The sequence below is a fragment of the Akkermansia sp. UBA7090 genome, from assembly GCF_002493465.1.
Lineage (GTDB): Bacteria > Verrucomicrobiota > Verrucomicrobiia > Verrucomicrobiales > Akkermansiaceae > Akkermansia > Akkermansia muciniphila_A.
This window is the reverse complement of the sequence record NZ_DKYW01000016.1, coordinates 57,672-115,342: the sequence shown is the minus strand read 5'-3', so window position 1 is coordinate 115,342 and position 57,671 is coordinate 57,672. Positions and strand designations below refer to the sequence as shown.

At 54.2% G+C, this 57,671-nt stretch carries 46 protein-coding genes, 1 tRNA gene and 1 pseudogene (1 of these 48 only partly in view); 35 read left to right on the top strand and 13 right to left on the bottom strand.

Annotated features, from left to right (window positions below):
* Positions 1 to 180: 180 nt before the first annotated feature.
* The 3 genes from B3075_RS05925 to B3075_RS05915 form a co-directional block, all read right to left on the bottom strand.
* Positions 181 to 822, bottom strand: a complete 642-nt coding sequence (locus tag B3075_RS05925) for a hypothetical protein (RefSeq protein ID WP_290492046.1) — start codon at positions 820 to 822, stop codon at positions 181 to 183.
* A gap of 37 nt (positions 823 to 859) precedes the next feature.
* Positions 860 to 1,207, bottom strand: coding sequence for a hypothetical protein (locus B3075_RS05920; RefSeq protein ID WP_046435212.1), 348 nt, complete (start codon positions 1,205 to 1,207; stop codon positions 860 to 862).
* A 400-nt stretch (positions 1,208 to 1,607) separates the two neighbouring features.
* Positions 1,608 to 1,826, bottom strand: coding sequence for a hypothetical protein (locus B3075_RS05915; RefSeq protein ID WP_208207691.1), 219 nt, complete (start codon positions 1,824 to 1,826; stop codon positions 1,608 to 1,610).
* Positions 1,827 to 1,936: 110 nt separating this feature from the next.
* Between B3075_RS05915 and B3075_RS05910 the strand changes: the two genes are divergently transcribed.
* Together B3075_RS05910 and B3075_RS05905 are read left to right on the top strand one after the other, a co-directional pair.
* A complete protein-coding gene (locus B3075_RS05910; RefSeq protein WP_208207692.1) occupies positions 1,937 to 2,467 on the top strand; it encodes a hypothetical protein in 531 nt (176 codons plus the stop codon).
* Between the two features lie 433 nt (positions 2,468 to 2,900).
* Positions 2,901 to 3,800 (top strand): DUF2971 domain-containing protein, encoded by a 900-nt coding sequence (locus tag B3075_RS05905; protein WP_208207693.1) that lies wholly within the window; start codon positions 2,901 to 2,903, stop codon positions 3,798 to 3,800.
* Between the two features lie 255 nt (positions 3,801 to 4,055).
* Here B3075_RS05905 and B3075_RS05900 read toward each other — a convergent pair whose 3' ends face one another.
* The 6 genes from B3075_RS05900 to rbr form a co-directional block, all read right to left on the bottom strand.
* Positions 4,056 to 5,156, bottom strand: a complete 1,101-nt coding sequence (locus tag B3075_RS05900; protein ID WP_208207694.1) for a hypothetical protein — start codon at positions 5,154 to 5,156, stop codon at positions 4,056 to 4,058.
* A gap of 139 nt (positions 5,157 to 5,295) precedes the next feature.
* Positions 5,296 to 6,123, bottom strand: coding sequence for a hypothetical protein (locus B3075_RS05895; protein ID WP_208207695.1), 828 nt, complete (start codon positions 6,121 to 6,123; stop codon positions 5,296 to 5,298).
* 60 nt (positions 6,124 to 6,183) lie between these two features.
* A complete protein-coding gene (locus tag B3075_RS05890; RefSeq protein WP_290488532.1) occupies positions 6,184 to 7,482 on the bottom strand; it encodes a tyrosine-type recombinase/integrase in 1,299 nt (432 codons plus the stop codon).
* A gap of 155 nt (positions 7,483 to 7,637) precedes the next feature.
* A tRNA-Val gene (locus B3075_RS05885) sits at positions 7,638 to 7,712 on the bottom strand.
* Positions 7,713 to 7,907: 195 nt separating this feature from the next.
* On the bottom strand, positions 7,908 to 10,601 hold the full coding sequence (gene ccsA, locus B3075_RS05880) for a cytochrome c biogenesis protein CcsA (RefSeq protein ID WP_290488533.1): 2,694 nt from the start codon (positions 10,599 to 10,601) through the stop codon (positions 7,908 to 7,910).
* A gap of 48 nt (positions 10,602 to 10,649) precedes the next feature.
* Positions 10,650 to 11,225, bottom strand: coding sequence for a rubrerythrin (rbr, locus tag B3075_RS05875; protein WP_094153270.1), 576 nt, complete (start codon positions 11,223 to 11,225; stop codon positions 10,650 to 10,652).
* A 111-nt stretch (positions 11,226 to 11,336) separates the two neighbouring features.
* Here rbr and B3075_RS05870 point away from each other — a divergent pair.
* Positions 11,337 to 11,759: pseudogene (locus B3075_RS05870) on the top strand (GNAT family N-acetyltransferase); the annotation flags it as partial.
* A 74-nt stretch (positions 11,760 to 11,833) separates the two neighbouring features.
* Here the strand turns inward: B3075_RS05870 and B3075_RS05865 are convergent.
* Together B3075_RS05865 and B3075_RS05860 are read right to left on the bottom strand one after the other, a co-directional pair.
* A complete protein-coding gene (locus B3075_RS05865; protein ID WP_290488534.1) occupies positions 11,834 to 12,460 on the bottom strand; it encodes a hypothetical protein in 627 nt (208 codons plus the stop codon).
* Positions 12,461 to 12,479: 19 nt separating this feature from the next.
* A complete protein-coding gene (locus B3075_RS05860; RefSeq protein WP_290488535.1) occupies positions 12,480 to 15,005 on the bottom strand; it encodes an FtsK/SpoIIIE family DNA translocase in 2,526 nt (841 codons plus the stop codon).
* 911 nt (positions 15,006 to 15,916) lie between these two features.
* On the opposite strand from B3075_RS05860, the gene B3075_RS05855 reads away from it, so the two are divergent.
* From B3075_RS05855 to B3075_RS05750, 22 genes are all read left to right on the top strand, one after another.
* Positions 15,917 to 16,699 carry a polysaccharide biosynthesis/export family protein gene (locus B3075_RS05855; protein ID WP_094136144.1) on the top strand — a complete coding sequence of 261 codons (783 nt, stop codon included), beginning with the start codon at positions 15,917 to 15,919 and terminating at the stop codon, positions 16,697 to 16,699.
* Between the two features lie 129 nt (positions 16,700 to 16,828).
* Positions 16,829 to 19,228, top strand: coding sequence for a GumC family protein (locus B3075_RS05850; RefSeq protein ID WP_290488536.1), 2,400 nt, complete (start codon positions 16,829 to 16,831; stop codon positions 19,226 to 19,228).
* 65 nt (positions 19,229 to 19,293) lie between these two features.
* Entirely contained in the window at positions 19,294 to 19,965 is a 672-nt protein-coding gene (locus B3075_RS05845) for a tyrosine-protein phosphatase (protein WP_094136146.1), read from the top strand.
* 40 nt (positions 19,966 to 20,005) lie between these two features.
* Positions 20,006 to 20,851 (top strand): sugar transferase, encoded by an 846-nt coding sequence (locus B3075_RS05840; protein WP_094136147.1) that lies wholly within the window; start codon positions 20,006 to 20,008, stop codon positions 20,849 to 20,851.
* 30 nt (positions 20,852 to 20,881) lie between these two features.
* Positions 20,882 to 21,658, top strand: a complete 777-nt coding sequence (locus B3075_RS05835) for a glycosyltransferase family 2 protein (protein ID WP_094136148.1) — start codon at positions 20,882 to 20,884, stop codon at positions 21,656 to 21,658.
* A gap of 34 nt (positions 21,659 to 21,692) precedes the next feature.
* The gene (locus B3075_RS05830; protein WP_290488537.1) at positions 21,693 to 22,850 is read left to right on the top strand and encodes a glycosyltransferase; all 1,158 of its coding nucleotides are present in this window, start codon (positions 21,693 to 21,695) and stop codon (positions 22,848 to 22,850) included.
* Positions 22,847 to 24,025, top strand: coding sequence for a glycosyltransferase (locus B3075_RS05825; protein WP_290488538.1), 1,179 nt, complete (start codon positions 22,847 to 22,849; stop codon positions 24,023 to 24,025). The genes B3075_RS05830 and B3075_RS05825 overlap by 4 nt, the downstream gene beginning before the upstream one ends.
* Positions 24,026 to 24,058: 33 nt before the next feature.
* The gene (locus B3075_RS05820; RefSeq protein WP_290488539.1) at positions 24,059 to 25,231 is read left to right on the top strand and encodes a glycosyltransferase; all 1,173 of its coding nucleotides are present in this window, start codon (positions 24,059 to 24,061) and stop codon (positions 25,229 to 25,231) included.
* On the top strand, positions 25,228 to 26,193 hold the full coding sequence (locus tag B3075_RS05815) for a glycosyltransferase (protein WP_290488540.1): 966 nt from the start codon (positions 25,228 to 25,230) through the stop codon (positions 26,191 to 26,193). The genes B3075_RS05820 and B3075_RS05815 overlap by 4 nt, the downstream gene beginning before the upstream one ends.
* A 40-nt stretch (positions 26,194 to 26,233) precedes the next feature.
* Complete coding sequence (locus tag B3075_RS05810) at positions 26,234 to 27,373, top strand: O-antigen ligase family protein (protein ID WP_290488541.1); 1,140 nt, start codon at positions 26,234 to 26,236, stop codon at positions 27,371 to 27,373.
* A complete protein-coding gene (locus B3075_RS05805) occupies positions 27,363 to 28,193 on the top strand; it encodes an alpha-1,2-fucosyltransferase (protein WP_290488542.1) in 831 nt (276 codons plus the stop codon). Before B3075_RS05810 ends, B3075_RS05805 begins: the two co-directional genes overlap by 11 nt.
* A 2-nt stretch (positions 28,194 to 28,195) precedes the next feature.
* Positions 28,196 to 29,239 (top strand): glycosyltransferase, encoded by a 1,044-nt coding sequence (locus B3075_RS05800; RefSeq protein ID WP_290488543.1) that lies wholly within the window; start codon positions 28,196 to 28,198, stop codon positions 29,237 to 29,239.
* Entirely contained in the window at positions 29,239 to 30,378 is a 1,140-nt protein-coding gene (locus B3075_RS05795) for a glycosyltransferase (protein WP_290488544.1), read from the top strand. Before B3075_RS05800 ends, B3075_RS05795 begins: the two co-directional genes overlap by 1 nt.
* Entirely contained in the window at positions 30,375 to 31,550 is a 1,176-nt protein-coding gene (locus B3075_RS05790) for a glycosyltransferase (RefSeq protein WP_290488545.1), read from the top strand. The genes B3075_RS05795 and B3075_RS05790 overlap by 4 nt, the downstream gene beginning before the upstream one ends.
* Before the next feature lie 27 nt (positions 31,551 to 31,577).
* On the top strand, positions 31,578 to 33,152 hold the full coding sequence (locus B3075_RS05785) for a hypothetical protein (protein WP_290492045.1): 1,575 nt from the start codon (positions 31,578 to 31,580) through the stop codon (positions 33,150 to 33,152).
* A 29-nt stretch (positions 33,153 to 33,181) separates the two neighbouring features.
* Positions 33,182 to 33,721: a putative colanic acid biosynthesis acetyltransferase gene (locus B3075_RS05780; protein WP_094136159.1), complete on the top strand. Its 540-nt coding sequence runs from the start codon at positions 33,182 to 33,184 to the stop codon at positions 33,719 to 33,721.
* A 3-nt stretch (positions 33,722 to 33,724) separates the two neighbouring features.
* Positions 33,725 to 34,573, top strand: coding sequence for a glycosyltransferase family 2 protein (locus B3075_RS05775; RefSeq protein ID WP_290488547.1), 849 nt, complete (start codon positions 33,725 to 33,727; stop codon positions 34,571 to 34,573).
* A 25-nt stretch (positions 34,574 to 34,598) separates the two neighbouring features.
* On the top strand, positions 34,599 to 35,603 hold the full coding sequence (locus tag B3075_RS05770) for a glycosyltransferase family 2 protein (RefSeq protein WP_290488548.1): 1,005 nt from the start codon (positions 34,599 to 34,601) through the stop codon (positions 35,601 to 35,603).
* A gap of 223 nt (positions 35,604 to 35,826) precedes the next feature.
* On the top strand, positions 35,827 to 37,011 hold the full coding sequence (locus tag B3075_RS05765) for a polysaccharide pyruvyl transferase family protein (protein WP_290488549.1): 1,185 nt from the start codon (positions 35,827 to 35,829) through the stop codon (positions 37,009 to 37,011).
* Entirely contained in the window at positions 37,004 to 38,539 is a 1,536-nt protein-coding gene (locus B3075_RS05760) for a hypothetical protein (RefSeq protein ID WP_290488550.1), read from the top strand. The genes B3075_RS05765 and B3075_RS05760 overlap by 8 nt, the downstream gene beginning before the upstream one ends.
* A 41-nt stretch (positions 38,540 to 38,580) precedes the next feature.
* Positions 38,581 to 39,579 carry a nitroreductase family protein gene (locus B3075_RS05755; protein ID WP_290488551.1) on the top strand — a complete coding sequence of 333 codons (999 nt, stop codon included), beginning with the start codon at positions 38,581 to 38,583 and terminating at the stop codon, positions 39,577 to 39,579.
* Between the two features lie 97 nt (positions 39,580 to 39,676).
* Positions 39,677 to 40,444: an acyltransferase family protein gene (locus tag B3075_RS05750; RefSeq protein ID WP_290488552.1), complete on the top strand. Its 768-nt coding sequence runs from the start codon at positions 39,677 to 39,679 to the stop codon at positions 40,442 to 40,444.
* 178 nt (positions 40,445 to 40,622) lie between these two features.
* Here B3075_RS05750 and B3075_RS05745 read toward each other — a convergent pair whose 3' ends face one another.
* Positions 40,623 to 40,871 carry a hypothetical protein gene (locus B3075_RS05745; protein WP_290488553.1) on the bottom strand — a complete coding sequence of 83 codons (249 nt, stop codon included), beginning with the start codon at positions 40,869 to 40,871 and terminating at the stop codon, positions 40,623 to 40,625.
* A 7-nt stretch (positions 40,872 to 40,878) separates the two neighbouring features.
* On the opposite strand from B3075_RS05745, the gene B3075_RS05740 reads away from it, so the two are divergent.
* The 8 genes from B3075_RS05740 (at position 40,879) to menD (ending at position 50,341) form a co-directional block, all read left to right on the top strand.
* The gene (locus B3075_RS05740) at positions 40,879 to 42,978 is read left to right on the top strand and encodes an acyltransferase family protein (RefSeq protein ID WP_290492044.1); all 2,100 of its coding nucleotides are present in this window, start codon (positions 40,879 to 40,881) and stop codon (positions 42,976 to 42,978) included.
* 223 nt (positions 42,979 to 43,201) lie between these two features.
* Positions 43,202 to 44,080: a hypothetical protein gene (locus B3075_RS05735; protein ID WP_290488556.1), complete on the top strand. Its 879-nt coding sequence runs from the start codon at positions 43,202 to 43,204 to the stop codon at positions 44,078 to 44,080.
* Positions 44,081 to 44,134: 54 nt separating this feature from the next.
* On the top strand, positions 44,135 to 44,539 hold the full coding sequence (locus B3075_RS05730; RefSeq protein ID WP_290488557.1) for a hypothetical protein: 405 nt from the start codon (positions 44,135 to 44,137) through the stop codon (positions 44,537 to 44,539).
* Positions 44,540 to 44,558: 19 nt separating this feature from the next.
* Positions 44,559 to 45,140 (top strand): hypothetical protein, encoded by a 582-nt coding sequence (locus tag B3075_RS05725; protein ID WP_290488558.1) that lies wholly within the window; start codon positions 44,559 to 44,561, stop codon positions 45,138 to 45,140.
* Between the two features lie 70 nt (positions 45,141 to 45,210).
* The gene (gene fucU / locus B3075_RS05720; protein WP_094136170.1) at positions 45,211 to 45,630 is read left to right on the top strand and encodes an L-fucose mutarotase; all 420 of its coding nucleotides are present in this window, start codon (positions 45,211 to 45,213) and stop codon (positions 45,628 to 45,630) included.
* Between the two features lie 26 nt (positions 45,631 to 45,656).
* On the top strand, positions 45,657 to 46,859 hold the full coding sequence (locus tag B3075_RS05715) for a MalY/PatB family protein (protein ID WP_094136171.1): 1,203 nt from the start codon (positions 45,657 to 45,659) through the stop codon (positions 46,857 to 46,859).
* Between the two features lie 273 nt (positions 46,860 to 47,132).
* Positions 47,133 to 48,740 (top strand): class I tRNA ligase family protein, encoded by a 1,608-nt coding sequence (locus B3075_RS05710; RefSeq protein ID WP_290488559.1) that lies wholly within the window; start codon positions 47,133 to 47,135, stop codon positions 48,738 to 48,740.
* 5 nt (positions 48,741 to 48,745) lie between these two features.
* Entirely contained in the window at positions 48,746 to 50,341 is a 1,596-nt protein-coding gene (gene menD / locus B3075_RS05705) for a 2-succinyl-5-enolpyruvyl-6-hydroxy-3-cyclohexene-1-carboxylic-acid synthase (RefSeq protein WP_290488560.1), read from the top strand.
* A 428-nt stretch (positions 50,342 to 50,769) separates the two neighbouring features.
* Here menD and B3075_RS05700 read toward each other — a convergent pair whose 3' ends face one another.
* Positions 50,770 to 52,080, bottom strand: a complete 1,311-nt coding sequence (locus B3075_RS05700; RefSeq protein ID WP_094136215.1) for a malic enzyme-like NAD(P)-binding protein — start codon at positions 52,078 to 52,080, stop codon at positions 50,770 to 50,772.
* Between the two features lie 176 nt (positions 52,081 to 52,256).
* Between B3075_RS05700 and B3075_RS05695 the strand changes: the two genes are divergently transcribed.
* Together B3075_RS05695 and B3075_RS05690 are read left to right on the top strand one after the other, a co-directional pair.
* Complete coding sequence (locus B3075_RS05695; protein WP_290488561.1) at positions 52,257 to 56,636, top strand: DUF6288 domain-containing protein; 4,380 nt, start codon at positions 52,257 to 52,259, stop codon at positions 56,634 to 56,636.
* A 264-nt stretch (positions 56,637 to 56,900) separates the two neighbouring features.
* Positions 56,901 to 57,671, top strand: the 5' portion of a protein-coding gene (locus B3075_RS05690; protein ID WP_179219194.1) for a glycoside hydrolase family 16 protein. 126 nt of this gene lie beyond the right edge of the window; the window shows 771 of its 897 coding nt (coding positions 1-771); it begins with the start codon at positions 56,901 to 56,903; its stop codon lies off the right edge, out of view.

Sequence of the window (57,671 nt, the reverse complement as noted above, 5' to 3'; positions counted from 1 at the left end):
AGCCCCTGATCTATCAATACCGCCAGCACATTAGTCACGGTATTCCCGTGTAACCCGGTATCTGAAACAATACCCTTGTGACGCCTTATCCCCTTTGCCAATGCTACCAGCACCTGCGCCCCGCTCAGACGCAACCCCAGCCGCCTCACATTGCACGCAAATCTGCTTACACACTCAACGCTATTCATCGCATACTCCGTTAATAGTTAAAACCTTAAATTTAATAACCCATACCCACGGATTCATTTTAGATGCTCCGGCTCCCTTTAATTTATCCCACAGGGAAAAGTAAGACTCCTGGGCAAAAATGTACCCATTGGATCTCCCTGAATAATCCTTCCATAAACAGACATCCGTTTCTTCGTCGTGCCAGACGCTTTCAATGCCTTCCATCCGGGCATCCTGCGGTGTAATGTCTAACAGCCGCTCAATTCTTACTTCTGTAATTTCCAATAAAATTCGGGCGGCCCAACGCGGCATGTGAATCGACGGAATGGAACACTTGAGGGCAACCTTTGACTTCCATCTTTTGGGAGATTTCATTGGTAAAAAAATGGTTTCCCTCACCCACAATCGATCACCCGCTTTTCCATAGGGGCATCTTACCCACGGATTAAAATCATCATCCGGAAATTCCCCACTTTCGTCATTGGAGACGGCAAGCCATAAGCCGGTGTCAGCTTCAATGAAATCCTGAATCTCCCAGCCTCTTTCTTTCAGGTGCTCCGGGAAATTATTAAACCGGTTCAGGCCGCGCGTGCGGCGCGTCTGGTTCTTGTACTGGCCGGGCATGCTGTATTCCTGCAATAGCGCGCAGATCATGTCCGCGCTGAACAGAATGGGCCGTTCTTTCACATTGTTATTCATGGTCTTGGTTCTTGGTTGTTTCGGAATCTTCCAAAATTCGGTAAATCCTTCGCAGACTGTACAACGGACGCCCCACCTTCTGGTGCGGTTGCTTCATGGATCGCTTAATCTCTGGATGCTGCTGGGCCGTCCGGTGAAGCCATGAATCACTACGTCCCAGCACCGCACGGGCCACCTTCGCACTCACCCAATCCTGCCCACTCTCCACCTTCACCTGTACCCCGGCAGCCTTATCCTGCCCGCCTCCCGTTGCAGCCAACCGTTCCACTACTTTCGCGGCCAGCAAATCCAGCACGGCATCCGCAAACAAAATCTTGTTAAAATCATCAGCCGCAGACATAAACACCTCCAATCAACACAAAACACACCACTACCCCAATCCCCCACAACCACCCTCTCACCCGGCAGCACCTCCCCGGAGAACCATACGCCCGCATGCAAGGCCTGCCTCCCCAAGGCAAATCACCCATCCTCACCGGGAGCACCCTTCCTGCGGAGGGAACCAAAGGACACCATGCCCTCTCATCCCTCCGCAGGCTGGGCTTGATGCTCTCCTCATCCTGCGCCAGAAAATGGCCTCCCGGACAGGGATTCCCCCCATGCCAGCCATCATCTTCAATTACACCCATATCATTCAGTTGTTGGTTGTTGTTCTTGGCCTCCACCTTGGAGCCGGGAGATAAAATCTTTTCAATAAAAAGGACTGTGACTGTAATCCCACCCCAGCAACATCAACTCCATCAGTCTTCTATCCTTTTTTCGTTAACTTCACCTTGTCTGCCTTGTCCACTATCTTGATTTTTAACCGGCTCTGGAAAACCCACCTCATACTCGGCACGTCCATCAGCCAACTCTACCAGCAAATCAAACACACTCTTCTGCTCTTCGATACTCTTCATCGCAAGATACTGTGCTGTTTTAGGCTTCAACCTCGGAAGTTCTAAAGTTGTGCTCTTCATGCGGTCATATTTGCTCTATTTTTGCTCACATTCAAGAAAAATATCTCATTTTTTGCCATTGTGAGCAAAAAAGTTTCGACACTGAGAAAAAATATACCTACCCTCTCTTTATGGAAATTGATCACAAACAACTTTCCAAATGGCTAAAAACAAACGGGATAATAACTCGGACTCAATTCTGTGAAGAACTGGGGATTAGCCTCAAAACATCCTATCAGTGGACAAGTGGCTCTACTCCGATACCTACAATCCACCGAGCAAAAATCATCTCATGGATGCAGGGAAAACCTCTGAAACAGAAAAAAATTCTCACAGATACCTTCTCAATCACAATAGATGAGCAACGCTACAGGGCTTATGAGGCGGCAGCTAAAGCTGAGGGTATGGGATTAAAAGAATGGCTCATCTCTGTAGTCGACGACGCGGCAGAGCTGGACAACACACTACCCAACCCCTATTCTGACAATATAGCATCTGCTCAGAATCAAGGCACGGAAAAACAGGAGACAGCCAAACAAGGCCTCCCCTCCCATACGGAATCATCCGATCCCGCCACCCGGAAACGCACAACCAAAGAAACTCTCGGCATACTGCGCATCGGAACTAATCCGGGCGCAAAGAGAAAATCAGGCTCTGCGTAACATCATCGGTTATTACTTCTCTAATTGTGATTTTGACTTGGATATTTGGGAAAAACTGTCCCCAATAAACTAAGCCACTCCTTGCCACAATTACACCTTCTCTTCAAGAAATATTTGTTAGAATTTGCATTTTTCTAACAAATGTAAAAAACAATGATGGTTTCACAATCTTCGCTTTTCCAGCCCATACACTATACGCGAATCTAATTCTTGCCAATGGTATCGCTATAATGTCAGCGCAAGAAATGATTAAATCCGCTCAATAGCCCCTTGTCTTCCTTCCCCTTAACATGATTAAAAGGACTCCACAACTTCATTGATCCTGCTATAATACTATTCATTATAAGCTATTTATTCTTTTCTACTTACATTAGTATTCATTTCATTCACTATTGATAACATAAGAAACAGGAACTCCCTAACCTATATTTCCATGAAAAGAAAAAAACGATATAAAAAATCAGTAAACTCACACAAAAAAATCTGTCAAAATATTCAAAACAAAGAAAATGAAAAAAGATTATTATTATACAGATATATGCCTTATGAAGCTTTTGAAAAAACGATAGAAGACTGGTCACTAAAACTTACAATCCCTTATGAAACAAATGATCCATTTGAATTCATGCCTCGTTGCCAAGATCTAAAAGATATTATTAGTAAACAAATTCTAACCGCAAAAAATAACCCTCCAGGAATGTTATGCTTTTCTACCTCCATGACATCAGCATCTATGTGGGGACATTATGCAGACAGACACAAAGGAGTATGCTTAATTTTTGATTTTCCTTGTGTACCTAGAAAGGTTCCTATCACCAGTAGCACAGACACAATTCAATCTTATGTCATCAAAAAATATGAAAATTTAAAGATCAAACCGGATCCTAAATTATTAATTTTTCCTGTCATCTACTCCACCCAAAGGCCTCCCAGTATTCAAAGACATGCATACGATGCCTCTGGAGGCCATGACTTTGGACAACTGATGAGGTTGCTCACGGCAAAAGATCAATCATGGGAAATAGAACAAGAACACAGAATCTTCATTCCTATCAAAGATAGGAATAATTCTATAAAAAACAAAATGATTTTCTCTTCTTTTCACATGGAATATCTTAGAGGAGTGATACTTGGTCCTCAATGTCCCTACTCAAAAAATTATATATGGCTCTGGATTGAACAGAAAAAAACAATATCAAAGAAAATCAATAATATTGAAATATATGATAGTGAATATCATCCAACAGAATATAAAATAATTTCTAAATATTGGATAGAAAATCTTCAAAAAATGAAGTCTAACCTAATTCTTCCATCTCAATTAGATATATAGGCAATTTACTAATTTCCCTAAACACGATTCACTATCCTAATAATTCACGAACTCTCCCTGCCGTATTCATAAAAAACCTTCATGTCCGCTATTACGGGCATCTTTTTCTTCAGAGTTCTCGGATGATTTATTCGCAATCTTCGGAATGTGAAAAACAATAACGAAAGTGTGGCTACAACCAACAACTTCTCATATTTTTCTAATCACATTCTAAAACATCCTTTCTTATTCCTCTATAAAATCATAAAAAATTAACTACCATAAATATTTGAAATCACTGCAAGAAGACCTCATCACCTTGTAAGCCATCAAAGCAAACCAAACTGTCGTTGCTCCAGACACAAAAGAGACCGGGAAAACCATATTCCCTATACCCAACTCATACTCCAAAAACCCGCCATAACCAGCCATGAGCACCCAAGACACAATACCAATCACAACAGAAAAAAACACTCCAAAACCCTTCTCTTTGAACAAATGTAAAACAACAGGAACACACAGGGCGACAGCCAATTTAACCATATAACACACCAACGAAATCCCTCCCCAATACAAGGACTTCACGCTAAACGCAGAAAACAAAGAAGAAACAACAATAACAAAACATAACACCTTGAACCTGCACGAGAAGTCAAGAGAAAACGCAGGCTTTCTCTCCCTCGCCCTGTTGGCAGCCATCTCCTCCCGGCTTTTCACAACAGACTGCCCCTTCTCATTACACCCCCCATTACCCTTTTCCGCCAGCTCAGCAAAGCGCAATACCTCATCCCTAATCACCCATGGAGCCTTCCTTTCCACACTCATTAAAAACTTCTCGGACGTCAGCATCTCTAAAACATCCGGCATACTCTCTGTCACAAAACTCCTCATCAAACAATCCAACTCCATCGTAAAAACAGGGTTTATTGGGGCTTTACTCACCCGCCTTGAATCATAACCATCCACCCCATCCTTCAAACTGCACTGCACCAGACACACAAACCTCGCCACCACCTCTCTCAACTCCTTACCTATTTCAGGATAATAAATCGAATATCTTTCCTCTAGCAACTTCTCAACCCGCTCATCTCCTCCCATGTTACCCCTCATCGCCAAGCAAACCTCAAGCCTCACACATCTCTCCACCTCATACAAAAAATCCGCATACACCTTTTTGAAAACAGAATCAGGAAATAGAGAAGCTATACATCTCCCCTTATGCTGAGCAAAACACAAAGCATGAGCATACAAAAACGCCATCAGCTCAAACCTCACCACATCCCAATCCCACTCCGGCACAGGAAAAGCAGTAGATAACAACTCTGCCTTCTTCCACACATCTTCAAAACCCGCTTTAAATTCATCAACTATCAACATAAAAAAATTTCGGCATTATTTACTTTAGTCTTGTTTCGTTGATTTTTCCGATTTTTATCGAAGCAATTTGCTAAATATCAATATTTAAAATATTCTGAAAATCTTGCGACAAGACTATTCTGCATAATTCCGAAAAATTTTATTTCTTTTTTTTATTTTTTGAATCCCAATATTTTTTCAATTCTATAGGATATATCTTGCCTCCTGACTTTGACCACTTTTTAAAATATTCTTTATATTCCATTCTTTCCTTTCTAAGTTCTTCATTCCGACGCTTCTCATTATTCAAATCATTTCCGTAATATTCTTCTAAACAATCATAAAACTCTTTAACATATCCATTCTTTAAATATTCTTCACCTGAAAACAATTTCACCATTAGACTGTAATCATGGAATGAAATAAAACCTTTTAAAATTTTACGAATAAGCTCATTAGAAGATTTTGTCTCTTTAGCCAACTGATGCATATTGGTTCCAAATACTAACTTATAACTAAGAGATTGCCAAAGACTTTCAAAATGCATTTTCCCATTCACGGGAGTAACAAATCCATCATAATATAACATTTTTATTACATTTTTTTCAAAAGTATTATAATCATATATAAATCCATGTAATTGGCAATCAAAATCCTGACTAAATAATATATGTGAAATTTCTTCCAATTTTTCTTGAGACAGATCTAAATCAATAATAAATTTATCATAAAAAGAATATATAACAGCATTAGCCCAGACATTTCGTTCTGTTAACGCTTCATCTTGAACGCGAGTAAATAAATCTTGAATATTATTTAACTCTACAAGATTTTTGGCTTCTTCTGCAATCTGTACAGATCGCTCGGAAACCTGATAAGAAAAATATCCAATTATAATTGTCGTAAATGCTACTATTAGAGTAGCTATAGCTGATATAGCAGACCATTTATTACTCTTCTTAAGTAAAGATTCTTCTCTAAAATCCATAGCTATATATTATAGCTATAATTTGCAAAAAAACAATATATTTTTCTAATTGTTAGAGCTTTACAACTCCGGCAAATTCTCCAACGCCCTCTCCGTCGCCTCCGCTCCAAACTTAATATACCCGGCATGCACGGCGGCGGAAGAGTGCCCTACAATCTCCTGCACCATCGCCGGAACCACCCCTGCATCATGCAGCATCGTTGCCACCGTATAACGCAAAGAGTGGAAAGACAGCTCATTCTTCACCCTTCTCTTTCCGTCTCTGGCCGGAGTTAATTTCCTGTATCTTTTCCCGGCCAATCGTGGATCACGGTCAATCAAACCGGCATCAAACAACATCCCGGAAAACTCCGCAGACAACCTGCCGCTCCCTGACCGCTCATACATCCCGGCACGGGACGGATGAACAAACACGGCATCCTCTCCACAGACAGTTTGCCGCTCGCGCAACACTCCGGCCAAAGCTGGAACCATCGGCACCACCATCTCCCGGCCCGTCTTCTGAGTCACCAATTTCACCACTCCCTTTTCCCAATCCACAGCATCCCACCTCAGCATCGCCACATCCCCCAACCTCTGGCCGCCAAGATAAAGAGAACACAACACCATACTCCTCCACTCCTCATCACATCGCTCCAACACTCTCCGCAACTCTTCCAGCGTAAAACCGCGCCGGGCAGTTCTTCCAGAATCCGTCTTTTTATCCCTCGGCAGCTCCACTCCCATTCCGGGATTCCTCTCAATCACACCCAACTTAACAGCAGCATTAAAAACAGCGCAAACCATCCCAAACTCCTTCTTCACTGTCTTGACGGCAAACATTCCGGCCAGTTCCAGCATAAAATCATTCATCATGCGGGGAGTAATACGTTCCATTGACCAATCAACCCTGTCTTCCAAAAATGTATAAAACCTGTTTGCGGCATTCCGATAATTCCGAACAGTCGCAACAGACTTCCCCTTTCTGCCCAACCCGGCAATAAAATCGCCAAACCAAGCACGCACAGTAGGAGCAGAAACCTCCTCTCCTGTCACCTCTACAGCCAACTCCCCAATCACCTTCCGTATATGGAAAACAGTCCATCCCTTCTTTGCGGCGGACTCCCACGCATCAGCCACCTTTTGAGCCAGCTTCCGCGCATCCGTCGCGGACATCCCCGCCTCCTTTAGAGCCTCCACCTTCTCCCGCTCCATACCGCTGTTTAAAAGCCTCTGAGCATCCTTCTCAGATATAGCACCCGCCGGAGCAACTTCAATCTTGGTACTATGAGTGACAAGTTTCCACTTGCCGGATGCGGTGGGCACATAAAAACAAGCATGCCAAAACCGAGATCCCTTTCTGCATCTCAAAAACGCCATGCCTGATATAGCATCATAACTAGCATCAAAAAGCAACTATTCATATCCCGTCATACCCTGTCACCTAACAAACTATTTATTAATTAACCCTCTGAAAAACAACGAAAAAGCCCGCACTTTCATTGTGCGGGCTTTTTATTCAAAAAGAAAGCTTTTGGTACACGGAGAGGGATTCGAACCCCCGACCAACTGTGTGTAAGACAGCCGCTCTACCACTGAGCTATCCGTGCATGAGGTGGCGGGAATATATACCGGAAAACCGGACCCGGCAAGGAGAAAATGAGAAAAATGCGTTTTCATCTCCTTGTTCTCCGTATCAGTAAACTCCGGACACCGCAAATTCCGGAAAAAGAAAAGAAGGCAGGTGAAAATTTCCTGTTCCTTTCCGGGAATATGCTTGCGAATTATTTCCGAAACCTGTTTCCCTACCTGATGTCCACACGCCGGAGAGCACGGTAATGCAGGATAATGAAGAGGACGCACAATACAGCCTCGGCCGCATAGAACATGTCTAACGCATCCCGACCGGAGGTGAACCCGTAGGAGTGCAACCCCACTCCCAGCATATTGACGCCCCACCAGGCAAAGGCAATGATAACGCCGCCCACCACATTGCTGAAGTGGAGCAGCCAGGAAGACAGCCATCCGGCTTTCCGGGCATGCAATACGGTCAATTGCCACAGAACAATCATCAACGCTCCGTTTTCCTTGGGATCCCAGCCCCAGAAGCGCCCCCAGGATTCATTGCCCCAAATACCCCCAAAAACCGTTCCCACCAGCGTAAACACCAGGGAAAAACACAAGATGCCGTAAGCCATGCGGTCCAGGGATTGTTCCGTTTTTCCGCCGATCAGGCGCAGGGGGGAAGCCAGGAGGTATATATGGGAGAGCACCGCCGCCAGCAACCCGGCCGCGTACCCCAGCACAATGGTAATGACATGGGTGGAAAGCAGGAAGTTGGAGCGCAGGATGGCCACCAGGGGATCCATATGGTCCACAGCCTGGGAGGATTCATACAAAATCCCCATCTGACAGGAGAAAGCCCCAAGCAAAAGCCCCGCCGCCAATACGATTCCCTTTTTACTGAAAAGTTCCACCACAAGAGCGCAGAGCACCCCCATGCAGGCGATGAAAGCGATGGTTTCATACGTATTGCCCACCGGGGACCTCATGGTGATGAGCACGCGGATGAGCAATGCCGCAGCCAGCACTCCGGCTCCGCCCGCGCCTGTCAGCCACGCCAGGCTGAAACCTCCGGGCCGGAGAAAACGCCGCCAGAGGGGAGCGTTGGCGACCGGGCGGAAAAGCGCGCAGAGCAGCAGGCACACGAACGCCGCCACAAAGACAGCCAGGGAAACATAAAGCGGATCCAGACGATAGTAGAAAATTTCTCTTTCCAGGCCGTGCCGCTCTCCGGCGGAGGCGGCTTCATTGGGCTGAACCAGCTTTTCCAGCAGCAGGCCTTCCGCTTTCATCCGCAGTGCGGAAGCCTCCGCCCCTGCCATGCCGACTGCCTTGCGTTCCAGCAGGGACGCCATTGCCAAAAAGGCTCCGGCAGCTTTATCCGGGGCGGCCGTCCACAGGCGTTCTCCATCACGGCCGACAGCAGGAAACCAGCGCGGGAATTCCATCCGTTCCATGGCGGCGGGGTCTTCCAGCATGATTCGGGAGCCAAGCATCCAGCCCCGTACCACGTCAAAGTTGCGGGCAAGGGACAGAATTTCCTTCTGGGCTTCTGTCAGATTCGTTTCTCCCAGCAACCGGATTTCCCGGACGGCACGGGTCATTTCCTCCCAGTGTTCCGCAAGCTGCGCATAAGAGTATTTTTTCCGCTTGTCTTTCTGGTCCGGCAGGTGCAGGCGCCTGACCACCTCTTCCCGATTGACCAGAAAAACAGGATATTGTTCCGCCAGCTCCGGACGAAACATGCTGTCCAGCATCCATTCCACCGGGGAGAGCTTCCTTTTCCCTTCCGGCGTATCAATCACCAAGCTTCTTTTGCCCAGCGTCCGGAGCAGATGGAAACCCGCATAAGTAGAAACAGGCTTCAGGCGGCCGCCGTCCTGAACGGCCATGGACCCGGCCCGTTCCACCAAAAAGGAAGACCAGGGCACATAATGTTCCACCAGAACCGGATGGACGGCAGGCCGCGCCGCCAGCATGCCGATGCCGAAGATGGCCGCTACCAGCAGGCAAATGCCTGCCAGGCGCAGACGTTTTTTTCCGCCGGAGGCGGAAGCAGCCTGCGGTTCCTCCTTCACCTCCGGTTCGGCAGCCGCAAGCCCGGGTTTACGGCGCAGGTATCTGCCGAAAACACAGCCAAAATGCCACAGCAACCCTGCAGCGATGATGTAGGAGGACCATTTGGGCATCTGCTCCAGGGGATTATGGGAAGCGCGAAGAATGGAGATGAGTCTGCCCGGATGCAGGGAATCCTGGCCCCAGCTCATCTGGTACAGCGTCCAGCCGGAAAGGCGCAGAGGCTCGTTCATGCGGATAACGGCGTCATACTGACCGCCGGATTCCGGAAAGACGGTTACCTGGGATTCATAGGATTTAGGTTTGGAAGTTCCCGGATAAAACTCCGGCACAAAGCGGTTCAGGCGCAAATCAAACGGGAGGGAAGATTCGTGCACCCGGTCCCCCTGGGGCAGTTCCACCTGTTCCACGGCCACCGTCATTTTGTTGCCCAGCATGATGCCTGCCAGCAGCAGCAAAATACCACCATGAGCCACCAGCACGCCCGCGTGCCTCCAGGTCCACCGGATGCGGAACATCCCGCCTATGAGCAGGTTGATGAACAGCAGGACGCAGGTAATGCCCATGCCGGGCAGAGGCAGGGAAATCAGGGAGTTCTCCCCGCCCAGCGGTATCAGCACATACGCCGCCCCGAAAAAAGACTCTATGGCAGCCTCCGCCCCCATGGAGGAAGACAGCCTCACCTGGTGCAGCGTTCCGGCAAAAGTCAGCGCCAGAAGAATCAGCATCAGGGCGATGCCCAGCCCGTAGCTTCCGGCAACATTCCAGAGGCTGCGTCCATATTTTTTCCAAGCCGCATCCGTTCGTTCCCTGTCCATCAGCGTAAGGCGTCCGTAGTCCAAAAAGAGGGCCGATTGCACGATCAGCTCGTGAAACCGGCCTCAACCATATCTCTGGATAAAAGGTTATTAAAAATTGTCCGCCAATTCTTCAAAGAATGCCTGGGGATGCGCGCAGGCCGGACACACCTTGGGGGCAGTGGTGCCGGTATGTACATAACCGCAGTTGCGGCACTTCCACTGGATTTCCTTCTCCTTGGCAAAAACCCTGCCTTCGCGCACGTTTTCAGCCAGCTTGAGGTAACGGGCTTCATGGTGCTGCTCTACGGAGGCAATCTTGCGGAAAGTTTCCGCAATGGCGGGGAAGCCTTCCCTGTCCGCCACTTCGGCAAATGCAGGGTACATGTCGGACCATTCGTCATGCTCGCCGGCGGCTGCGGCCAGCAGACAATCCTCCGTAGATTCCAAAGGAGCCGTGCAGACGGCGTGCGTTACTTCAATGCAGGCGTCTTTCAGCAGTTTGAAAAATACCTTGGCATGTTCTTTCTCATTGTCGGCCGTTTCCAGAAAGATAGCGGCAATCTGTTCGTAACCGGCCTTCTTGGCTACGCCGGCAAAGTAGGTGTAGCGGTTGCGCGCTTCAGATTCCCCGGCAAAAGCCTTGAGAAGATTCTTTTCTGTTTCTGTCCCTTTGATGGATTTCATAAATTAGTCATCTGGTTGCGTAAACGAAAGCATCCTAATAAGACGCCGCGAAAAAACAAGCAATTATTGAATGAATCTAAAAAATGAACATATCCGGAAAAACAAAAGAGGTACCAGGAAGTGTACAAACGGCCTTACGGGTATCATTACGCCATCTGCCCGAAAAACAGCAACCTCCCGGCAGGGTATATCCATGCAGGCACGGACGGCAGCCATGACCTCGGCTACGGATTGCTTAAAGAGTTCCGGCACAGAGGCTTTGCCACGGAGGCGGCCAGGGCTGTTGTCGCCCGGTTGAAGAAAGACGGCATGCCCTGCATCACGGCCACACACGATATCAGGAATCCCCGCAGCGGAGGCGTCATGAAACAGCTGGGCATGCGCTACCAGTATTCCTATGAAGAGCTGTGGCAACCCAAAAATATTCCGGTCACTTTCCGCATGTACCAGTTGAATCTGGATGGACAGGAGGACCGGGTTTATCAGGAATACTGGAACAAGTCATCCGTCCGTTTCAAGGAAACCGGTATCTGAATTCCCAATACCCGGCCTCATCCACAGGAGTGCCTTCCCGCCCTGTGAAACATGGCGGCTACCTCCGCATCCGGTCACCTTCCCGCCGGTTTTCCGGAGAAAGTCCTGCTCCACGGTTCTTCCAGCTTGTCCGGAACGCTTTCCAGCTCCCGGAGTATTTTCTCCCGCTCCCGGGAAATCCGCTCCTGATCCGCAGAAGCCGGAACAGGCTGATCCCCGGGCAGCGGCATCAGCCCGTCCGCCGTCCTGCCACCGTCCGGGGCAATCGGCGGAGCAACAACCTTGCTGTCCTCATCCGTTTCCGGTTCCGGGCTGACCGGCTTCTGCTCATCCATCTTTCCGGAACTTTCCGGAACAGCCAGGTTCCGGTACAGGAACACCAGGTCCCCCGCCTCCACGGCGCCGCTGCGGATATCCGCAGGAATGCGCACACGTCCCATCCGCTCCTCCGTCACGATCAGGTTGGCGACTCTGCATTTTTCCTCCCGTCCCGGAGATTGGGAGATGAGCACGGTCCCCGGTTCATAAACGTTTCCGGCCAGCGCAATCAACACATAATGATGATTGGGATACACCTGCTCCACCTTTCCCACATATACGGGGGGAGGGGCTGCTTTTTTAACGGGCTGCTGCACCTGCTGGGAACAGGAAGCGCCCAGCACCAACGCCGCCAGAACAGGCAGGGAAACAATTCGTCTCATGGGGAGTTTTTTCATCGTTTCATTCCACCAGCACCTTGCGCGGACGGTTGGTATTATCCGCCGGGGCAATAATGCCGCGGGATTCCAGCAAATCCATCATGCGCGCCGCACGACCGTATCCGATGCTCAAACGCCGCTGCAACAGGGAGGTGCTTACTTTACGCTCCACGACGGCCACTTCCAGACACTTGGCATAACATTCCTCCTCCGCGTCGTCCAGCGGACTGTCCGCACCTCCCCGGGAAGGCTCGTCCAGGGACTTCTGAACCTCTTCATGGAATTTCTGCTTGGCCTGGGAAGCGCAGTGGGCCACCAGGGCTTCCACCTCATCGTCAGAGATAAAGGCACCCTGCGCCCGTTCCACCTGGGCGGAACCCGGCGGCAAATACAGAAGGTCCCCCTTGCCCACCAGTTTTTCCGCTCCCTGCCTGTCCAGAATCACGCGGCTATCCGTACCGCTCGCCACCTGGAAGGCGATGCGCGTCGGGATATTGGCCTTGATCGTCCCCGTCACCACCTGCCTTCGGGGCGTCTGCGTCGCTACAATAAGGTGGATGCCTGCGGCGCGGGCCTTTTGAGTAAGACGGCCGATATTCGTTTCTATATCCGCTCCCACTGTCTGCATCAGGTCCGCAAGTTCATCAATAATAATGACGATATAGGGGAAGCGTTCGGGGATAACTTCGTCGTCCTCCAGATCCAGTTCATCATCTTCTTCCACGGGCCATTCCCCCTGGGATTCCAGGTCTCTGGCAATGGATTCCGCCAAAGCTTCATCCCCCTGCCCGTCTTCCGGTTCCTCCGCCTCTTCCGCAGGAACATCCGGCGGGCGCTTGTTGAAAGCTTCAAAGTTTCGCACGCCCACCTTGGCAAAGCAATGGTAGCGGTGCTCCATCTCATTCACGCACCAACGCAGGGCATTGGGAACTTTCTTGGGATCCGTCACCACCGGAACAATCAGATGCGGCAGCTTGGAATAAGGCTGCATTTCCACCACCTTCGGATCCACCAGGATGAGCCTCAGTTCATCCGGACGGAATTTCAAAAGCATGGAGGAAATGATGCTGTTGATGCACACGGATTTTCCGGATCCGGTGGCGCCGGCCACCAACAGGTGCGGCATAGACGCCAAATCCCCGATCACGGTGCGTCCATACACGTCCTTCCCCAGAGCCAGCGGTATCTTTTTCTTGGGGGAACAAAAGGCCGGGTCCTGCAAAAGCTCCCGCAGGGGAACAGCCACCTTCTTCCGGTTGACGATTTCAATTCCCACCGTATCCTTGCCCGGAATGGGGGCCACGATGTTCACGCTTTCCGCCTTGGTCGCCAGCGCAATATCCTTCGCATACTGGTCAAAAGTGTTTACGCGCACGCCGCGCGCGGGATAGACTTCATAACGGGTGATGGTCGGGCCGCGGGTAATATCCCCCGGCGTCACGTCCACGCGGAATGTCGTCAGGGTATCAATAATTTTCTGCTGTATTTCCAGCATCTCTTCCTTGTCTTCCGCCGTGGGGCCTTCCGGCTTTTCCTCATAATGCAGCAATTCAAAGGGGGGCAGCTCATACTCGCGGAATTCTTCCGTGGGCGGCGTGGACAATTTGGAAAAAGGCTGCTCTTTGGGCGCGGGCTTCATTTCCGCCGGTTCCGCAACGGTAATCCTGGGCCGCGGAGCCAGGGGAAGACGGCCCTGGGCGCGCGGAGCGCCGGGAGGCGGGGCAGAGTCCTCCGGCCTGGACGGAGAAGCGGCAGCCGCTTCATGATACAAACTTTCCAGATCGTCCCCGGTGCGCTGGAGACGGGGAACGGAAGCCCGGCCCTTTGTAACCGGTCTGGGGGCGGACAAAGCGGCATCCTGCATGCTGGCCCTCACGCGCGCAGCTTCCCTGGCAAGCTGGGCGGTCTGGCGAGCCAGCATTTTTTCCTTCCTGTTCATACGCCAGGCCCTCCATTCCCGCAGCATGGCCCGGCAAAACGGCCGGGGACGCATCCCTGCCGCATAAACCAGAGCCATCAAATAGCCAAATCCGGAAAGCGCCAGCACAGCGGATCTGCCGGCCAACGGGAGAAACAGACCGGTTCCCAGCAAATGGCCCGCCAATCCTCCCGCCCCCTGAATCTGGTGGCGGGCCACCCATTCGTTTCCCGGCACATGCCCGGCCGTCAGAAACAGGCATCCGAACAACAGCAGGCATAAACCTCCGTAAACCACGCTGCGGGGCAGTCTTCCATGGTGGAGCAGACGATAAAGCCCCCACCACTCCAACAGAATAACCAGCATCCAGGCCATGCCTCCCAGCGTCCAATAAAAAATCCCCGCGCCATATAATCCCACCGTTCCCAGCACATTGGACGTACCCGGAATGACCTGCCCGGAACCATTTAAATAACTCCAGCCTATTTCCCGCACATCAAACGTCAGCATGGCAGCCAGGAGAGCCGCCCCCCCCAACAAAGACACGACGCCCCATGCCATTCCAATCCAAACAGGGGAACGCCCCTCTTCATGCTCAAATGCATGATGCTCCTGCGTATCCAATGCCATACCTGTTTTTATTCTAGCGGCTCTTCGCCCTAAACTCAAGGCCAAACCGGGAAGAAGAGGATTTGCGCGAATCAACTTCCCTCAAACCTGGAAGCGTCAACTTCCGGACCGGAAATACGGCTCCTTAAGCGCTTTTGCCGCCCCGGAAGAGCATCGCCGGAGAACACCCTTTCCCTACCTGAGAAAATACTGGCCTTACCCCCCAAAATCAATAAAACCGAAGCAATTTCAATGCTTATTTTTCATATCTGTTTGATTATTTATTATTAGCATAAATTTTTATTATAAAAAGACATATCGTTTGACATTTTGATGATTCATGAAACATTCAGCGGATTTCAAATCCTATTAAAAAAATAGGAATATTGTAATTTAACTCAACTTTCTAATTGTCAGAATTTTAGTGAACCAAAACACATAATTCCTACAACATTCGCCTCTTATTGTTATATTCATAGATAATAATAAGCAGTTTTTTTTGAGGGATTACTATTGACACCGAATTTGAAATCCGTTAATTAGAAATCTCACCCCCATGATACAGCAATTACAGTCTGTTAACCAGGTACAACCCTTATATGCGGGAGTGTCAGCCAATCTCTCCCCAGCACGTCCGGCGGGACCAATCCTGCCGGCCGCTTCTCATTACTGCTGATTATTCCCCTGCCTTTTTCAAACACTTTCTTATTCCGAACAAAAAAATCAAAATCATCAAATTTAACATCATGACTGAACACAAAGCGGCCTTTTTCTTTCAACCCTCCGGAAAATCGCAGCCACGGAAGGCAGCACGCCATTCCCGCAACGCTTCCGGCACAAGAAAGAAAACCCTTTGATCCGGAATAATATCTTCCCCTGTTTTCCGCGTTCGTCTTTCCCTCCCAAAAGCAACGTTCCTCCTTCCTCACCAAATGAACACAAACAACCTCATCAATAAAGCCATTCTGTGCTCCCTGGCCATGGCCGGGGCCGCTCTCCTGCCTTCCTGCGTCAGCCCCAAGGAAGTCCTTTATATCCAGGACGTTTCTGAAAATTCCAGGGAAAACATCAAGGCAAACTACCAGACAACCATCCAGAAAGACGACCAGCTCTACATCGCGGTCAGCAGCAAACAGCCGGAGCTCACCGCACCTTTTGCCGTGTCTGAAATAGGCTCCGCCTCCGGCAGTTCCAGCAACAAACCCAAAGGATATCTGGTGGACGCCCAGGGCTACATCGTCCTGCCCGTCATCGGCAAAATGAAAGCTGCGGGCAAAACCTGCTCCCAACTGGCTTCCGACATTGCCGCGACCCTCAAGAACAATGACTACATCCGGGACGCCTCCGTCAATGTGCAAATCATGAATTTCAAATTCTCCGTTCTGGGCGAAGTTAATGCCCCCGGAACCTACACCATTGAAGGACAGCGCCTGACAATTCTGGAGGCCATCAGCCGGGCGGGAGACCTGAATATTGACGGCAACCGGGACGTCACGCTGATCCGGGAAACCAACGGAACCCGTCAAATCGCCAGCATTGATCTGCGCAGCAAGGATCTGTTCACTTCTCCCTATTATTATATCCAGCAAAACGACATCATTTACGTGACCCCCTCAGACCGCAAGGTCAACACGCGCAGCGACGCTGCCCAATGGTACGGCTGGGGACTCTCCGGGCTTGGCATTACTCTGGCCGTGGTCGCCCTGTGCCTGTAGCGGACATTCAGCCGCTTTCCCGTCCGGTTAATCATACCTGAGAACGGAAATATAGGGACGGTTCGGTTCAACCGAACCGTTTTCCTAGGGATTCAGTCTTCCCATACAACCTTCCACCTTCTTTCCTCTATGACAAAAAATACAGCTCCCACCCCTCCTGGTACGGAAAACACAGAAGAAACAGCGCTTTCCCTGGATACGGTGCTGATGATTCTGCGCCGTTACTGGTTCATCATCATTCTGGCAGCCCTCGCCGGAGGCACGGCGGCCTATTATCTGGCCGGCAAACAGAATTATATTTATCAGAAAAAAGCCAGCGTTCTGATGCGCGACTCCAAAACAGGCAGCGACGCTTCTTCCGAACGCATCATGGCGGAATTGAACATAGACCCCAACGCGGCCAACCTGGCCAATGAAAGCCTCGTGCTCAAATCCACCGCATTAATGAACAAAGTGGTGGAAGACCTCAACCTCAACACATCCTATTGGCAAAAAAAAGACTTCAGGGAGCTGGACCTTTACCATGCCAGTCCCTTATTGGTGAACTTTGAACAGATCGACAAGCAGCGCGCCTGCACTCTGCACATCACGCCGCTGGATGAAAAACGCTTCACGCTTGGCCATCCCAATAATCAGGGGGAACTCATCCTGCTGGAAGGTTTTTACGGCAAACCTCTCACGCTTCCCTTTGCCACCGTTTCCGTCCATCCTACTTCCCTGATGACCGACGCATGGAACGGAAAAACCGTCATCGTACGGCACTCTCCCGTCCTTGAAACCGCCAACGCCCTGCTCCATGGCCTGACCATTACCCGTCCGGACTCCAAGGAATCCAGCCTTCTGGAGATGACTCTGACGTCCAGCAATCCTCAGAAAGCCGAAGATACGCTCAACCACCTCATCCAGGTTTACAACCAAATCTCCAAGGACGAACGGAACAAGGCTTCCCTTAAAACGAAAATCTTCATTAGGGACCGGCTGCAAGAACTTGGAGCCTCCCTGAGCGACGTGGACAAGAAACTCACCGAATTTAAAACGAAGAGTGACATCGTTAAAGATACGGACACAACCATGAGCGCGGATTTCAGCACCTCCCAGGCGCTGGAAAAGGAAATCTTTGATCTTGAAACTCAAATAAAACTGGCGTCCACCCTTGCTGACAATCTCAAGGAAAGCGAACGCAAGCAGGGGCTGATCTCCGTAGAAACCGGTCTGCCCGACTCCGGCATCGCCCGGCAGATAGAACATTACAACGAGGCTTATCTGGAATATCAGAAAATTGCCGGAAGCGCCGGCTCCCAAAACCCGATTACCGTGAGCCTGAAGGACAGGATGAATTCCACCAGAGCGGCGGCTAACAAAGCTCTCTCCAACTACCGCAGCAATCTGGACCTCAAACTTAACCAGCTTATCGACAAAAGGAATTCCCTGACTGAACGCCTCACGGAAACTGCCATCAAGGAACAGGAAATCATTCCGCTCATCCGCGAACACAAGGTTAAGGAAGAACTGTACCTGATGCTGTTGAGCAAGGAACAGGAAAACGCCCTAGCCATGGCGGTAACGGAATCCAATGCCCGGGTTCTGGAAGCCGCCCATGGCCCCAACCTCCCAATCTCTCCTAAAACCATTAAATACGTCGCTGGAGGAACGGCGGGCGGGGCCCTGCTCAGTATCCTGGCTTTCATGGGAGTGGCCATGTTGAACAATAAGGTCAACAATAAACATGATCTCCCCTCTGTAAACAGGCAGCCGGTCATTGCCGAACTGCCCCAAATGAGCAAAAAAGAAAGCAGGAACACCAAACTTTTCATTCAGGACGAACATTCCGTCATCGCGGAATGCTTCCACATCCTGCGCAATAACGTAGATTCCATGCTTCCCAGGCCGGAACAGGGGGGGCACGTCATTCTGGTCACTTCCACCCTCCCCGGGGAAGGGAAAACCTTCACTTCCGCCAATCTGGCAGCCGCTTTCGCCTATGCCGGCAAAAAAGTCCTTCTCATTGACGGGGATTTACGCAAATCCTCCCTGACCCGGCGCCTCGGCGGCTCCGGCCGCAAAGGGCTCACCTCCATCCTGCTCCGCCAGAACCCCGACACCGCGGGCGTCATCCGCCCTGTAGGGGAAGACACCCGCGGCATGGATGTCCTTTATACCGGTCCCACGGTGCCCAATCCGGTCACCCTTCTCAGCCATCCCCTGCTGGGTCAAATCCTGAGCATTCTGAAAAAACAGTATGACGCCGTCATCATTGACGCTCCGCCCTACGGCATTCTGGCAGATACCGCCATTCTGGCATCCCTCAGCGATATCACCCTGTACACCGTGCGCAGCGGGAAAATAGACAAACGATACTTAACCCAGATCCAGCAACTGGCCGATCAGGGAAAACTGCCCAATATGGCGTACATCATCAACGGCGTCAACTTCAAGTCCGCCAGCTACAGCTACTATGGCTACGGCTACGGTTACCAGTATGGCTACGGCGCCAAAGACCCGCAGCAAACCGCCAGGAAACGGGATTAACAAGAGCAGGCCATGCATAAGCCCAAGGCTTTCTTCCCTTCTCTTTAATCTTTTTCGCAGCAACCATGTTCGGCAACCTGTTCACTCCCCGGTACACCACATCCAGCCTCTTTCCGGACGGCATGGATATGCATACCCATATTCTATGGGGAGTGGACGACGGAGCCTCCAGCCTCAAGGAAAGCCTGGGCATCATCCGCCGGCTCAAAGCCATGGGACTTAAGGGAGCCTACTGTACCCCCCATATCATGGCGCGCTATCCGGAAAACACGCCCGACTTCCTGCGCCGCCGCTTTGACCAGCTGCTTGCCGACGCCAGGAACGAACACTTCCAGCTCCGGCTTGCGGCGGAATACATGCTGGACAACCAGTTCAGCGAACAGCTGCGCCGTTATACCCCTCTGACCTACGACGGCACCCACCTGTTGGTGGAATTGCCCCAGTACTACCTTCCCGGCGCCTGGAAGGACATGATCAGCGCCGTCCGGGACAGGGGTTACATCCCTGTCCTGGCGCACCCTGAACGTTACGGTCGCATCCTGCAGCAGGAAGAGTTTCTCCAGCTGGCCCGGCAGGAAGGCGTCAAATACCAGGGCAATGTCGGCTCCCTGAAAGGGTTCTACGGCAAATCCGCCGCAGCCCTGGCACAAACGTTCCGCACCCGCCAGCTTTATGAATGGTGGGGGACGGACAGCCACAACATCGCCATGGCCAACCGCATACCTCTGAAAACCTGACTCCTCCTACCCTGTCAACACCCCCTCTCGTACAATACTCATGACAATCCCTACAACTAATGTCCGCGTCAGCAAACCGCTGCATAACAGTTTCTACCAACGCTACGGAAAACGCGCCCTGGATTTCACGGGCGCGCTCTTCGGCCTGATATGCCTGTTTCCGGTATTGGTCATTCTGACTGTTCTGCTGGCCATCATCCAGGGCACTTCACCCTTTTTCTTTCAAAAACGCATCGGGCTCGGCCTCAAACCCTTTTATATCATCAAATTCAAAACCATGAAAGACACCAGGGACAGGGAAGGCAACCTGCTCCCGGACGAAGAACGCACGACGCACCTAGGCTCCCTGCTGCGCAGCACCTCCCTGGACGAACTGCCTGAACTCATCAACGTCCTTCTGGGGGATATGAGCTTCATCGGCCCACGCCCCTGGATTCCCGATCAAATGGACATCTTCACGCCTGCCACCCGGAGAAGAAGAATGTCCCTGCGCCCGGGCATCACGGGGCTGGCCCAGATTCGCGGGCGCAATAACCTCACCTTCCGTCAACGGGTATCTTATGACCTGAGCTACCAACGCCACCTGACCTTCAGGTACGACCTGAACATCTTTCTTTACACCTTCCTCAAGGTCATTGAGAGAGAAGGCATCCAGCAGCGTCCGGACGCTCTCAGCACGCCGGTTCGGGTACTGAAACCAAGGGATATGGCTACCTCCGGTTTGAAAGAAAATACGCAGCTTATCTTGAGAACTATCCGAAAGGAACCCCTTCCCTCCTTCGGAGGGCCTGATCACACCCCCTTGGTTCCCAAAGACCTGCCGACCAGAGGCTTGAGAGCAAATACCCAGCTTATCATGAGAAGCCGCCGGAAAGACGTCCAATAAAATTCATCCACTCCCCTCCACCACCGAAAAATGAAAATTTCAGTCATTACGGTTTGTTATAACAGCATTGCAACGCTGCAAGACACGCTGGAAAGCATTCTGCGGCAAACTTACCCGGACGTGGAAAACATTGTCGTGGACGGGGCCAGCAAGGACGGGACCGTGGAATTGATTGAAAAATACAGTCCTCAATTTTCCGGCCGCATGAAATGGATATCCGAGCCGGACAAGGGGATTTATGATGCCATGAACAAAGGAATAAGCATGGCTACGGGAGATATCGTCGGCTTTCTGAACGCGGACGACTATTACCAGGACGGAGGCGTGCTGGAAACCATTGCCGAGGCGTTTGCCCGGCATGGGGCGGATGCCGTACATGGCAATCTGCACTACATCAACGGGGCAAGGGAAATCGTACGCACATGGCGCGGAACGGAGTATCGTCCCGGCTCCTTCCAGCGCGGCTGGTGCCCGGCGCACCCCACATTCTATTGTAAAAAGGACTGCTTTACCCGTTACGGCGGCTTTGACCCCGCTATCGGCAGCGCGGCGGATTTTGAGCTCATGTTGCGCTTTATAGAAAAAAACCATATTTCCACCGCCTATATCGACCGCGACATGGTCTTCATGCGCACCGGAGGCTCCAGTACGGCGGGCCTGCGGGCCATCCTGAGGAACACGCGCCAGAACAAACAGGCATTCAGGAAAAACAACCTCCCTTACCCGTGGCATTATGGAGTAACCCGGCTGATGGCCAAGGCGGGCAGCACGCGCAATCCCATCCATTACCTGTTCAAAACCCGCTGAATTTTCCCAGTCCGCACCTGTCCGTCACTCCGCCATGAACCTGATTTTCTATTTTGACCAGCCTATCCTGCCCCATGCGGGAGGAACGGAACGGGCGGCGTATCTTCTGGCGCAAGCCCTGTCGCAGCACGGCCACCGGGTTTCCTTCCTGTCGCTCCGGCAGGCGGCGGACACACCTCCCGGGGCCCCGCCTTACTTCACCCTTCCCCGGCAGGACACGCTCTTCTGCCAGGAAAACAGGGAATATGTGGAAACCCTGTGCTCCGCACAAAAGACGGACGGCATCATCAACTGCGGAGCCAATCAGGATGACTCCTTCTTTTTCAGCCATGAACACCTTGACATCCAGGCTTCCATCATTTCCTGGATTTCCTTTGACGTCCGCACAGGGCTGGATTATTTCTCCTGCCTGCTCCGGAAGGATTTCTCCACCTGGGGAAATACCATAAAAACGCTGCTGCGCCATGCGCTGCTGCCCTATAAAAAACATGCGGCCATCAGCAACAAGAAGAGGAAATACAGGGACATGTTCCGCGGGTCAGACAAGGTGGTTTTTCTTTCCCGGCATTACACGGAAGACGCCCTCCAGCTGGCGGGGCCGCCGGAAAGAGCCCGTCTGTACGCCATCCCCAACCTGCTGACTTATGCCCCCGTTCAGCCCGACCTTTCCGGAAAGGAAAACGCCGTTCTTTATGTGGGGAGGCTGGCGGATTCTCCCAAAAAGGTGGATCGCCTGCTGAACGTCTGGAAAAAAGTGCAGCCGCTTCATCCGGACTGGCATCTGTACCTGGTGGGGGACGGCCCGGAACGCGGCAATCTGGAACGAATGGCGGAACGGCTGAAGCTGGAAAACGTCCATTTTGAAGGGGTCCAGGAACCCGCGCCCTATTACCGCAAGGCCAGAATACTCTGCCTCACCTCCACCCACGAAGGCATGCCCATGGTGATTAACGAAGCTCTCTCCTACGGCTGCGTTCCTGTGGTTTTCAACAGTTTCCACGCTGCCGAAGACATGCTGCCGGACCGGGAGACGGGACGGCTCATCCCGCCCTTCAGCCTGCGCCTCTTCGCGCGGGAGCTGGATGAACTGATGAGCGGCCCCTACGTCCCTCCCTCCACCAGAGTATTAACGAACTATCAACCGGAAAAGGTTATTCCCCTGTGGATGGAATGCCTGCAGGACCAGCCATGAGCAACATCGTCATCTATCTTCCCAATGAACCCCTGGGCAAACAGGGCGGCATGGAGCGGGCCACTCACCACCTGGCCGCCATGCTTGCCGGTGAAGGCCACCGGGTAACGCTCCTCTGCAGAAACAAAAACAGGCTGGGGGAAGAATACGTGCCTCCGACGGATCTCGTATTCATTCCCGCGTCCCTCAGCCGGGAGGAAGAACAGAATTTTCTGCTTAACTTGATTAAGGAAAGAGGAATTGAGACCATCATCGACCAGACGGAAGGAGGAATTGTGGGGCGGTGGGGAATTTTCCGGCGTCGCGGGCACATGAACGGGGTTTCCGTTAAACTCATTGCCGTTCAGCACAGCTCCCAATATACCTACCTGAAACATTACCGGACCGTCAACCGGAAGCCCGCCGGACGCGGCCTGATCGGCAAAACACGCTCATTTTTCTATAATACGTTTATCCTGGCATTAAAAAAATGCAGGGCCGTTTTGCTTCAGCGCAGCCTGTTCCGGGAACTGGCTTCAGACTATGACCAGATAGTGACGCTCTCGGAAGGGGGCATTGAAGAATTCAAAAAACTGTGTCCCTCCGTCCCCGGGAACAAGCTCTCCTGTATTCCCAATATGGTGGAACCGCCCTCTCTTCCCGGGGAAGAGAAAAAAGAACCGCGCTGCCTGTTTGTCGGCAGGCTGGATAATCCCTCAAAAGGAGTGGACAGGCTCCTGCGCATATGGGAAAAAGTGGAAAAAGCATGCCCGGACTGGCATCTGGACATTGTGGGCGACGGACCGGATGCGGAGCTGCTTAAGGATGCCGCCCAAAAACTGGGGCTTTCCCGAATTGTCTTCCACGGCTTCCAGAATCCGGAACCTTACTATTCCAGAGCCTCCATATTCTGCATGACTTCCACGTTTGAAGGATTCGGCCTCGTTCTTGTAGAAGCCATGCAGCACGGATGCGTTCCTATTGCCTTTGACAGCTACCCTGCCGTCCGGGATATTATCTCCCACGGGGAAAACGGCATCCTCATTCCCCCCTTTCAGGAAGAAGATTACTCAAACGCTATCATGGCCCTGACGAACAATCCCGACAAGCTGAAACGATTCAGCCTTCACAGCCTCAGCATATCCCAAAAATTCAGCCCCTCAAACCTGGCATCCAGGTGGAACGCCATTTTGTAGGATCAGAAAAACGTTATCAAATCACTGGCAGAGATGAAAATTTGTTTTGTCGCATGGTCGGATTTCGGAATAGGAGGCGTCCCCAAAGTCCTGACCTGTCTGATGGATGCCTTGTCACGCAACCATGACGTAAGCCTCTATTCCCTGAAAAACCTTCCGCAGTCAGGCATTAACGGAATCAACCGGGAACAAATTCATATTTACTGCAAGGAAATGAATTTATATGAGAAAGTTCGCCGCTCCGCGGCGGACATTCTTGTCAGTAAAACCCCTCTGTTCAGCTCCGCCCTCGGCTGCCGGCTATACGCGGCCGCGCGCTATACGTCAGGCTTCAAAAAGGCGCTGACGAACCACCTCAATAAACATCAATATGATGTAGTCATTTTCGGTTCCGGATTTGAAGACTCCCTGCTTCTCGCCCTTACCAAAAAGAAGCTCCTGCCCAGCATGAGAATCATGACGTGGTCCCATGCCTCCTATGACAATTATTTCACCAACATGGGTTCCTTCTTCTCCCGGTACATGAAGGAGGCCATCAAGGCATATTACCACCGTTTCGATGAAATCATCGTCCTGTCTGACGGGGACGAAAAAGAATTCAAAGAAAAACATCATCTTCCCGCCCGCCGAATCTACAACCCCAACACGATGAAACCGGCCGGAAAATCGTCCCTCACCAGCAAAACGTTCGTTTACGTCGGAGCTCTCTCCCGCCAGAAAGGGACTGATCTGGCCGTCCGCGCGTTCCGCAGATTCATTGAAACGGACCAGGAATGGAATCTCCATATTTATGGGGATGGCCCGTTGAAAGGATGGATTGAAGAATATGTATCCTCCCACGGTTTGGGCCAAAGAATCATCCTGCACGGGCCAAACGGAAACATGGTGGAAGAATTTCCCCGCCATTCCATCCTGGTCTTTCCCTCCCGCTGCGAAGGCTTCGGCCTCGTCCAGGTGGAAGCCATGTGCTGCGGACTGCCTATTCTGGCGGCGGATATACCTATCTGCCGGGAAATAGTGGGCAAACATCACGCCGGCATCTTTTTTGAGTCGGACAATCCGGAAGACCTGTGCCGGGCCATGCGCGAGATGACGGCCTCAGATCTCTCTACCTACGCGGCAAACGGCCTGGCCGCGGCGCCCCTGTTTAATTTGGAGCAGACTGTCTCTGAATGGGAAAACATGTTCAACGCAGTAAAATCATGAAACATTTAACATTACTGGAACCTATCAGGAAAGAAGGCAATTACCAATTCTTCATGCAATGGTTCGCGGACGCATGGACAACCAGCGGAGGACAAACAGTCAAGGGAATCTCCGCTCCGTGGAATCTGCGTCTGTTGATCGCCAAATCCCGCGTTTCACGGAATTTCCGCCTGTTCACCAGTCCACGCAGGGCGTTGCTGGTGCCGGGAGCCGGTTATCCGGATTCATTCGCGTGGCCGTTCGGCTATGCAAATGAAATCGTGCCCATGCTGTGGGACGTCTGGCCCCGGTACTGGCCGCGCCTCATCTCCTCCCTGAAACGCCACCATGTGCAAACATTGTTGTGCACCTCATCCCAGGTTTGCGAATACGTGACGGAAAAACTTCCGCATATTAACGCGGTTCATGTTCCGGAAGGCATAGACCCCGCCGGCTACCGGGACGGAGGCCCCCTGGAGGGACGCCGGACGGACATTCTCCAGATCGGGCGCCTGATGCAGCCCGTGCACGAGGCCATTCTTCAAATGCGGCAGTCGTCTCCCCGCCTCAGCTATCTTTACCCGGAAGAGCCGGGCCGCCTCGTCTTTCCGGACTTCCCTTCCCTGTGCGAAGGGCTGGCTTCCTCAAAAATCGTCATTTGCTACCCGCGCTGCCGAACCCACCCGGAAATGGCGGGCGATGTGGAAACGCTGACGCAGCGTTACTGGGAATGCATGCTCTCCGGAACGCTCATTGTCGGCCATGCCCCCAAAGAACTGGTCGATCTGCTGGGGTACAATCCCGTCATTGAACTGGAGACGGATGAGGACATCGGCAACCGGCTCTCCCAGATTCTGGACAACATCTCCTCCTATCAGGAACTGGCGGATAAAAACCTGGCCGCCGCCAGGGAAAACGCATCATGGGATACAAGAATGACCCGTATTCTCCAGCAACTGCGCCAACTGGGATATATGCAGTAACAGTCTTTTTCAGCTTCACTCGAATTCAGCGGATCCGGATATGGCCACACTCTGCAAATACTGGGCTTTCGCCTTCATTCTCTGCCAGCTAGGCCAGCAGTACATGCTCTTAAGCGGCATTGGCTCCATGGGGTCTTTCCTTCTGCTGGGTCTGGGGGCTCTTCTGCTGCTGATCAACGCCGGACGCGTACTTGACCGGAAGACGATCGCATCATCCTCTTTCATTTATTCTTTCGTCTTCATCTTCATCCTGTATCAATTCACCTTCGGTATTTTTGACCTTAATGAGAAAACGGGGATCTATCTGCTTGCCAAGGTGGTCTGCTGCCTGATGATTGCGCTTTCCGTCCAGAAGGACCCGTCACTTTATTTGCAGCGTCTCATGCCGGTTCTGGCGGCCGTCACCACCGTGCTCATCCTTATCGGCTTTGTCCACAATAACCTTGTTTTTGAGGGACGCTACACCCTGGGGTTCTGCAACGCGAATGGTCTGGGTGCCGTCTCTTCATTATGCGCGGGGGCCATGATTCTGGATTCTTCCGACCGCTCAAAGAAAAAAATCGCCATCATTCTTCTGTGCGCCCTGGCCACATTCCTCTCCGGCAGCCGGGCTTCCATAGGCATTCTCTGTTTGACCTTCATCATCAAATACGGTTTGAACGTCAGATTTCTGGCGGTGCTTCTGGCCGGAATCCTCACCTGGCAAATCATCCTGCCCATGACGGGAATCTCTTCCACCGGCCTGAACCGGTTCACGGAATCCGTGGAACATATGGATTTTTCATCCTCCCGGGAAGGAGAACGGAAAGCGACCCTCCTCATGATTGCAGAATCCCCCATCCTGGGAAACGGCTTTGACGTGGAACAGAGTGAAAAGGCCAAGGAGGTAAGCGGCCTGGGCTCCCATAACGGCTATCTTGACATCATGAAAATGATAGGCATTCCCTACTCCATGTTACTGTTTGCGTTCATGGCGTATTATACCTTCACCGTCTGGCGGAAATTCCATAAATCCGCTTGCGATTATGACAGGATACACCTGTTCATCATTATCTCCGTTCTCATCGCCGCCAACTTTGAATCATATCTGTGGGGGATCAACCAGGTAGTCACAACCCTGTTGTTCACCTCCTTCGCCGTATTACAAAAACGCATGACAAACCTTAAACATGGAATCTGAAAAAACATACTTCTACCCCGTCCTCTCGGATTATGACTTCGGCTGGTTCCGTTTATCAGGACCGGGGCTTGCCAACTGCATGTTTGTGGCGGCCCGCGCCTACATACTCAGCAGGCAGGAAAACGCAGGCTATATTTCCCCCACCTGGACCAAACTCAGCCCGGGAACCTTCCTGCGCCGGGAGAAAGATAAAAGAGTCTATTTCAAAATTTTCAATGAACTGGGAATCAGCGGATTCAAAAAAATCCGACTGCTGCTTGCGGAAAAATTGCGCCCCGGCTCCCGGAGGGTGAAACAAATCCGCGGCATGGGGGAATACTTCGACGACCTCAATGAACACATGGACCTGGTGCATGAATTCATTGAAAAAATCACCAGGAAGGAAATTATTGAAAACGTGCGTCCGGAAGCCCTGAAGAACTGCATCGCCATTCACGTGCGGCTGGGAGACTATTCCCCGGAGATGCGGGTGGATATCCTCTGGTACGTGAATCTCGTCAAGGAAATCCTGTCCATCAAGCCGTCCCAGCAATTCCTCATCTTTTCCGACGGCTCGGACGAAGAGCTGAGGGAGCTGCTGGCCCTGTCCAACACCAGGCGCGCGTTCTACGGCAACGCCTACGCGGATATGTACGCCATCAGCAAGTGCAAATGGGTCATCGCTTCGGACTCCACCTTCTCCGCCTGGGGGGCATTCATGGGGGAACGCCCCATCCTGTTCAACAAAAGGCATTTCAAGCGGGTGTTCCGGGACCGCGTTCCGGAAGCCGTTCTGGGGGACAGCACCCGCATTCCGGATGAATTCAAGACGCTGCTTTAAATATGAAAAAGCAATATGACTTCATCTACCTGACCAATACGCCCTCCTTCTACAAGGCAAGGCTTTGTGAGGAACTGGCGAAAAAACACTCCGTTCTTCTGGTTCTTTACGGCTATGGGGCGGAGGCGGTCAATACCCGGCTCTCCGGCAATGAGAACGGCTTTGACTATTTCTTTCTGCATGAGGGAGACGCGGGAAAAAGAAACAAGGCCCTTGTCCTGTTCAGGCTCCTGAAGCTGATGGCCCGGGTCCGGGCCCGCAGAGTGCTGTTCTCCGGCTGGATGGCGCCGGAATACAACATCTACAGCTTTCTTTCCTCAAAACGGCGCAATGCCGTCATCTGCGAATCGTCAGCCATTGATTCCGGCATGAACGGCTGGAAAGGCCTGCTTAAAAAAGCCGTCATACGCCGCATGAGCGCGGCTCTCCCTTCCGGTTCCCCCCACCGCGCCCTGTTTGAGCATATCCGCTACCCGGGCGACATCCACGTCACGGGCAGCGTCGGCATCTTTAACATGGAAGGCCGCCGCTCCCGTCCCCATTCCCCGTCCTCCCCCCTGAACTACATTTACGTCGGGCGCCTCGCGCCGGAAAAAAATCTGGAAATGCTCATCAGGGAATTCAACTCCAACGGGCGGCCTCTGACCATCGTGGGGGACGGGCCCCAAAAGGAACTTCTCAGAAACATGGCCGGGGGCAACATCCGCTTTCTAGGCCACATCCCCAATGACAGGCTCCCGGAAATCTATGAACGGCATGACGTGTTCATCCTCCCCTCGCTCTATGAGCCCTGGGGTCTGGTCGTGGAAGAAGCTCTCTTCCGGGGGCTGCCCGTCATCGCCAGCGACAAGGTGGGCAGCGCCGCCGACATGGTGACCGCTCTGGAAACGGGCGCGGTCTTTTCCCTGGCCGCTCCCGACGGCCTGCGCAACGCCATTCATGAAGTTGAAAAGAACTATGAGACCATGGCGCGCCGCGTAGCGGACATCAACTGGAACGGCCGCGTGGAAGCGCAGCTCAAGGCATATACCTCCCTTTTAGATTAATGGCTCCCATATTACAAACCATCGCATCCCTTGACTCCCGTTCGGGTGGCACCAGCACCTGCACTTATGACCTGGTCAAAGCTCTGAACGCTTCCGGCATGCCCACGGATATCCTCACCCTCCAGCCCGGCTCCCCGGAAGAACGGATGGTGGGAGAAGACAGCTTCATCCATGCCTGCCCGTTTGACGCCCGCCCCCCCCTCGCCGTCTCCCGGAACATACGCCGTTTTCTGGCCGGCTCCCAATATAGCCTTTACCATACCAACGGCCTGTGGCTGGACGTCAACCACGCGACATGCGCGCACGCGCGCAAAACGGACACCCCCTGCATCGTTTCCCTGCACGGCATGCTGTATCCCCAGGCGCTGGAGCGCGGCGGCTGGAAAAAGAAACTCATGCTCGCCCTGGGGCACCGGAAAGACATCGCCGGAGCCGCCTGCGTCCACGTCACCTGCGACAAGGAAATGGAATACTACAGGGACATGGGGTTTTCCAACCCCGTGGCCGTCATCCCCAATCCGGTGCGGATTCCGGAATATCTTGCGGACATCAGGCGCCCCGGGCATGACGGCTTCCGGGCAGGGTTCCTGGGCAGGCTTCATCCCATCAAAAATCTGGAGGCCCTGATCACGGCCTGGGGTCAACTGCGCCTCCCGAACGCGGAACTTCTGCTCATCGGGGACGGAGAACCGGAATACAAGGCCCGGCTGGAAGAACTGGTCCGGGCGGAAAACATTTCCAACATCTCCTTCACGGGCTTTGTATCCGGGAGGCGGAAATATGAAATGCTCGCTTCCCTGGACGTCCTGTGCGCCCCCAGCCACCAGGAAAACTTCGGCATGAGCATTGCGGAAGCCCTGCTGGCGGGAACGCCCGTCATCGCCAGCCTGGGAACGCCGTGGGAAGCGCTGAACACCCGCCGGTGCGGCTGGTGGTGCGGCAAAGATTCCTCTTCCCTGGCCGCAGCCCTGGAAAACGCCTTCAGCCTCTCCCCGCAGGAAAGGCTCGCCATGGGGGAACGCGGCCGCGCCCTCGTCATGGAAACCTGCGCCGCCCCTCACGCGGCCGACTGCATGAAACGCCTGTACCGGTATCTGCTGGGGCAGGAAGCCAAACCGGAATTTGTCTATCTCCCATGAACATTCTCTTTTTGCTTGGAAAATTCCCTTCCGTGGGCGGCGTGGAAACCGTCACCGCCATTTTGGCGAATGAATTTTCCGCCCGGGGCCACGCGGTGCACGTGGTTTCCTTTGAACAGGTGACGGAAACGCCCACCCCCGCGCTGGACGACCGGGTCACCCTGCACCGGCTGAGCTACCCCGTCTCCAGCCGGGCCAACCGGAACGCCCTGCGGGACATCCTGGCCTCCAGTCACATTGACGTCATCATCAACCAGTGGTGCCTGCCCTTCCACGTCACCAGGCTGTGCCGGAAAGCCATGAAAGGCCTGCCCTGCCGCCTGCTGGCCGTCCACCACAACGCCCCGGACTGCAACGCCCGGCTGGAAGGCCTCCGGATGCGCATCGCCCGGACGGGAAACCCGGTCAACAGGGCGTTCCTGCACCTTCTGCTGAAAGGCTGCTCCATGGCTACCGGTGCCAGCCTGCGTTACGTTTACGCCCACAGCGACCGTTACATCCTCCTTTCTGACAGTTTCCACCAGGCCTTCCGGAACATCACCGGACTGAAGGATACCGGAAAACTTCTGACGATTCCCAACCCCATTACCGTGGAAAATCCGGAATTCCGCTATGATCCGGCCCTCAAGAAAAAGGAGGTTCTCTTTGTCGGACGGCTGGAACCCAACCAGAAACGGGTCTCCCGCGTGCTGGAAACATGGGCGCTGCTGGAACCCCGCTTCCCGGACTGGACTCTCCGCCTGGTGGGAGACGGCCCGGAAAAACGCTCCCTTCAGGAATTCTGCGCGGAACACCGCCTGAAGCACGTCTCCTTTGAAGGCTTCCAAAATCCGGCTCCGTATTACGAACAGGCTTCCCTCCTTCTTCTGGCCTCCGAATATGAAGGGCTGCCTCTCGCTATGGTGGAAGCCATGTCTTTCGGAGTTTCCCCCATCGTTTACGGAAGCTTTTCCGCCGCCTATGACCTGGTGGACCACGGCAAGGACGGCTGCATCCTGCCCGCAGCCGGAGGGTTCCAGGCGCGCCGGATGGCGGAAATGGCCGCAGGGCTGATGCAGGAACCGGCCGCCCTGCACGCCATGGCGCGGAAAACCGTAGCCAAAAGCCGGAAATTCACGCGGGAGCACATCATCCCCCAGTGGGAAGAAGTCTTCCGCCCACACGCCTCCTGAACCCGCTTTCCCTCCCCCTCTCTCTACATGGAACAGACCCGGAACAAAACGGACATCGCATTCACTGTCAGCGGCAGGCTCGCCGTATCCTGCGCCGTGGCCTACATGGCGCTCCCGACCATCCTTTTCCTGCTGGGATGGGTCAGGCCCCTGTTCTCCGTTCCGGCCGCTGCGGCCGTAGCCGCGGCAGCCGTCCTGCTGAGCGCAACAATCCCGGCCCCCACGCTTCATTTCACCAGGCGCCAGATGGCCATTTACCTCTGCGTCCTCGCCCTTTCCCTTCTGTGGCTTCTGGCGGGCGGAATGACGGGAATCACTTCCCAGCACGCGGACTTCGTGGTCCGCAACCCCATTTATGAAACGCTCATCCGCTGCGACTGGCCGCTGGTGGACGCGGGCGGGCGGCCCTTCATCTACTACCTCGCCTTTTGGCTTCCCCCGGCCCTGGCGTGCAAATGCCTCTCCTGTTCGGACATCTTCATCATCAACTACGTCCTGACCGCCTGGACGGGGCTGGGCCTGGCGCTGACCCTCACGGTCCTCTGGAGCAAATTCCGTACGGCCACCCTGCTTTTCCTGCTCCTGCTCATTTTCCAGGGCCCGCTGGACGGCATCGTCAGGTGGGGGCTTCATTTATTCCATTTGCAAGGACCGCTGGCCCATGAACTTTACCTGACGGTACTGGCGTTCTTCGGGGGCGTGCCCCCCACCATGCAGCTTCACTACACCTTCCATCACACCACGCTGCTGTGGCTGTTCCTGTCCATGGCGGTCGCCTGGGACATTCCGCCCAAATACCAGCTCTTCCTGGCCTCCCTGTGCCTGCTCGCCTCTCCCATCGGCTCGCTGGGCCTTCTGGTCTTCATCGCCGTCCGCACGCTGATCCGCCGCACGCCCGTCAGGCAATACTTCTTCTCCTGGACGGTGCTGGCGGGCGCCGCGCTGGTGCTGCTGGCCGGCATCTATTTCACGAGCAGCAACGGAAACAACCGCATCCGCCTGACGTGGCAGGACTCCCCCTTTGACCTGCTCCAGTACGGCAACTGGAAATTCTGGGCCGCCATGGCCGGCTCCTGGCTGCTGACGGTCGGCGTTCCGGCGGCGCTCCTGTTCCGCCGCTTCAAAAAAGACGCCCTGTTCTGGTCAGCCCTGGCCATTCTCACCCTTACCTACTCCATTTACATAGGTTCCGTGGGCGGCTACAATGAATTCTGTTACAAAGCCTCCAGCGTCAGCTTCTTCTGCCTGGCTCTCATCTTCACCCGCATCTTCTCGGAACGGATGGGGCCGCCCCGGTGGCGCCGGCTGTGCGTCTGTTACCTGATCCTGGCTGCGCTCCCCAGCCTTTCCGTCTTTGCCAAGGCCGCCCCCACGCTCGCCTTCTCGGAACCCGCGCGGCTTGCCAACATGCAGCGGGAATGGAAGGGGCACCTCCACCACCCGGAACATCCCTGGAACCGCCCGCTTTGGGGAACCGGAGAAGGACGCGCCTTCAGGAACATCTATTTCCAAAAGGCGGGCCAGTCCGCGGACGGCCCGCTGACCCCCTTTTCCACCGGAATAAGGACGGATGCGGAACCCGCCGCCGCCCCGCGTCCATAACCCCCCTTCCACCTCCGCACCCCTTCGCCATGGACCTTTCCCGTTACCAGGAACATTACTCCCTCAGCTACCGCCTCAAACGGTACGGCTGGTATATTGTCAACAGGACCCTCTTCCGGATCATGGTCACCAACGCCATGAAAGTTCCCCGGAACCTTCTGCTGCGCCTGTTCGGGGCGCGCATACCGCTCGCCTCCCTAGTTTACCCCAGCAGTAAAATCTGGGCTCCCTGGAACCTCTCCGTGGGGGAATACGCCTGCATCGGCCCCGATACGGAAATTTACAACAAGGCCCCCATCACCATCGGGAACCACGCCGTCATCTCCCAGGGGGCCTTCCTCTGCACGGCCTCCCATGACATCTCGGACCCCGCCCACTCCCTTATTTCTGCCCCCATTACCGTGGAAGACCAGGCATGGGTGGCGGCGCAGGCCTTTGTGGGCATGGGGGTGACGGTTGGCAGGGGAGCCGTGGTAGGAGCCCGCAGCGCCGTATTCAGGGACGTGGCTCCCTGGACGGTTGTAGGCGGGAACCCGGCCCAATTCATCAAACAACGCACGATCCGCTGAACCATGCTTAACCTCGCCGTCATCATCCTCGCCAGAAATGAGGAGCTCCATATCCGCCGCTGTCTGGAAAACATTCTTCCCATCGCCAGGGAAGTCTTTGTCATTGACTGTTTTTCCACGGACAACACCGCCGCTATCTGCCGGGAATACCCCCGGGTGCAGGTCATCCAGCATGAATGGCCCGGCCTGTACGCCCTGCAATTCAACTGGGCTCTGGACAACTGCCCCATCACCGCAGAATGGGTCCTGAGACTGGACGCGGACGAATGGTTCATGCCGGAAGCCCTGGAAGAACTGAAGGAAAAACTGCCCTCCCTCCCCCCGGACGTCACCGGAATCATCCACAAGCGCAGGCATATTTTCCTGGGCCGGTGGATGAAGCACGGCGTTTACCCGGTCAAGCTGCTGCGCCTGTTCCGCTACGGCGCGGCCAGGTGCGAACAGCGCCATATGGACGAACACATGGAACTCAGCCGGGGCCGCTCCGTCGAATTCGCATACGACTTCGTGGACGAAAACCTGAATGACCTGGGATGGTGGGCGCACAAGCACGTGGACTATTCCGCCCGGGAAGCGGCGGATATTGAAGACATCCTCTCCTCCTCCGCGGCGGCCTCCGGCATCAGCGGGCAGGCGGCCAAAAAGCGGGCCATGAAGGAACGCTACGCCCGCCAGCCGCTTTTCTGGCGTTCCTTCGCCTACTTCTGCTACCGTTATTTCCTGAAACTGGGTTTTCTGGACGGCAGGGAAGGATTTTTGTGGCATTTCATGCAGGGATGGTGGTACAGGACCCTCGTGGATGCCCGGCAATTCGAAAAACAGAAACAAGACGCCGCCAAAACGGCACGCTGATTCCATTCCACCCCGCTTTCTCTCCATGTCCCCCCTTTTTTCCATCATCATCCCCGTTTACCGTTCCGGCCCCTTCCTCAGAGACTGCCTGGACTCCATCAGGAACCAGACCCTGACGGACTGGGAATGCATCTGCATCAATGACGGTTCCCCGGACGAGAGCGGAGCCATTCTGGACGAATATGCCCGGAAGGATTCCCGTTTCACCGCCATCCACCAGGACAACCGGGGCGTAAGCGCCGCGCGCAACGCGGGGCTCTCCGTGGCGAAGGGAAGCTGGACCGCCTTTGTGGACGGGGACGATACCGTAGAGCCGGACATGCTGGACTGCCTGCATGAGGCGGCTCTGCGCACGCCGGAAGCCTCCCTCCTCTGCTACGGAATCAGCAAAGACTTCCATACGGGGCTCCGGCTCATCCGCACGGAAACCACCCTCCCAAGCCGGGACCAGCACATCCCCGCGGAGGAAACGGGAGCCTTCCTGCGCTACCTGCTGACCAGCCTGGACATGGAATCCTCCTGCAACAAACTGTTCCGCACGGAACTCCTGAAAAAAAACGGCATCCGCTTCAATACCTCTGCCGTCGTATTTGAAGACTTCCAGTTTGTCCTGGACTATCTTTCCGCCTGCTCCCCGGACATCAGCCTGGTCAAAAAAGCCTTCTACCACTACCGCGCGCAGGAAAAGGAAAACGGAGCGGCCAAGCGCAGCCGCTTCAACCTCGTCCGGGACATAGACACGCTCACGGCCAAATTCCTGGCATGGATCAGCTCCCTTTCCCTCCCGCAGGAAGACATCCCCGTCGTCAAAGGCTACATCCTGCAAAAAATCAGCGTGATTTTCCATGCCCTCCAGCGGCAGCCCTATGCCGCGCGCAGGGAAGTATTCCGGGACTTCCTTTCCAGCGGCCTGGCCGCCCGCAAGGCGGAGCTTCCCCTGTGCGGCCGCTACTACCACCTCGTCTGCCGCCTGCTGGCGGCGCGCAGATACCGGCTGGCCCACCTTCTGCTGAAGACAAGGAACATCTGACGATCGTGAAATCAATAAGAGTTTTATCCGGCTTACTTGAAAATAACGTCAATTATAATATTTCTCTTTTTATTTGAATTCAATAATATGCTTCAGAATTTCATCAAAAAAAACCTATCCGTTTTCAATTCCATCCGTTCCCATTTTTGTTGAATAAAAAATAGGTGGAATCAAAAAACACTTCCAAATTCAAAATCTCTCATTGAGCACCAGGGTCCTACTTATGAAACAACACGCAAACCTTCCAAAAGCAGGCATTATTACAAGCCACTATTATTTCATTAAGACAAACTACGGTTCACTGTTACAGAACTTCGCTCTTCAGCGTTACCTGGAAAAAACAGGGCTCTTTCCTTTCCTGATCAAGCAGGAAGAAATCAGCCGTCCCCTTTCCTGCCCGGAGAAAATAAAGTTTTATCTTTTTCATCCTCTTCAACTGTTCCGCCGAATTTTCCAAAAACCTGTACGGGAAGCGGAGGAAAAGGAACAGCGGATTGTCCGCTTCAATCAGGAACATCCGCGCCCCTTTGAATCTTTCATCAGCAAACACCTTAACGCCACTCCCATCACCTATGACCGCGACAAATTACGCGAGCATCCACCGGAAGCGGATGTTTACCTGGCAGGCAGCGACCAAATATGGACCCTTGATGATTTTGATAAACTGCTGAATTTTGCTCCTCCGGGAAAACGGATAGCCTATGCGGCCAGCGCCAACTGGGGAAAACAAAGCAAACGATGGTTTATTGAAGCCAGGCGGGAACTGCCCTGTTTTACAGGAATCTCCGTCAGAGAGACTGAAGGCAGGGAAATCTGCCAGAAAGCCGGTATTGAACAAGTGGAAGTCGTTCTGGATCCAACTTTGTTGCTGGATTCTTCAGAATACACCTCTCTAGTCACGGCGCAATCCACCTACCTCCCTCCTGACTCCATTCTCGGGTATTTCCTCAATACGGATACCCTCACAGAAATTTACTGGGATCAAATTCTTGACTCATTCAAGGGAAATCCTCTTCGCATCATTCCCCTGCAAGGAACAGAACTCTGCATTCCTGAAGACAACATCATTACCCCTGATCCTTATGAATTCATCCAGGCTTTCAAGGAAGCGAAAAATATCATCACCAATTCCTTCCACGGCACGGTTTTTTCCATCATCATGCGCAAGCCGTTTCTGAGCATTCTTCAGGCAGGAAACACGGCCATTCAAAATACGCGTTTCTTCTCTCTCCTGAAATCCCTGGGACTGGAAGACAGAATTTACGCACCGGAGAAAGGGTCCATGCGGGAACAGATGGAACAGAAAATTCAATGGGAAGCCGTAGAAAACAGACTGGAACAACTCCGCGCCCACTCTACAGAATTTCTGAAAAAAGCCATTCATCAAAGCATTTGCCGCCATGGCTGAAGAAAACAGCAATAAGCGCATTGCCCGCAACACCATACTGCTTTACACCCGTTCGCTGATCAATCTGGTCATCGGGCTGTACACGTCGCGCCTTACCCTGGACGCGCTGGGAATAGCGGATTACGGGATTTACAACGTCGTCGGCAGTCTGGTGGCGCTCTTCGGCCTGTTCAACGGCAGTCTGAACACGGCGATCAGCCGGTTCATCACCTATGAACTGGGAAGGAACAACAACCAAAGGCTGAACAAGGTTTTTTCCTCATCCCTGAGCATCCTCTTCATTTTTGCCCTGGTGATATTCATCCTGGGGGAAACCGTGGGGCTGTGGGCAATTAATTGCCGCATGGTTTTTCCCGCGGACCGAATGAATGCCGTCAACTGGGTCTATCAGATTTCCCTGATGACATTCCTGGTAAGCCTGCTCAACGTGGCGTACACCGCAACACTGACAGCGCATGAAAATTTCCGGGTGCTGGCGACAGTTGAAATCCTGCTGACAGGGGTCAGAGTAATATGCGTCATCCTGCTGTATTACGTTCCCATGGACAGGCTGATTTATTTCGCCGGATACTGTTTTCTGCTCACCCTGGCTTCAAGCGGCTTTTACGCCCTTTACTGCAACCGGCATTACCCCAGCTGCCGCTACCGGGCCATTCTGGATAAACCATTTCTCAAGGAAATGGGAGCATTCTATTCGTGGAACCTCTTCGGCTCTATCGCCTGGCTGCTGAAGGGGGCCGGCATCAATGTGGTCATCAACCTCTTTTTCGGCGTACTCATCAACGCCGCGCAGGCCGTGGCGTCCCAAATCTCATCCGGAGTAACCTCCCTGATGGGGAGTTTTTCCAGCGCCATGCAGCCGCAAATCACGAAAAGCTACGCGGCGGAAGACTACGAACACATGTGGAAGCTTGTCTTCAACGGAACGCGCTACAGCTTCTTTCTGCTGGCCGTCTTCATGCTTCCCCTGTGCTTCAACATTGATTTCATCCTCTCTCTCTGGCTCAAGGAAATCCCCGCGTACACCAATATCTTCGTGGTTCTTCTCCTGGCTAACGTGCTGGCGGAGAGCTACTCCACCTATTTGATCACCGTTCTTCTGGCTACCGGGAAAATCGCCCTTTATCAGGCCAGCGTGGGAACAATTCTCCTGTTGAATGTCCCGTTAAGCTATCTGGTTTTTCAATGGGGATTCCCGCCCGTTTCTTTCCTGGTCGTCTCCATTGTCCTGACCATCATAGCGCTGATAATGAGGCTCTGGCTTCTGAAAAAAATGCTCCACTTTTCCATACTTTCCTTTCTTAAACAGGTGGTTTTCAAAACAGTCGCCGTCAGCCTGCTGATTTGCCTTGTCAACTGCGCCCTTTATCTGCTGTTGCCTGACATGTACGGAAAACGCGTTATTTTTCTCTTTTCAACGTCTCTCTTGTCCATCCTTCTCATTTACCTGACAGGATTGAACAACCAAGAAAAAACATTGATTCTTCAACAGCTTAAAAAAAGAATTGCCTCCCTTATCCGTTCCTGATTTAAAACCTTCCCGTTAACTGCAATCCATCATCCACGAATATGCTGAACCTCCTGAAAAAAATTTCCAACCGCCTCAATGCCATATGTTATACGCGTTCCAGCCGTTATAAACTAAGGTATCTTTATTCCTACGACCGGAAAAGGTTCATCCGCCATGCAGGTTCTCTTCACCATGAAGAAAAAGAACAGAAACTGGCCTCTGTCATCATGGCTTACCACGTAGTGGAAAAAGGATTAAGCATGCCTGAAAGACGCCTGGGGTTCGGCCATGATGCCGTACTGAATCTCATCAGTCTGATAAGGGATTATTCAGAAAAATTCCCTCAAGATGATCAAATTCTGCATGCTATTTCCGTCTTGGACGCTTACCGCGAAGTGCACAGAAAAGAAAATTTCAACCTTAGTCCGGATCTCCAGCAGGCGCTGGACAGCCTGCTGGCGGACTTCCCTCCCGCGGACCACGGAAAAGGCCATATGGAAATGACCAGGGAGCAATATTACGCCCATTTGGAATCCCCCTTTCCTGAATTTTCGGCATCCCGACATTCCGTGCGCCACTTCAACGGCCCAGTTTCACTGGAACAAATAGAACAAGCCGTATCCCTTGCCCGCAATGCCCCATCCGCCTGCAACAGGCAGCATGCCCGCGTCCATTGCATCTGTGATAAGGAAATCCGGGAAAAAGTGCTTTCCCTTCAGAATGGAAACAGGGGATTCGGGCATTTGGCAGACAAGCTGCTCATTATTACGGCGGATCTCCACGACATCCGCTGGGAAGAAGAGCGGAACGACCTGTACACTAACGCAGGCATCTTCCTGATGAACCTTTGCTATGCGCTTCATGCAAACAAGGTAGCCCACTGTCTCCTGAACTGGTCCGTATCCCCCCTTCAGGACATCCGGTTGAGACAACTGGTTTCCATCCCCGACCATGAAACCGTCGTTTGCATTCTTGCCTGCGGCGATTGCCCAGAACAGTTTTCTTTAGCGGCCTCGCCTCGTAAACCTGTCAGCAAGATATTAACAATACACCGGTAATGATGGCCGTACTTACGGATCAATTTACCCTGATTTATTAATATTCGGAAACATGCCTGGTCGTAAATGCTCAAAAGGCATAGTACGATAAAATAATATGAATCAACGTATAGAAGAGAAAACAGGAAGGCTGAGATACTTTGACGCCCTCCGGGGCTTTTCCATGATTTTCGTCGTATTCAGCCATGTAATGGTGCTCTCCATGGGCTTAACTGATGTCAAGGACAGCATGGTAAACTGGGTGATCATGACTTTCCGGATGCCGCTGTTCTTTTTTGTCAGCGGCTTCTTCGCCTACAGGGTTTGCACAAGATGGACCGCATCCCTTGTGGGTGACGTCATCAAAAGGAAAATTCAGGCACAAATAATTGGAACGATTGTGTTTTATTCCCTGTTCCTGTTTTGCCATGATCAGGAAGTCTTCTACTGGCTGCACGGAGGTTTCGGAGCATATTGGTTTACCATCACCCTGTTTCAGATGTTCATGATCTTCCTGGCTCTGTCTCTGCTATCCAGGCTGTTTTGTTCGGAGCATGTGCTGGACATCGGGCTCCTGCTCGTTTCTTCCATTTATTTCCTCTCTTTTGGGATGCCGGCGATCAAGGAATTCCAGGCTTCCCCCTTGGGAAACATATTATCATGCGAGCATGTAATAACTTATTTCCAGTTTTTTGCATTGGGGATCTTTTGCCGTAAATACTGGAACAAATCTGCATATCTGTTAACGAAGAACTGGTTGAAAACTTCTTCCATTGTCATCTTTGCGGCATGCCTTATTGTGATTAAATCCAATTCATATTTCCAAATATTCCCCCCCCCATTTTATCAAAATCAGTTGGCATCCTTGTCCGTTATGCCGGTCTAATGGTTGTAGTTTCATTTTTCTTCAATAAGGAGAAATATTTCAATGAAGGGCATCTTACAGGCAGTCTTCTGGAATACATCGGCCGGCGCACGTTAGACATTTACCTGCTCCATTACTTTTTCCTTCCCAATCTGAAATTCTTACAGCCATTTTTAACCACAGGCAATACGGTCATCATTCAACTGTTTATCGGCATCACCGTATCAGCAGCCATCATCACCCTCTGTCTATTGATAAGCAATGTACTTCGTTCCAGCAACTTTCTCGCGTCCTGGCTATTTGGCGTCAAACCGCCTCCAAAGTGAAGAAATCCACGGCGCTCCATGCCTGACAGCCCCATGGATGGTTCTTGAATAAAGAAGAAAAGACCTAGTTTCATAAACGTCAAACGCAGGACATATTTGAGATTTTCTAAAATTCCATCCATATCATATATGAAGCAAATCACTTCACTCAGAGGGCTGGCGATTATTCTGATCATTCTTTTTCATCTCAATCCGGAACATTTCCCCTACGGCTACTTCGGCGTTGAAGTATTTCTGGTGATTTCAGGCTACCTGCTCATGAAATCCTTCCAGAAACAGCAGATGCAAATCCGTCTGGGGGAATTTGCCCGTAAAAAAGTGTTACGGCTGTTTACTCCGGTTGCCGTCATTATTCCGCTTACCCTCCTGGCCGGCATGTTCTTTCTGGACTACACGGACCTGGAGACGGCCAGTTCCACAGGCGGATACGCGCTGATAGGCGCCGCAAACAGGTTCCTGGCCATCATCCAGTCCGACTATTTCGCGCAGGATTCCTCCGGAAATCCATTCCTGCACATGTGGTATCTGGCGGTGACGGCGCAAATTTATCTTTTGTTCGCCGCGGGATGCGTCCTGTACCGCTACCTTCCCAAACGGGCAGCGGCCTCTCTTTTCTGGCTCGCCGGCATCGGGTCCTTTCTCTGGGCCTATTCCTATCCCATTCACAACCTGTTGCAGGAAATCGGCGTGCCCGTATGGGAACAGATTCACGCTCCCTCCCATTACATGATGCTGCCCCGTTTATGGGAGGTTTGCGCGGGGATTTTGTTAGCAATCTACCCCCCCCCCTTAAGTTCAACACGTTGCACAAACCTGTCAAAAAACGATCTCCTTTTTCTCCTTGGAGTATCATGCATCCTCGTTCCCGCTCTTTCTCATGGAAAGAACGTTTCCCTCTGTTCGGCAGCCGTAGTTTTGGGGACATGCCTGGTGATCCGGTATGCGGAATACGGCAGGCTGCATCAATACTTCAACAATAAACCGCTGCTGTGGATTGGGGGCATTTCATTCTCCCTTTACCTGGTGCATATGCCTCTCATCGCGTTTTATCATTCGTGGTTTCTCCATGCTCCCGGATGGCCCGCCATGCTTGCCATCGGAGCGGCGTCCGCAGTCCTGGGAGGCCTCCTGTACCTTACAGTAGAGAAAAAGCGCATGAAGATGAAATGGTTTATCCCCTTATACCTTTTCGCGCTGCTTCTATGTGTCGCAGGAAGGCAGACGGAAGGATTCCGGAACTACATCAACAAGGAAATCAACTCCATTTCCAGCCCCCGGCTGCATGGCGCATCGGAAATCAAATCCCCTGAAGCCGCCCGGGGATTTGATAAGGAAGCCATCAGATTTAACAGCAACATCTTTTCCTTCGTCAGCAGATCCGATTTCAAGGGAAGTGCGGAACCCAGCCTGCTGCAGCTGGGTTCTTCTTCCGGAACTCCATCCATAGTCCTGTTGGGAGACAGCCATGCCTCTGCGGCCTTTTGCGGTCTGGACGCCGCATGCAGGGAACTGGGCGTCTCCGGGATTTACGTTTCCTCCGTCATTTCACCATTCTGGAACCGGGAATTGCCCGCGCTGCCGTTTGATGAAAGCTACTATTGCGACGAGAAAAAAATAAAGGCCCTCATGGCATGGCTGAACGTCCACCCGGAAATTAACCATGTGGTGATAGCCCAGCACTGGAGCGCCCGTTACGGCAGTAAAAACATACTGGACTGGAAACTGAAGCCGCTTCCTGCCGGAGAACCGGCCTATTCAGCCTCCCTCCGCGCATTTATCTCCGAACTGCGGGCGATGGACAAGCAAGTCATCCTGCTGGCCCCTACCCCGCTCATTAAACAAAATAATGTGGCTAAATTCATCAGGAACCTGGTACGCAGGGGGGAAACGGGACAAGGCCGGGAAAGCCTTACCTGCACGCGGCAAAAATACAGGGAAGATCACGCCGCCGTGCTTCCCATCCTTGACCGGCTTGAACAGGAAGGACTTTGCACCGTCCTGCGCATCCTTCCCCATATACCGGCGGACAGGCCGTTCAACGCCTATGAACATGGGGAAATCCTGTACAAGGACAAAGACCACATGTCCAGCAAAGGCTCCATCAGGCTCTTCCAACACCTGAAGCCCCAGTTAAGGAAAGCGCTGGAAAAGGAATCCGCGGCATCAGCAGTTTCGCAAAAGCCATCCCCGTGGCCGCGCCTGCCGCAGAACAGGCAGGGAACCGTTTAAATCAATCTGTCTTTTGTGGAAGCAATCAAGTTTTCCCTGGGAAAAATGCCCTTGCACGATGTAATAACGCGCCGAATATTTAACACTTTTTGTCATACGTTGAACATATCTTCCCATTTCTTTTCTGGTATTGAAGATACCCTTGCTAAAAATAAAAATATTGTTACCGTATCCTTCCCCTCTAATTATGCAACATAAAACCATTATTGCAACATGTACGGCCATGGCCGCTTTTTCCGGCATGGCTTCTGCCGATATCCAGCTTCCCCTGGATGTTGTCAACGCCAATAACGGCGGCAAGGCATTCTCCGCCCAGCTGGGAACAGGCTACGCTACCAAATATATCAGCCGCGGCCTGGCTTTCCAGAATTCCGCCAGTGACCATGTCATTCCTCTGGAAGCCGTCGGCGCCTATCAACTGAACAATCAATATTCCCTGATAGGCGGATTGAAATATCAGTGGCTGACGGATAATGGTCTGGAACACAATGATTCCGGCATTTGCGACGAAGGATCGGCCATTTTAGGCGTCAGCCGCAAATTCGGAAAATCGACTATCGCGGCACTGAGTTACCAGTTTGTTCACGGCGGTATCCCCGGAAGTTTCAACATCCACAATACAGGCAACAACTCCGGCTTCCCTGCTTTCAGCCACAACAGGCCGGAAGAACACAGCTTCGTTCTGGACATTCACCATGACTTCGGCAAAGGTCTGGAAAACTTCTTCTGGGACTGCCGCGTCCAATACACGTTCCGCTGGATGACTGGCTGGTGGTTCACCAACACCCTGGGGTACAAGTATGACGTCAACAAATCCACCTCCGTTATCGTGGCGGGCACCTGGAACGCCACGGCCGGTTATTTTGACAGCAATTCCCTGAACGCCAACGGAACGCAGGGCATTTCCCTAACGGTTTCCGCCCCTGTCAAGGCAACGGAAGACCTGACCGTGACTCCGTTTGTGGGAACGGTCTGGCTCGGCAATGGCGGCCTGGCGGCCAACCACCGCGGCGCCTCCGCCCGCTTCCCCTACAGGGAACCATCCAAGGTTTACCGCAATTTCACCTTCGTCGCCGGGGTAGGAGTTGCCTATTCCTTCTAAAAATCTGACTGTCACTCACTCAACCAACGCAGGCTCCGGCATGTGCCATCAATCATGCCGGAGCCTTTCTTTAACTTTTCATATCCCCCGTTTTCCATACCGCCCCCCGTTCAGGAACAAGTGGCCGCCCTGAGCGACGCGTTTGCCATCGCAGGCAACTTCCTCCATTGCGAAACCATTAACAGCGGCCACATCAACATGACCTTCCGGGCTACCTGCCTGGAGCCGGACGGCACCACCCGCCGCTATATCTTCCAGCGCGTGAACGGCGTTGTGTTTCCCTGCCCCAGAGACGTCATGCACAACGTGGAAAAAGTGACCAACCACATCCGCTGGAAAATGCTCCGGGTGCTGAAAATGCCCTTCCGCCAGACGCTGAACCTGTACTCCGCGCGAGGGGGTCCGCAAGTATCTGGAAATTCCCGGTTCCGGCTTCTGGCGATGCTACAACTGCATTGAAAACACCCACACGTTCGACGTGGCGGACCATCCCCGCCAGGCTTACGAAGCGGCCCGGGCTTTCGGCGCTTTCCAACAGCTCCTGTGCGACATGAATCCGGAGGACATCCATGAAACCATTCCATTCTTCCACCACCCCCGCAGACGCTTTGACCATTTGGAAAAAGCGGCGGAGACGGACGAGGCCGTCTGCGTCATTGACCTGGATACCGTCATGCCCGGAAGCGTCCTGTACGACTTCGGAGACATGGTGCGCACGATGACCTCCCCCACGGCGGAAGATGAAGAAGACCCGGACAAAACCTTCATGCGCATGCCCATGTTCGAGGCCGTCGTCAAGGGATATCTGGAGACCGCCAGGGACTTCATCACGCCGCAGGAAGTCTCCAAACCCGCTTTTTCCGGCCTGCTCATCACGCTGGAAACGGGAATCCGCTTCCTGACGGATTACCTGGAAGGAGACGTTTATTTCAAAACGAAAAAAGAACGGCACAACCTGTACCGGGCCCGCACCCAGCTCAGGCTGGCGGAAAGCATGGAAGAACAAATGCCAGAAATGGAAGAATACGTCCGGAAATGCTTCCAGACCGTTAACGGCTGAGTGGGCATCATCGGCATTATTCCAATTTTATGATAGTACCGGGACGCGGGCAGGTGCTATACTGCGGCGCATGTTAAAAAATATTTCTCCCCTCATCAGCCCCTCCCTGCTGAAAATTCTCGCGGAAATGGGGCATGGCGACGAAATTGTCTTTTCAGACGCCCACTTTCCCGCCCATACCTTCAACCCTACGGTGCTGAGGGCGGACGGCCTGGGGGCGGACGCCCTGCTGGCCGCCGTCATTCCCCTGTTGGAACTGGACGCCTACGCCACCCCTGTCATCATGATGGCCCCGGTTCCGGGGGACTCCCTGGACCCTGCGGTAGAGGCCAAATACCGCAAGGCCCTGAATTATGACGGGGAGATTGAGCAAATGGAGCGCTACGCCTTTTACGAACGGGCTAAAAAGGCCTATGCCGTCGTCATCACCGGGGAAACGGCCAAATACGGCAACATCATCCTGAAAAAAGGCGTTACCCCTCTTTCCTGACCATTGCCCGCCAGACAGCCCCTTCCATGCAGTACGACTTTGACGAAGTAATCGACCGCCGCGGCACCGGAGCCCTGAAATATGAAGCCCTGCTGCCCCGCTGGGGCCGGGACGACCTGATCCCCCTGTGGGTGGCGGACATGGACTTCAGGACGCCCCCCTTCATCATGGAAGCCATCCGCCGCCGCTGCGAACACGAAGTCCTGGGATATACCGTCAAGCCCCGCGCTTTCTTTGAAGCCATCCGGGACTGGGTGGGGCGCCGCCACGGGTGGAAGGTGAACGCCTCGGAAATAGGCTTCGCTCCGGGCATTGTTCCCGGCATTTCCAGCGCCATCCAGTGTTTTACGGACCCGGGGGACAAAATCATGATCCAGCCTCCGGTATACCATCCCTTCGCCATGATTATCCGGGAAAACGGCCGGGAAACCGTCAACAATCCCCTCATTCTGGAAAACGGCCGCTACCGCATGGACTTCAACCACATGCAGGAAGCCGTGCGCGGCTGCCGCATGTTCATCCTGTGCAATCCCCACAATCCCGGAGGCCGCGTATGGAGTCCGGAGGAGCTGCGCCGCGTGGCTGAAATCTGCACGGCAAGCGGCACGCTGGTTGTTTCCGATGAAATCCATGCGGACCTGACCCTCCCCGGCCGCAGGCACACCGTATTCGCCACCGTTTCCGAACAGGCCCGCATGAACTCCGTCACCTACATGGCGCCCAGCAAAACCTTCAACGTGCCCGGCCTGGGCAGCTCCTACATGATTTGCCAGAATCCGGACCTGTTCGCGAAATACCAGGACTTCGTCAGCGGGAGGGAGCTTGCGGAAGGGCACGTCTTCGCGTACGAAGGGCTCATCAGCGCCTATTCCGGCCCGGCGGGGGAGGAATGGCTGGCCCAGGCGCTGGACTACATTCAGGAAAACATCCGCTTCATTGACCGGGAACTGCGCCGCCGCATGCCCAAAATCAAGGCCATCATGCCGGATGCCTCCTACCTGGTCTTTCTGGACTGCCGGGAACTGAACCTTTCCCAGAAGGAGCTGGTGGAGTTTTTTGTGGACGGCGCGCGCCTGGCTCTCAACGACGGTTCCATCTTCGGCAAGGAAGGGGAAGGCTTCATGCGCCTGAACGCGGGCTGTCCCCGCTCCATCCTGGAACGGGCGCTCAACCAGCTGGAGGAAGCTTACCAAAACCGCGGGTTCCGGCGGCAACAGGCCCAGGGTTAAAAACAGGTTGCACGCTCTCCGGCAATGGAGTCCATTCCCGGAACCATGCATTGGGAAAACTTTTCCGGGGACATCCGGCCCCGCCGGATTTTCTCCTGTTGGGTCTCCGTGCGGAAAAGGTCACGGCGCGGCGGAAAGGGAATATCCGCACATCCTCTTCCGCCGTTTCACCCACGGCAGCGCCTTATTCTTCCCTCCCATGCCGGGAAACGCTCCCGGGACGCCGCCATGACTTTGCTTGCAAAATAAAAGGAAAGGAGTATCGTTCCCCGCATGTACTATATCACCACGGCCATTGACTACACCAACGGACCGCCCCACATCGGGCACGCTTATGAAAAAGTCCTGGCGGACGTTCTCGCGCGCTGGCACCGGATGAAGGGGGAGGAAGTCTATTTCCTGACCGGGGTGGACCAGCACGGGCAGAAAGTGCAGCAGACGGCGGAAAAGCTGGGCATTACGCCGCAGGAGCATGTCAACAACATCACCGCCCAGTTCCTGGCGCTGTGGGACCGCCTGGGCATCAGCAATGACGGATGGGCCTCCACGACGGACCCGCGCCACAAGGCCTGCGTGCAGAAAATCCTGACGGACCTGAAAGACAAAGGCCAGCTTTACAAAAAATCCTACAAGGGGTTCTATTCCGTGCGCCAGGAACAGTTCCTGACGGACAAGGAACGGGACGCGGAAGGCAACTTCGGCCCGGAATGGGGGGAAGTGGTGGAACTGGAGGAAGAAAACTGGTATTTCCGCCTGACCGACCATGTGGAATGGATGAAGCAGTTCGTGGAAAAGAGCGGCGATTTCGTTCTTCCGGCCTTCCGCAAGGCGGAAGTGCTCAACGCCATTGACTTTGACTCGGACCTCTGCATTTCCCGCCCCAAGAGCCGCCTTTCCTGGGGAATCGAGTTCCCGTTCGACCCCGAATTCGTCACCTACGTCTGGTTTGACGCCCTGATCAACTACATTTCCTTCGCCGGCTATCTGGCGGAGCCGGACAGCGGCCTGCCGGATTTCTCCAAACTCTGGCCCGCGGACTGCGAAGTCATCGGCAAGGACATTCTGGTGCCCGCCCACGGCGTGTACTGGCCCGCCATGCTGCATGCCATGGGCTTCTCCGACGAGGAAATGCCCACCCTGCTCGTGCACGGCTGGTGGAACATCAACGGGGAAAAAATGTCCAAGTCCATCGGCAACGTGGTGGACCCCAACCTGCTGGCGGAACAGTTCGGCCCGGAACCCGTGCGCTATTACCTGGTGCGGGACATCACCACCGGGAAGGACGCCAACTTTGACGCGGACCGCCTGGTCATGCTGTACAATACGGAGCTGGCCAACGACCTCGGCAACCTGTGCAACCGCTCCATCAACATGACGCGCCGCTATTGCGACTCCGTTATCTCCGGCGCGGAGGCATATGATGACGAAGCCTCCAGGGCCCTGCGCGCCACCATGGACCAGGCCGTCACCCTGTTTTCCAAATACATGGACGACAACATGGTCTCCGACGCCCTGGCGGCCCTGAACGCCCAGGTCTCCGCCTGCAACGCGTACATTGAGCAGCAGCAGCCCTGGCAGCTGGCCAAGGATGAAGCCTCCGCCCCGCGCCTCCGCTGCGTGCTGCGCCATTTGCTGGAATGCTGCGCCCAGACGGGCTATCTCATCGGCTGCGTCCTGCCGGACGCCTCCGCCCGCATTCTGGATCAGCTCAACGCCGGGGACCTGTTCCGGGAACTCACGCCGGCCGCGCTGGAATGGGGAATCCTTCCCGCAGGGCACCGCATCAATGATCCCGCCCCCGTCTTTCCCCGCATTCTTTCGGATGAGGAAAAGGCCAAACTGGCTGAAAAAGCGGCCAGGGCGGCAAAAAAACAAGGCTGATTCCCGTGAGCTCCCCCGCATCCTTCGTCAAATCCCTGCTGGCCCAATGCTGCCTGGGCGGCATTTGCGAGTGGGTGGTCTGCCCCGGCGCGCGCAATATGGCGCTGCTCCAGGTGCTGGCCGCCGCGGAGGATCTGGTGAAATGGACTCACTTTGACGAACGGTCCGCCGCTTTCTTTGCGCTGGGCCGCATTCAGGATATGGGGCTGCCCGTGGCCGTGGTCACCACCTCCGGAACGGCGGCGGCGGAACTGCTCCCCGCCGTGGTGGAGGCCTACTACCAGCGCCGCCCCCTGCTCCTGCTCACGGCGGACCGCCCGGCTGCCTTCCGGGGCTCCGCCGCTCCCCAGGCCATTGAACAGGCAGATCTGTTCGGCATTTACGCACCCACGATTGACCTGGAAACGCCGGAAAACCTGCCGGAAGACATTTTGCAAGACTGGGATTACGCCTCCCCGCTCCACATCAACGTGTGCCTGCCGGACCCGGACCCTGCCTGGAATCCCGGCAGCTGTGACCTTTACCCGGCGGAACCTCCGGAGGAAAACGGCTTCCGGGGTTCCCTGGCGGAGCTGGCCCGGGCCCTGCGCTTCACATCGCGCGACGGGCTGGTAGTCATGATCGGCGGCCTGGACCCCACGGAACAGGCCCCGGCCCGGTGGCTGGCCAACGAACTGAAAGCTCCCGTGGTGGCGGACGCCACCTCCGGACTCCGGGAAGAGCTGGCCCATCTGGCCCTGACGGACGCGGACGCCCTGCTGCGGGAACACCCGCCCGCCGTCCTGCTTAGATTAGGGGACGTGCCCGTGGCCCGCTTCTGGCGCGACCTGGAGGACATTCCGGCCACGGAAGTCTTTTCCGTCACCCGCACCGGCTTCTCCGGGCTGGCCCGCCCTTCCTCCGTCGTCACCGGAGATCTGGAGGCCATTCTGCACGCGCTGGGGGATATAGATACCGTGGGCGACGTCAACGGTCTGCGCGCCATGAACAAACGCAGAAAAGCCCTGATGGAGGAATTGCTCATCACCTGCCCGGAAAGCGAACAGGCCATGGTGCGCTCCTTCTCCTGCTTTGCCGCGGACAGCGACTGCATTTACCTGGGCAACTCCATGCCCGTGCGGTACTGGAACAGCTTCGCCCAGACGGCCATCCCCACGGAAAACGTCCGCGCCAACCGGGGAGCCAACGGCATTGACGGGCAAATCTCCGGCTTTCTGGGGGTCTCCGCCAGGTGCTCCCGCTCCTGGGCCCTCGTGGGCGACCTGACCGCCATGTATGATTCCAATGCCCTGGCGCTCCTTCCCCAACTGGACAAGGGCACGCGCGTCCTAGGCGTCATCAATAACGGGGGCGGCGGCATCTTCCGAGCCCTGCCCGGGGCGGACGGACATTCCGAAGCCATGAGGAAACTGCTGGTGCAACCCCACGCCCATTCCTTCAAGGCCATTGCGGAACAATGGGGCATGCGCTACCTGGCGATCCGCACGGCGGAGGACTTCGATCAGCTTGATTCCCTGGAGGAAAACAGCCAGACGCTTGTAGAACTTATCCCGGACAGGGAACAGACGGAACAGATGCGCCTCCGGCTGGCTAACGCCTAAATGAAGGCAAGCCTTTACCAAAGACCGGAGCGAAGACGATCCTCCGCCCGGCCATATCTTGCGGTTCTCTCCACATGGCTTGAAAGTACCAGATAAAAATAACATTTCCTCCATCTGACCATAGGGGAATTTCTTTCTTGCCTGACGAAGAGAAGAAAACAGCCTCACCATGGTGGTATTCACCAAGCCGCATTCAACAGGGAAACGCCGGGCAACAACATGTCCGCCTTAATTCATACGGAAGGAAGCGCCGCGCCGCAATCCCTTTTTCCGCCTCCAGAATGCTCTGATGCAGTATCCCCGCTATAAAAACACCTCCCTGTATGGGCATGCAAAAACCGGGCGGAACATCAATCCACCCGGTTTTTGCAGCCGCCCGGCGCGAACGCCGGAGGCATGGGTTTTCCGGCCTCCCGCCGGTAACCCCGTTAAAGGTAGCTGCGCACCACGCCGGCGACGCGTTCACGAGCTGCGGCAATGCGCTTGCGCAATTCCAGCGTGTAGGCCTCCATATCCCGGATAGGGGACTGGGCCACGCCGGAAATCATGGCCGCCTGGGCTACCGCCGGGCATTCCCATTCAATGATGCGGGGATCAATGGGCTTGGGAATCACGTAATCGATGCCGAAGCTGAGCGGGGCGCCCCCGTAAAGGTCAATCACCTCCTGTGGGACGGGTTCCTTCGCCAAATCAGCCAGGGCGCGGGCGGCGGCGATTTTCATCTGTTCATTGATGACGGAAGCGCGCACATCCAGGGCGGCACGGAAAATAAAGGGGAAGCAGGAAACATTGTTTACCTGGTTGGGCCAGTCGGAACGTCCGGATCCCATGATGCAGTCAGGCCGCGCTTTTTTGGCATCCTGGTAAGTGATTTCCGGGTCCGGATTCGCACAGGCGAAAATGATGGGGGAAGGAGCCATCAGCTTGACCATGTCCTGCGTGAGCAATCCCTTGGTGGAAAGCCCCAGGAACACGTCCGCTCCGGTGAGAGCCTCCTCCAGGGAACAGTCTTCCGACTGGGAAAACTGGGCTTTCGTGGCGTGCAGGTCAATGCGCCCGGTATGAATCAGCCCCTTGGAGTCAAACATATAGATATGTTCGCGGCGCACTCCCAGCGTCATGTAGAACTTGGCGCAGGAAATGCCGGCGGCCCCGGCCCCGACGACGACGACCTTCATATCCTCCAGCTTGCGGCCCGTCAACTCGGCTGCGTTCAAAAGGGCGGCGCCGGAGATCACCGCCGTTCCATGCTGGTCGTCATGGAACACGGGAATATTCATCTCCTGGCGGAGGCGTTCCTCCACCATGAAGCATTCCGGAGCCTTGATGTCCTCCAGATTGATGGCGCCGAAGGTGGGCTCCATGGTCTTGATCGTTTCAATCAGCTTTTCCGGCTCCTTCACGTTCAGCTCAATGTCAAAAACGTCAATGTCCGCGAATACCTTGAACAAAACGCCCTTGCCTTCCATCACCGGCTTGGCCGCATCCGGGCCGATATTGCCCAGCCCCAGAACGGCGGTGCCGTTGGTGATCACGCCCACCAGATTGGAACGCCCGGTATACAGGGCGCTCTGGGAAGGATCTTCCTGAATGCGGAGACAGGGTTCGGCTACGCCCGGGGAATAGGCAAGCGTCAAATCCCGTTGTGAAAAGCAGGGCTTGCAGGGAAGCGTTTCCACCTTGCCGGGGCGGGGCTGGGAATGATACTGCAAGGCGTCTAATCTAATATCGGAACTCATGATTGTAATGGAAAAACAAAAAAGCGAGCCTTGCTTGCACCACATAATCGCCATGCATTCAAGCAAATAATCAATTAATCGCGTCACACGCTCCGGCCCCAGAAAACCTCTTTTTACATTGATAGAAGCCTCCGGATATGCTAACAGGCAGTCGGATAATCACCTGTCATGTGACCATGGAACATACGCCTCCCCTCCCTTCCGGATTTAATATCAACGGTTATCTTATCCAATCCCTGAAGCAGACGGATTCCCTCTGCCATGTCTATTACGCTTCGGACGCCGACCATGTTCAATACCTGCTCCGCGAATTCTGTCCCCAGGGGCTCGCTGTGCGCGACCCGGAAAGCGGGAAACTGCGTTATCCGGAAAACACGGATATTGAACGGGAAGTTCTTCCGCTGAAGAATGATTTCGAAGCGCAGTTTCGCACGGGCTCCCTGGGGGAAATCCCCGCTCTGGGCACCCTGTACCTGGCTTATGCCATTCCCGGCGGCCATGCCGCCGCGCAGCCGGCTCCCGGCACGGCCGCCCCTGCGGCATCCCGACTCCAGCGCGATCAGCGGACCCTGGCCGCTCCCGGAACCGCCGGGGCGGCGCCCGTTCATGCGGGCTCCCTTCCCCAGCCGCGGAAAAAGAAGAACTCCGCCGGCATATGGATTCTCACCCTGCTCCTGCTGGGAGGAGCATGCGGAACCTATTATTTCACCCGGAACCCCGCGGAAAAACCCGTCTCTGCTCAGGAGCCGGACGTTCCCCACTCCAACAGGGAAAAGAAGGGAGCCGCCAAACCGGAAAAGAAAGCCGCCCCGCCCGCCGTGAGTGGGGAAGCCTCCCCCGAACAGGAAAACGCCGCGGGCCTCTCCCCGTCCGGACCGGCGGAGCAGCCGGAAAAAACGCCGCCGGCCACTTCCTCCGGGGAACGGAATGAAGACGCCCCGGGCGCTTTGGAGGAAAAATCCGCAGCCGCCCCGGCACAGCCTGATGAAAACTCCTCCACCCCCGCAGACGACGCTGCGGACGGAAAACAGCCGGAACCGCAACAGCCCGCCAACCGGAAGGAATCACAGGAGGGACAGACTGCCGCCAAACCTGCGCCCGTAGTGCGTCCGCGCGGGAAAGCCGCCAGGCAAACAACCAATATGGGGGATGTGAACGCCTATGTGAAAAAATTCGCCAAGCCCATGCCGCTGAACCAGTGGAGAAAACAATACGCCGAGCTGTACACGAGCTGGTTCGGCAATTCCGAGGAAGTAGCCAAAGGCTGGATCACCACCTTCGGCCCTCTGGGCTTCCGCGCCCGCGGCCTGGACGCCTCCTGGCCGGACACGAACTTCCGCGGCTTCTTCCCCAAAACCATGCTGGACCCCAACGGGGAACCCGTGGCGAACCTTTACACGGTCACCCAGGTGATTGAAGGTTCCCCTGCCGAAAAATACGTCAAGGAAGGTGACCTGATCCTGGGCATTGACGGACACCTCTTCAAAACGTCGCAAAGCCTGGACGTGCTTTACGGCCCTTATCAGCATCAGAACAGGCGCGGCCTGGACATGCACGCGGGCCTTCTGGTGGACAAGGCGGAAGGAGCCGGAAAAATCACCCTGAACCTCATTCCCGCGGAAAGCGTGGAAAAAATCCAGGGCATCCAGCCTCTCTGGAAGGAAGTTTTCCGGGAGGAACAGGCTAAAAAGCCCGTTTCCCTTTCCATTCCGGTAAAGGGCGGCCAGCAGGTGCGCCTGCGCGTGGATGACGGCGGCAACGGCATCGGCAGCGACGGCTTCGAATGGTCGGACCTGAGGCTGGAAGGCCCCGGCGGAACCGTTCCGCTGACCAAAGCCCAGCAATACACCGTGGGTTACGGAGAAGCCAGGTACGACGCCAAAAGCAAAATATGGCAGGCGCACGCCGTCTCTTCCCTGGTCTTTGATATCCCCAAGGGTGACTGGAACCTTAAAGGAACGGGAACCCCCAGGTGGTCCGCCTCCGTGGGCGTGACCGTACAGGTGGGCGGCTCCTCCGCCCTGCCGGACGCAGTGAAGAAATATGTGAAAAACGTCACCTTCAAAATCCCCCAGCTTGGTTCCTATGCCCTCGGCTTCCCCAAAAATTGCGCCAAGAGCAAAGCGGTAGTCCACATGATGAGCGAATGGCTGGCGGCCCAGCAGCGCGAGGACGGCTCCTGGGAACGCCCGGGCGGCTACTGCGGCAACCATTATGATACAGGCTGGGCCGGCCTGGCCCTGATGGCCACGGGCAACCCGAAGTATGACCCCGCCATTAAAAAAGCGGCTCAGTACATCGCCTTCTCCGGCTCCCAATGCTGGTGGGCCGTCCCCCAGGCTTCCGCGGGCATCTTCCTGTGCGAATACTGGCTGCGCTACCGGGACAACTCCGTGCTTCCGGCCATCCGCAACAGCGTGCAGCGCATGAAAAACGAAGTTCTTTATGGGGACTTCGTCACCGGCCACGGCATTCACCCGGGCTACCGGGGAACAGGCGTCAGCATCGGAGGTTCCCACATGTGCCTGTTCCTGGCGCTGGCCAGCAAAACTCCGGCGCGCACGGAAGACGGCGTGCTGGACAAAATGATGGACCATGCCCAGTCCATCTGCCCCACCGGCATGGGACCCTATGGCCGCATGACGGAAACCTTCACCTTTGAACCCGACCGTGAATGCGGGGGAACCTACTCCGGCCGTCACGGCCCGTACTACATCGCCTCCCTCATCTGCGGCGGACCGGAGCTGTACACAAAAAACAGCCGCATCATGTATGGGGAAGGCCCCATCGGCGGCTGTGACCAGGGCCACTCCTCCGAGACGCTCTCCATCATGTGGGCTCTCCCCGCCTACTGGCGAACCAATCCGGAAGCATATTACAAAAACATGGAGGCTTTCCGGTGGAAACTGACGCTGCTGCGCCCCTTTGACGGCGGCATGATGCAGAACCCCAACCGCCTGGAACTGATGACGGCGGACTCCGTCATCGGCACCTACATCCGCACCAGCATCTGGATCACGGCCCTCTGCGCGGAACGCCAGAATCTGGCAATTACGGGCAAGCCTGAATTCCAGGCCAAAACGTTCCGGAAGGTGCCCCCCATCATTGACACGGAATCCCGCTTCCTGAACACCTACGTGCGCAACTGGTCCATGGTAAACGCTGCGCTTGGAACCAAGGCCCCCGCCTCCCTGAAATCCGCCATCCGGGAATTGAAAAATATTCCGGTGGAACAGGGCTGCCGCTTTAAGCTTATCAATGTCGTCAACAACCGAGCCCTCCCCATTGCCAAGGCCATCATGGAAATTCCCGGGGTGGACCAGCTCACCAGGGCTACCTGCGCGGAAATGATTCTGGGCATGGATGTGCGCATTTTCTTTGAACCCAAGCTCAACGACGGCAACCCCCAGCCCGGGGAATATTCTCTGAACGTGGACGTCCAGCAGCCTCTGGGCGGCCGCGCCCTGGGGCTTCACCGCGACAAGGAGCTGGAAGGGAAAGCCAACTCCGCCTACAAATATGATTTTGCCGGCACGGTGCAATTCAGCGACACGACCACCTTCTCCCCCATGGAAACCATTTCCTGGACGCCCAATTCCAAATTCGGCGGCCAATGGAACGTCTACTCCTACAAGAAGGAACTCAGCGGCCCAACCCAGCCGGGCGTGCAAAAAATGAACGCCAAAATAAAATGGCGCGTCAATGACCTGGAGGTGGAATACGACCGCCCCATTGCCGTGGGCGGCTTTGAAGTGGGATGTGCAGAAAAGGCCCTCTCAGTCACCAACTGCAACCATCTGTGGGTGCCGGGCATCCTGATCCGGGATCACGGCAACTGGGGCTGCTCCTTCCATCTGCCGGACGGAACCTACATTTCCGCGGCCTCTCAGGGCAACCAGATAGAGGTGTACGACAAAACGGATAAAAAGAAGGAAAAAACCTGGGTTTCCCCGAATGACTCCTGCCTGACTCAGGGTTCCCGCTGCCTGTTCCGCGTTTCCACGGACTGGCACGGCCTGGAATGCCGCGTGCGTGAACTGAAACTGCTGGGAAGTTCCACGGAGGAAGTGGAGGACTACAAGCTGAAAGCCTCCACCGGAGGCCGTGTGGACACGGCCAAACTGATGGACCGGGACGCCACTACCATTGAGGAACTGGACGCTTCCCCCACGGAAGACGAGCCCCTGGTGCTGGAACTCACCCTGAAATCCCCTGCCGCCCTGCGCGCCGTGGACATCAAAATTGAAAAGGGCCACAACCGCCTCATCATTGAGGCCTACAAGGGAGGCAAGTGGATCCCCATCCACTGGGGTTCCCTGGGAGCCTCCACCGCTGGCGTCAGCGATGCGCAGAAAGCCATGTACGCCAATGAACCGGAAGTGCTGCGCATGCTCCAGCTTCCGGGCAACGGATTCATCAAATGCATGCGAACATTTGACCCCGTCACCACCAACAGGCTGCGCGTCAAACTCTTCCAGAAGGGCGGAAAAGTCCGCCTTGCGGAACTGCACGTGTACAAAGCGAACGCCGCCAAAAATATGGCTCTCCGCTCTTAAGCTGCGGCCGCCCGCAGCTGGAAATGACAAAAAGCCTTTGTGATAAGAGAATCCCGGCAGGAGCGCCAATCGCAGCGCCCCTGCCGGGAAAACAGAGCAATCCCTTTTAGGGACGGAGGGAATTTCCTTCTCCATGCCGAGGCCGCCTGCCAATTTTTTGTCTATTGACACTCAGCGGCGCCCGCCCTATATTTTCTCATGATGTTCATCAGAACGGCACTCCTTTTTCCTCTTCTCTTTCTCTCACTTTCAGCATCTTCCGTCATGGCGGCGACTCCCTGGGCATCCGACAGGAACTGGGAACTCGTTTTTGAAGACGACTTTGACGGCTCATCTCTGAACGAACATAACTGGAGCCGCATTGATTACGTAGGCTATAACGCCCCGGACTGGCGCAAGTACCAATCCCGGGACGAAAGCCTTGTGGAATTCCGGGAAAAGGACGGCAACTCCGCCATGACCTTGTGGGGAAAATACGGGGACTACACTACTCAAACCAACCAGACCGCACCGGCCAAAACATACGCCTGCGGAGGGGTATATTCCCTGAAAACCTTCTCCTTCCAATATGGCTACGTAGAAGTCCGCGCCAGATTCGATTGCGTGCAGGGCGTCTGGCCGGCCATCTGGATGATGCCCAAATCCGACAGCATCGGCTGGCCTGTCGGAGGGGAAATTGACATCATGGAACACCTGAATTACGAAGGCCGTGTTTACCAGACAATCCACTGGTCGCAAAACGGCGTTCCCAATCAGGATAAATCCCAGGGGGTCACCCCCGGTTGGAACGATGGTGCTGAAAAAGCAAACTGGCATACCTACGGGATGGAATGGACGGAAGAAGGCATCACCTTTTATGTGGATGGAAAAGCAACCGGTTCATTCAAAAAGCCCAATAACGCAAACTGGCCCTTTGACAAGGACGGAAACGAATTCTACCTGATCATCGACCAGCAGATTGGAGGCAACTGGGTGGAAAATGCAGGAGTTAATAAGGGAATCGACCAGAATACGCTGGCCAATTCCGGAGCCGCA

What these genes read in the sequence shown, in the direction of transcription:
- B3075_RS05925 (WP_290492046.1), bottom strand. Translation starts at nt 822, where the DNA reads ATGATCTGCGCGCTATTGCAGGAATACAGCATGCCCGGCCAGTACAAG.
- B3075_RS05920 (WP_046435212.1), bottom strand. Translation starts at nt 1,207, where the DNA reads ATGTCTGCGGCTGATGATTTTAACAAGATTTTGTTTGCGGATGCCGTG.
- B3075_RS05915 (WP_208207691.1), bottom strand. Translation starts at nt 1,826, where the DNA reads ATGAAGAGCACAACTTTAGAACTTCCGAGGTTGAAGCCTAAAACAGCA.
- B3075_RS05910 (WP_208207692.1), top strand. Translation starts at nt 1,937, where the DNA reads ATGGAAATTGATCACAAACAACTTTCCAAATGGCTAAAAACAAACGGG.
- B3075_RS05905 (WP_208207693.1), top strand. Translation starts at nt 2,901, where the DNA reads ATGAAAAGAAAAAAACGATATAAAAAATCAGTAAACTCACACAAAAAA.
- B3075_RS05900 (WP_208207694.1), bottom strand. Translation starts at nt 5,156, where the DNA reads ATGTTGATAGTTGATGAATTTAAAGCGGGTTTTGAAGATGTGTGGAAG.
- B3075_RS05895 (WP_208207695.1), bottom strand. Translation starts at nt 6,123, where the DNA reads ATGGATTTTAGAGAAGAATCTTTACTTAAGAAGAGTAATAAATGGTCT.
- B3075_RS05890 (WP_290488532.1), bottom strand. Translation starts at nt 7,482, where the DNA reads ATGGCGTTTTTGAGATGCAGAAAGGGATCTCGGTTTTGGCATGCTTGT.
- rbr (WP_094153270.1), bottom strand. Translation starts at nt 11,225, where the DNA reads ATGAAATCCATCAAAGGGACAGAAACAGAAAAGAATCTTCTCAAGGCT.
- B3075_RS05865 (WP_290488534.1), bottom strand. Translation starts at nt 12,460, where the DNA reads ATGAGACGAATTGTTTCCCTGCCTGTTCTGGCGGCGTTGGTGCTGGGC.
- B3075_RS05860 (WP_290488535.1), bottom strand. Translation starts at nt 15,005, where the DNA reads ATGGCATTGGATACGCAGGAGCATCATGCATTTGAGCATGAAGAGGGG.
- B3075_RS05855 (WP_094136144.1), top strand. Translation starts at nt 15,917, where the DNA reads ATGAACACAAACAACCTCATCAATAAAGCCATTCTGTGCTCCCTGGCC.
- B3075_RS05850 (WP_290488536.1), top strand. Translation starts at nt 16,829, where the DNA reads ATGACAAAAAATACAGCTCCCACCCCTCCTGGTACGGAAAACACAGAA.
- B3075_RS05845 (WP_094136146.1), top strand. Translation starts at nt 19,294, where the DNA reads ATGTTCGGCAACCTGTTCACTCCCCGGTACACCACATCCAGCCTCTTT.
- B3075_RS05840 (WP_094136147.1), top strand. Translation starts at nt 20,006, where the DNA reads ATGACAATCCCTACAACTAATGTCCGCGTCAGCAAACCGCTGCATAAC.
- B3075_RS05835 (WP_094136148.1), top strand. Translation starts at nt 20,882, where the DNA reads ATGAAAATTTCAGTCATTACGGTTTGTTATAACAGCATTGCAACGCTG.
- B3075_RS05830 (WP_290488537.1), top strand. Translation starts at nt 21,693, where the DNA reads ATGAACCTGATTTTCTATTTTGACCAGCCTATCCTGCCCCATGCGGGA.
- B3075_RS05825 (WP_290488538.1), top strand. Translation starts at nt 22,847, where the DNA reads ATGAGCAACATCGTCATCTATCTTCCCAATGAACCCCTGGGCAAACAG.
- B3075_RS05820 (WP_290488539.1), top strand. Translation starts at nt 24,059, where the DNA reads ATGAAAATTTGTTTTGTCGCATGGTCGGATTTCGGAATAGGAGGCGTC.
- B3075_RS05815 (WP_290488540.1), top strand. Translation starts at nt 25,228, where the DNA reads ATGAAACATTTAACATTACTGGAACCTATCAGGAAAGAAGGCAATTAC.
- B3075_RS05810 (WP_290488541.1), top strand. Translation starts at nt 26,234, where the DNA reads ATGGCCACACTCTGCAAATACTGGGCTTTCGCCTTCATTCTCTGCCAG.
- B3075_RS05805 (WP_290488542.1), top strand. Translation starts at nt 27,363, where the DNA reads ATGGAATCTGAAAAAACATACTTCTACCCCGTCCTCTCGGATTATGAC.
- B3075_RS05800 (WP_290488543.1), top strand. Translation starts at nt 28,196, where the DNA reads ATGAAAAAGCAATATGACTTCATCTACCTGACCAATACGCCCTCCTTC.
- B3075_RS05795 (WP_290488544.1), top strand. Translation starts at nt 29,239, where the DNA reads ATGGCTCCCATATTACAAACCATCGCATCCCTTGACTCCCGTTCGGGT.
- B3075_RS05790 (WP_290488545.1), top strand. Translation starts at nt 30,375, where the DNA reads ATGAACATTCTCTTTTTGCTTGGAAAATTCCCTTCCGTGGGCGGCGTG.
- B3075_RS05785 (WP_290492045.1), top strand. Translation starts at nt 31,578, where the DNA reads ATGGAACAGACCCGGAACAAAACGGACATCGCATTCACTGTCAGCGGC.
- B3075_RS05780 (WP_094136159.1), top strand. Translation starts at nt 33,182, where the DNA reads ATGGACCTTTCCCGTTACCAGGAACATTACTCCCTCAGCTACCGCCTC.
- B3075_RS05775 (WP_290488547.1), top strand. Translation starts at nt 33,725, where the DNA reads ATGCTTAACCTCGCCGTCATCATCCTCGCCAGAAATGAGGAGCTCCAT.
- B3075_RS05770 (WP_290488548.1), top strand. Translation starts at nt 34,599, where the DNA reads ATGTCCCCCCTTTTTTCCATCATCATCCCCGTTTACCGTTCCGGCCCC.
- B3075_RS05765 (WP_290488549.1), top strand. Translation starts at nt 35,827, where the DNA reads ATGAAACAACACGCAAACCTTCCAAAAGCAGGCATTATTACAAGCCAC.
- B3075_RS05760 (WP_290488550.1), top strand. Translation starts at nt 37,004, where the DNA reads ATGGCTGAAGAAAACAGCAATAAGCGCATTGCCCGCAACACCATACTG.
- B3075_RS05755 (WP_290488551.1), top strand. Translation starts at nt 38,581, where the DNA reads ATGCTGAACCTCCTGAAAAAAATTTCCAACCGCCTCAATGCCATATGT.
- B3075_RS05750 (WP_290488552.1), top strand. Translation starts at nt 39,677, where the DNA reads ATGAATCAACGTATAGAAGAGAAAACAGGAAGGCTGAGATACTTTGAC.
- B3075_RS05745 (WP_290488553.1), bottom strand. Translation starts at nt 40,871, where the DNA reads ATGGATGGAATTTTAGAAAATCTCAAATATGTCCTGCGTTTGACGTTT.
- B3075_RS05740 (WP_290492044.1), top strand. Translation starts at nt 40,879, where the DNA reads ATGAAGCAAATCACTTCACTCAGAGGGCTGGCGATTATTCTGATCATT.
- B3075_RS05735 (WP_290488556.1), top strand. Translation starts at nt 43,202, where the DNA reads ATGGCCGCTTTTTCCGGCATGGCTTCTGCCGATATCCAGCTTCCCCTG.
- B3075_RS05730 (WP_290488557.1), top strand. Translation starts at nt 44,135, where the DNA reads ATGCCGGAGCCTTTCTTTAACTTTTCATATCCCCCGTTTTCCATACCG.
- fucU (WP_094136170.1), top strand. Translation starts at nt 45,211, where the DNA reads ATGTTAAAAAATATTTCTCCCCTCATCAGCCCCTCCCTGCTGAAAATT.
- B3075_RS05715 (WP_094136171.1), top strand. Translation starts at nt 45,657, where the DNA reads ATGCAGTACGACTTTGACGAAGTAATCGACCGCCGCGGCACCGGAGCC.
- B3075_RS05710 (WP_290488559.1), top strand. Translation starts at nt 47,133, where the DNA reads ATGTACTATATCACCACGGCCATTGACTACACCAACGGACCGCCCCAC.
- B3075_RS05700 (WP_094136215.1), bottom strand. Translation starts at nt 52,080, where the DNA reads ATGAGTTCCGATATTAGATTAGACGCCTTGCAGTATCATTCCCAGCCC.
- B3075_RS05695 (WP_290488561.1), top strand. Translation starts at nt 52,257, where the DNA reads ATGGAACATACGCCTCCCCTCCCTTCCGGATTTAATATCAACGGTTAT.